Raw genomic sequence first — 56,861 nt, 5'->3', positions numbered from 1 at the left:
GTCCCATCGGTGGCTGGCCGCCGGGGCCCATGCCCTGGGACGAGCCCTGCATGCCGAAGCTGCCCGGTTGCTGTCCCGGAGCGGCGCCGGGCTGCGGGCCGCCTTGACCACCTGAGTGCTGAGCCGCCGCCCCAGGCATCGCCGAACCGACGCCAGCAGAACCTGGTGCGGCACCGGTGGTTTCGGGACGCTCCATGGTCGCGGCACCGGAAGCCGTCGTCGCCGCAGGCTCGGAGGGGCGGCTCTCGGACGAGCTCGACCCGTTCGACGAACCGGAATCAGCCGAAGCACCGCCCGCGGAATCCGATCCGCTCGAAGCCGCAGGACCGCCACCGGAACCCGCACCACCACTGGAATCAGATCCTGATTCCGCCGCACTGGAAGCGGAATCAGGTGCTGCACCGGAACCGGATTCCGCCGGGGAGGAACCTCCCGGCCCCGACTCTCCCGCCGACGTCGCGCTCTCGGCCGCGCCGCCGGCCACCGAGCTCGCCGACTCCGCCGCGCTCCGCGCGTTCGCCGCGTCGGAGAAGCCGTCCTTCGCGCCCCCTGTCCCACCGTCGACCGCACCGCTGGAGGCACCCATGAGCACGTCGCCCGCGGAGAGATCGCCCAGCTGGCCGGTCATGGCGGCCTCGCCGACGCTGCCCAGCACGCCTTCGGTCGCGCCCTTGGCGGCGTGGCCGGCCACGCCGCTGCCCGAGTGGGACACCGCGTCACCGGCGGCGTTGCCCACGGCGCGGCCGCTGACCAGGTGACCTGCGACTCCTCCCGCCACACCGCCGACGGCGGAGTCCTTGGTCTTGCCCCAGTCCCAGGAATCGCGATCGCCCTTGGCCATCTGCACGCCCTGGATGCCGGCGTCGAGAGCCACCTCCGAGCCGACGTTCATCGCCACGGTCTTGCCCAGGTTGCCCAGCGCCTGCTTGCTGAGCAGCTTCTGCAGGCCCTCCTTGAGGACCTTCTCCAGCGCCTCGCGGACGACCTTCTTGACCCCCTGCTGCGCCAGTTTCTGCACCAGCTGCCGGAAGATCATCTGCACGGCGGCGCGGGTCGCCAGCTGCGCGGGCACGACTCCGGCGGTCGAAGCGCCGAAGCTCACGAACGCCGCGGCGATCAACGCGGCGATCTGGATCGCCAGCATGATCAGCGACGCGATGATCATGTACTTGGTGTACTCGATGTCCAGCGCGGTCTTGTCGCACGCTTCGGCGAGGCCGTTGCAGGAGTCGCCGAGCGAGGTGAACACCGGTGACTCGCCCGCGGTGAACTTCTTCCAGGTCTCGTCGAACTTCTGCGCGGCTTCGCCCTGCCAGGACGCCAGGACCTCGCGCGCCGCCGCGTTTCCCGCGTCCATCGCGTCGGGTAACGCCTGCGCGGCCTCGGTCCAGGCGTCGCGGAGTTCGCGCAGCTTGTCCTCGTCGCCTTCCGGCCAGCTCTCACCGACGACGATCGGCAGCAGCCACTTGACCTCGTCCGGGATCTCCAGGCCCACGCCTAGATCTCCACGCCCGAGATGTTGCCGGCCTCGCCCTGGTCGATCGACTCGAAGTCGTTGGCCGCGCCCTCGACCTGCCCGCGCAGGTTGTGCAGGGCCTCCTGGACGGCGGAGAGGGCTTCGGTCACACCGTCGGATCCGGGCACGTAGTCCTTCGAGAAGGCTTGACCCGACTCGTCGTTGCCCCAGCAGTCGCCCTGCGCTTGCAAGGACTGCTGCAGCCGGCTGAGGATGGACTCGACCTGATCAGCCGCACCGTCGAACTTCGCCGCACCGCCGCGAACGCGGTCCGGCTCCATCTGAGCGCCGGTCATCGACCTTGTCCTCCCACGAGCCAGGTGCCGGGCAGGCCGTCGTCGGGATCGTCATCGACCGGGCGGCGTCGGGGCTGACCCGACGACGCGGGAGCCTGCGGAGCCGGAGCCTGCGGGGCCTGAGCGGGCGCGGGCTGCTCGGTGAAATCCGGGATCTCGGGCATGAGCCCCTTGAGCGAAGGTGCGCCCTCGATGAGATCCGGGAGATCGGGCAGATCTTCGGTCGCCGGCGCCACCAGGTCGGCCATCTGCTTCTTGACCTGCGCACTCGCGGCGTGGAGGGTCTCGATCACGGTCTGGGAGAGCTTCTGCGGATCGGTGCGCTGGAAGTTCTTGGTGGCGAAGTCCAGCGAGGTCATGGCTCCGGAGGCGTCCACGGTGATCGTCACTGAGCCGTCTTCGGAAGTCACCGTCGCCGTCGTGGACGACGCCGCCTCCTGCGCCTGCTCGAGGATCGCCGTCTGCTGGTGGAACTTGTCGAGCAGGCCGCTCACTTGTTCCTTGATCGCGGCGTTCCTCGCTTCGAGCGTCGCCCGGTCTTCACCCGCCCCGGTCACCGCTGCCCCATCTCTGTCGTCACGTCAGCCCTGGCCGCCCGGCACCTTATCGGCCGCACCCCTGGCACACGCCCAGTTCCGCCGAGCATCACCAACCGTTCGCACGAGCGAACGCGACCTTTCTCCAGCGGAACGTGCGAAATCCGATCTGGAGCCGTTTTGCGAAGAACACCCGAGGCTCGACTGCGCATTGGGTCCCCGCGTAGCCCATTCGCGGTTAGTGGGCGAGGTTTTCGGTCATGGCTTCGTTCGCGTGGTGGCGGATCTCGTCGAGTCCGCGCTCGCGGGCTCCGGCGACGACAGCGATCGCGGGCCGGGCTCCTCGTCAGCCGAGCGTGCCGACCTTGTGGAGATAGCAAGTGCCGCACATGGATTCGTATCCGACGTCGCCATCGATGGCGACCTGGTTGCCGTCCTGGGTGAACACGCCGTTGACCGTGCGCGCGTTGAGCGTCGCCTTGCGGCCGCAGCGGCAGATGGTCTTGAGCTCCTCGATGGAGTGCGCCAGCTCCATCAACCGCAGGCTCCCGGGGAAGCCGCGAGACCGGAAGTCGTTGCGCAGCCCGTAGGCGATCACCGGAATCCCGTCGAGAACGGCGAGCCGGAACAGGTCCTCGACCTGCACGCCGGTGAGGAACTGCGCTTCGTCGACGAGCACGCAGTCCGGAGCCCCTGCCGCCAGCACGACGTCGCGCAGAGCCGTGTCGGCGTCCGCGACGACGTCGACCTCCCGCATCACGCTGATCCGCGACAGCACCACCGGGCTCTTGGTGTCGATCTCGGGCTTGACCACGAAGACCTGCTGCCCGCGCTCCTTGTAGTTGTGCGCGACCTGGATCAACGCCGTCGACTTGCCGGAGTTCATCGCCCCGTACCGGAAGTAGAGCTTCGCCACGACCGAACACGCTAGCGACGCCGGGCGGTCAGCCGTACGTCGGGTATTGCGGCCACCCGGCCGGGCTGTCCTCCCATTCCTGCTGGCGACCGTAGACCGTGCGGTCCATGATCTGGGCCACCGGCAGGATCGCCTCCGTGCCGCGAGCCGTGGTCATGTAAGTCAGGTAGGGCGTGCCGTCCTTGAGCAGGTAGTAGGAATAGCCGGGCTGCGGCCACTCCGCGCCCTGGTCGTCCTGCTGCGTCCAGCCCCAGTCGTAGTGGTAGCCGGTCCCGGCCGACGAGACCCAGAGGTGGTCCCAGCCCTTCATCGCCCGCCACGCCTCGAGCTTCTCGATCGGAGCTTGCGAGACCATCGCGAAGGCGATCCCCTCATCGGTCAGCCGGTGCATGTCGGCGGGCAGGTTGTCGACCGCCCAGGTGCAGCTCGGGCACCCGCTCTCCCAGTCCGTGCCGAACATGACGTTCTGCACCAGCAGCAAGTACCCGTCCCCGAACAGCTCGGTCAACCGCACCGGACCGCTGGGGCCGGTGAAGGTGTAGTCGGGCACCTCGACCATCGGGAGCCTGCGTCGGCCGGCCGAAACCCGGTCGTTGTGCCGGGTGACCTCCTTCTCGGCCACGACCTGCTCGGCGAGCGCCGCGTCGAACCGAGCACGGTCGACGACTTCGGGTGCGACGTGCGGTTGGTCCTGCTTCCCCACTGCGGGTCTCCTGTCTCACGGTGATCCGGCGCCGATGACGCGTCCGAAGGTGAGACCACTCCGGCGTCAGGAACTCATCGGCACCGACGAGGACGACGGAGCACGCGCACGAAGAAAAACAACCCCAGGTCGCATGACCTGGGGTTGTTTCGGCTCCTCCGACTGGACTCGAACCAGTAACCCTTCGGTTAACAGCCGAATGCTCTGCCATTGAGCTACGGAGGAATGTTCTCTTGTCACCGCCACTCTCTCGCGGTGGTGACAACTACTTTAGCTGATGCCCGGAAGGGGTTTCACGCCACCCCCACGGTTAGCTTCGCCACGAACATCTGTGCAGGTCACACACGGTGAGCGACGACGAAGACGCGGCGGAAGGGGAACCAGGTCACTCCGTCCGGACGTTTCGGATAGGCGGTGGACAGCCGATTCGACAACTCCGTTCGGAACTCGGTCCACTCCTCGTCGTCCAATGCAGCTCGGACCGGCCGCAGCGCTGTTCCGGTCACCCATTCCAGCACCGGGGCGTCGCCGCGCAACGCGTGCACGTAGGTCGTCTCCCAGGCGTCGACTTCGAGATCCGGATCGGCGAGCTCATCGGCGTACTCCAGAGGGCTGCGCACGACGTCGGAGTAGCGCAGCACGCCGTCGAGCTTCCCGCGCCAGCGCGGCTCCGACACGAGCTCGCGGATGGCGGCGTGCGACGGGGCGTCGAAGTTGCCGGGCACCTGGAAGGTGAACCAGGCGCCGCCGGGCAACTGCGACAACCAGCGGTGCAGCAGCTCGACGTGGTCCGGGATCCACTGCAGGACCGCGTTGCACAGCACGACATCGGTGTCCGGCTGCGGCTTCCAATCCCGCACGTCCTCCACGCGCGCCGGAACCCCTCGCGAACGCGCTTCGGCGACCATCGCCTCGGAGGAGTCCAGCGCCTCGACCTCGGCGCGCGGCCAGCGGCCGGTGAGCAGCGAGGTCAGGTTCCCCGCACCGCACCCGAGGTCGACGACCCGCCTGGGACTCTCGGCGCGGACTCTGGCGATCAGGTCGAAGGCCGGGCGATCGCGCTCGTCGCTGAAGGTCAGGTACTTGCCGGGATCCCACATGCCGCCACCTCCGCTAGCAGTACGCCCGTACCGTATACCGGTCGCGAGGGTCCCGTCGAGGGTGCGGAGGAAGGGCTCAGGCAGGCAGGTCGCGGGATTCCCGCAGGCGCTCCACCAGAGCCCCGGCCAACCGGTCGAGGGCCGGTTCATCGGTGCCCGGGTCGGGGCGGATCTGGAGCTCGATGCCGTTGCGGCCGGGAACCTTGCGCTGGAGGAACCACGCTCCGCCGCCCGGCAGGTCGCGGTGGTGGCGGGAGCGGATCGAGCGGTTGACCCGCTCGTGGACCACGTCCGGCAACCGCGTCTCTCCGGTCAGCACCAAGCGGCGGGGCTGCAGATCCCGCAGGAAGACCGCGCCGTCGATCCGCCGGGCCTCCTCGGCCTCGGTCACGGTGAGGACGCCGTTGCCCCAGGTGGCCTTGCTGACCAGGTGCCAGCCGATCCGCCGTCCTTCCGGGAGCCAGAGGCCGAGGTGGGTGGCCAGCACCGCGCCGTCCTCGCCGTCGGCCGCCGACAGGACCTGCTCGTCGACGTCGAGGCTGCCCGGGAAGTCCACCGGGACCTCGGCGGTTCCGCTCAACTTCGCCAGCAGTCTCTTGATCACAGGGTCGTTCCCATCGCCTGGTCCAGCAGTGCCTTGCGGTATCCCTCCAGGGCGACCATGTCGCCGAACAGGGCGTTGTACTCCTCCGCGTCCTCCAACGGCGACATCCGCTGGACCTTCGACTTGATGTCCGCGATCTGCCTGCTGACCAGGCGTTCCTGCAGCCGCGCGATGATCGCTCCCACGTAGCGCGGGTCGTCCTCGGTCGTCCACTCCAGCGCCTCGACCGCGAGCTGGGTGGACAACCGCGACGCGACCTGGCTCTCGCAGCGCTGCGAGACCGCGTCGACCAGCCCCGCGCCGCTCAAGCCCGAGGTCGTGCCACCGGCGGCCAGCAACGCCTTCTGCAACTCGGCGTAGACCGGCTCGGTGAAGGCCTCGGCGGGCAGCGAGTCGTAGAGCGGACCCGCCAGAGCCGGGACCTGCAGCGCGGCCTTGAGCGCTTCCCGCTGCAACCAGCGGGGGTCGTGCCTCGGCGGACGCGGCGGCAGCTCGACGTCCATGCCCAGCGACTGCTGGTTCTCCTCGCGGCGCGGTCGGCGCTGCTTGCGGACGGGAGCTCCTGAGCTCTCCCGGACCCGCTTGACCACCTGGTTCTCGTCGTTCCAGCCCGCCCACCAGGCGAGCCGGGCCGCGTAACCGTCGCGGCTGGCCGGGTCCTTGATCTGGGCGATCAGCGGGACCGTGCGCTTGAGGGCGGCGACGCGGCCGTCCACCGAGTCCAGGTCGTAGTCGGTGAGCAGGCTGCGGATCGCGAACTCGAACAGCGGCCTGCGCCGGGCCACCAGGTCGCGCACGGCGGCGTCGCCCTGAGCCTCGCGCAGCTCGCAGGGGTCCATGTTGTCCGGGGTGATCGCCACGTAGGTCTGGCCGGCGAACTGCTGCTCCCCGTCGAAGGCCTTCATCGCCGCCTTCTGCCCGGCCTCATCGCCGTCGAAGGTGAAGATGACCTCGCCGCGGAAGGCGTCGTCGTCCATCATCAGGCGCCGCAGCACCGAGATGTGCTCGTCGCCGAAGGCGGTGCCGCACGAGGCGACCGCGGTGGGCACACCGGCCAGGTGCATGGCCATCACGTCGGTGTAGCCCTCCACGACGACCGCCTGGCGGCGCTTGGCGATCTCGCGCTTGGCCAGGTCGATCCCGAACAGCACCTGCGACTTGTTGAAGATCGGCGTGGCGGAGGTGTTGACGTACTTGGCCTCGATCGGGTCGTCGTCGAAGATCCGCCGCGCACCGAAGCCGACCACGTCACCGCCGAGGTCCTTCAGCGGCCACAGCAGGCGCCGGTGGAAGCGGTCCATCGGGCCGCGCCTGCCCTCGCGCGACAAGCCGCACTTGATCAGTTCCTCGGCCTCGAAGCCCTTGTTGAGCAACAGCTTCGTCAGCTTGTCCCAGCCGCTGGGGGCGAATCCGCAGCCGAAGCGCTGAGCGGCGGCCTCGTCGAAGCCGCGCGTCGTCAGGTACTCGCGGGCCGGCTGGGCCTCGGGCGAGCGCAGCTGCTCGGCGTAGAACTCGGCGGCGATGCGGTGCGCCTCGACCATGCGCGCCCGGCTGCCGCGGTCGCGCTTGGGTCCCGGCGTGCCGCCCTCGTAGGTGAGCTGGAGACCGACCCGGTCGGCCAGCCGCTCCACCGATTCGACGAAGCCGAGGTGCTCCATCTTCATGATGAAGGCGATCGCGTCGCCGCCCTCGCCGCAGCCGAAGCAGTGGAAGGTGCCGTGGCTGGGGCGGACGTTGAACGACGGGGTCTTCTCGTCGTGGAACGGGCACAGGCCCTTCTGCGCGCCGCCGCCCGCGTTGCGCAGCGCGACGTACTCACCGACGACGTCGTCGATCCGGTTGCGATCGCGCACCTCGGCGATGTCGCTCTCCCGGATCCTCCCTGTCACGTCACCCAGTCTAGGGCCAACGAGATCGGCCACGACCGGGTGTCCGCCCGGTGCGGCAGAATCACTCCGGTGAGGCCTGACACCAGCACTCTCGCCGCCGAGTTCGACGGGCACCGAAGCCGTCTCATCGGTCTCGGCTACCGGCTGACCGGGCGGCTCGCCGACGCCGAGGACGCCGTGCAGGACTCGTGGCTCCGGCTGGTCGACACCGATCACGAGGAGATCCGCGACCTGGGCGGCTGGCTGACCACCGTGGTGAGCCGGCTGTGCCTGGACCGGATGCGCTCGGCTGCCGTGCGGCGCGAGAGCTACGTCGGACCCTGGCTGCCGGAACCGCTGGTGAGCGCGGTGGACGCGGATCCGGGCGACATCGTCTCCGGCCAGGAGGATCTGCGGATCGCGGCGATGCGGGTGCTCCACGAGCTGCCGCCGGACCAGCGGCTCGCGCTGGTGCTGCACGACGGGTTCGAGGTGCCGTTCGCCGAGATCGCCGAGGTGCTGGGCTGCAGCGTCCCCGCCGCGCGCCAGCACGCCTCCCGCGCGCGGCGGACGATGAGCGACGCCGCGCCCCCGGAGCGGGTCCCGATGCCCGAGCAGCAGCGGGCGCTGGAGGACTTCCTGACCGCGGTGGCGGCCAAGGACCTCGCCGCCCTCACCCGGCTGCTGCACCCGTCGGCCACCGTCTACGGCGACAGCGGCGGCAAGGCCCGCACCGCGCGGCGCCCGGTCGTCGGCGCCGAGAAGGTGGCGCGGTTCGCGGTCGGGCTCATCGACAAGTACGGCGCGGAACTGGTCGGCGACGTGCGCCCGGTCCTGATCAACGGCGATTTAGGAGTGCTGTTCCCCGGAATCCCGGAAGCAGGCCCCCGGGTGTTCACGCTGGCCGTCCGCGACGGACGACCAGCGGAGATCTTCGACATCGTCAACCCCGACAAGCTGACCCGCGTGGAGTTCTAGGGGCTGTTGAGGAGTGCGGCGGAGCCGCTGTTTCAGGTGTGGGACTCAGCCCGCACCGCCACGGGTTCTGATCGCCTTCGTGGCGAGTACGCCGGGACGCCTCGTATTGGCATACTCAAGGAGCGGCGCACGGAGACCACGAAGGCGATCAGGTTCCGCCACCCGCACCGCCAAGCAAAGCAATTCATCAACAGCTCCTAGGGCATCGGCACTCGGCAGGCCTCGCCGCTGGTGAAGCCCTGGGCGGTCAGACCCAGCGCGTGGTTGATGCGGGAGCGCTGGGTCTCGACGGCGATCATGTAGGTCAGCTCGACCACTCCCTTGTGACCGAGGCGTCGGTCGAGTTCGGCGACCTGCTCCTCGGTGACCTGCATGGGCTGTTCGGTCATCGCGTCGGCGTAGGCGATGACCAGCCGTTCGATCTCGGTGTACTTCTCCGAGGTGCGGTAGTCGTCGATCTCCTTGAGCCGGTCGATGTCCAGGCCCTCGTTGCGCTGCAGCATCGTGCCGAAGTCGACGCACCACGAGCAGCCGATCTTGGTGGCGGCCCGGTAGACGGCCAGTTCCCGCAGGTTCGCCGGCAGCGCCTTCGCAGCCTTCTCCAGCGCCAGCTCGGACACGCCCGAGGCCATCAGCAGGCCCTGGTGGTGGGCGACCACGGCCAGCGGGTCCAGCACCGCGCCGTAGCGGCGTTTCGAGAACCGGTAGGTGAGCCTGGTCAGCAGGTTGGCTTCGCTGGTGGGCACGCCCGGAATGCGCGGCATGTGCTCGCTCCCTCCTCGCCACCCCGGTTGTCGGGGTTCGTCACCGGATGACGAGAGAGGGCGCCGAAACGTGACAGATCAGCTCGGATCGGTGATGCGCGACAGGAAGTAGATCGCGCCGCTGTCGCGGTGGCGCACCAGGAACAGGAACGGGCGGTCCACCTCGACGCGCACCGGTTCCGGCTCCCGGACGATGGCGGTCAAGCGCATCATCATCGCGGTCGCCGCCGCTCCTTCCAGCCCTGCCTCGTCGACGTCGAGCACCGATTCGTGCAGCACCTGCGACACCCGCAGCGACCGGTCGGTCAGCGGCGTGAAGTCGGCGGCCGGGGTGAACAGGTCGCGCACTCCGAGGGAACCCAGCGGTTCGGTGAGCTCCGCACTCCCGGAAACCTTGAAGCGCGGCAGGAAGAGCTCGACCTTGCGCTGCTCCAGGGCTCCGAGCAGCCCGGACAGGCGCTCGGCGTCGAGCTGGGGCTCTGCCTCCGCCAGGTCGGCGTCGGGCAGTAGCACGACCGCCTCCGCTCCCCCTGCGGCCGGGATGCTGACCGCCTGCCAGCCGTCGGCGGACGCGTGGCCGAAGGTGCGCGCGGCCGTCATGGTGGGCACGTCCCGGTCGCCGCCCGGGGCGTGGAAGGGGCGCTCGGTCGTCTTGGCCGTCTCGAACGCCTCGCGCCAGGAGACCTTCAGGTACAGGGCGTTGACCAGGGCCGCGACGGTCTGCGGGTGGACGGCGCCGGTGGGCAGCAGCTCGGGGATGAGGTCGCGGGTGGTCTCGGCGACGTCGGCGTTGATCAGCTTGCGCGCGGCCTCCGGGTCGTCCTGGAACGGCGCGTTGCGCACCGCGCTGCCCGGCCAGTCCTGCAGCGCCAGCCGGTAGGACTCCTCGATCGGCAGGTCCGCGTGAGTCCAGAGGGTGTTGGCGACCGCCAGCACCGGTTGCTCGCCGGAACCGGCCGACAGCTCCGCTGCCCGGCCGAGCACCTCCAGCAGGCTCGCGGGCTCTTCGCGCAACGCGCCGACCAGCTCTTCACGGGTGCGCCCGCCGGTGGCCGTGGCCGCGAGCCCGAGCGCACTGCTCACCGAGTACGGCGACCAGCAGAACGTCTTCGCCGCTGGCGGAGCCAGCCTCGCGTGCAGGGCCAGGGTGAAGTCGAGGTGATCGTTCACGTCGGCAGGGCTCCGTTCCGCGTCGGGGAGGCTCGGGCTTGATCCCGAGTCTGCCAGAGCGCGGCGCCCCACCAGGGTCACGAACGACCCCGGCTTCTAGTGGCTGTGTATGAACTGCTTTGCGTGGCGGTGCGGGTAGCTGAACTGAGCGCCATCGTGGACTCCGTGCGCCGCTCCTTGAGTATGCCGATACGAGGCGTCCCGGCGTACTCGCCACGAAGGCGATCAGAACCCGCGGCGGTGCCAGCTGAGTCCCACACCTGAAACAGCGGCTCCGCCGCCTTCCTCAACAGCTTCTAGCCGACTCTCCCGTTCCGGTTCTGACACGTCCTCTGGCGAGCGCCCCGCGACATCAGGACGCCCGGAGTCCAGGAGACGTGTCAGGTACCAGCGGGCGGAACGACCGTCAGCGCAGCGATTCCTCGATGTCGCTCAGACCCATGAGGCGCAGCTCCTGGGCGATGTACTCGGCGGCGCGCTGGCCCGCGGGGTCCTGCCATCGGAGATCTTTGATCCAGTCGGCCAGGTTGTCCGCGTTCACGTACGGCTCGCCACCGACGACGAGCTTCTGGATGTAGTGCCGGTTGCGCATTCGGGGTCTCCTCGCGGCCCGGCGCCGGGGAACGACGGGCCGCCGCCGCTCGGCTCGGGGTGCCGAGCGGTACGGGGATCGGGGCACATGCCGCCGCGCCGGCAGGACCGCCGGACGACACTCTGGGTGAGGATTGTTCCCGACGATCCGAGATCCATTCACCCCCATTCGGATTAACGTCACAGGTTTTTGGACACGCTGTGTACATGCTGTTCGTGCCAGAACACAGCCTGCGCATCCGTCAGCGAGGCGACCTGGTCCAGAACCAGCCGATACCGGGATGAATCACCCGAAGCTCGCATCCAGGCATCGCGCATCACAGGATCCAGCGAACCGGGCGCGTTCGCGCTCAACGCCTCGACGAGTTCGGCCAGCTGCTCCCGCTGCCTCGCCTGCATCCGCCGCCGCTCGCCGTCGTGCAGCACGTAGCGCACGGCCATCGCCTTGAGCACCGTCACCTCCGCGACGGCCTTCTCCGGCAGCACCAGGTCAGCTCCGTACCGGGTGAGCCCGGAACCGAAGCGCGCGACCGTGCCGCCCACCGCGGCGGCCACGAAGCGGCCGACGAGCTCGCTGGTCAGCCGCTTGAGCGCGACCTGCGCGGACAAGGTCCCGTCGTGGTCGAGCGCGGCGGCCACCACCGGCCAGCGAGCCAGCTCCTCGGCGGCGTGCTCCAGCAGCGCCGTCTCGCCGCGGCGCAGGAAGCGCTCATCGGCCAGCTTCGCGATCTGCGCCCTCTCCTGCGGATCGGTCAGCGCGCGCAACGAGATCCGGCCGGAGATGACCGCGTCCTCGACGTCGTGCACCGAGTAGGCCACGTCGTCGGCCCAGTCCATGATCTGCGCCTCGAGGCAGCGCCTGCCCTCCGGCGCCCCCTCGCGCAGCCACTCGAAGACCTCCAGGTCGTCCTCGTAGGCGCCGAACTTGCTCTCGCCCGGGCGCTTGGGCCACGGGTACTTCGTGGCCGCGTCCAAGCAGGCACGGGTCAGGTTCAGGCCGCGCCCGATCTCGCCGGAATCGGTGACCTTCGGCTCCAGCCTGGACAGGATCCGCAGCGTCTGCGCGTTGCCCTCGAACCCGCCGCACCCGGTCGCCAGCTCGTTGAGCGCCCGCTCGCCGTTGTGCCCGAACGGCGGGTGGCCGATGTCGTGCGCGAGCCCGGCCGTGTCCACCAGGTCCGGGTCCGCGCCCAGCGCGGTGGCGATGCCGCGGCCGATCTGCGCGACCTCCAGCGAGTGCGTCAGCCGGGTGCGCGGCACGTCGCGGCCCTCGTTCGGCCCCATCACCTGGGTCTTGCCCGCGAGCCGGCGCAGCGCGGCGGAGTGCAGCACGCGGGCGCGGTCGCGCGCGAACGGGCTGCGGTCGTCGGGGTGCGCCGCCGCGGCCTCCTTCGGTGCTTCCGAGTGCAGCCGCCGCAGGTCGTGCTCGCCATAGCCGGCCAGGTTCGCGGAACTCATCGGACGAGGCTAAGCCCCGGAGATGACATCTCCACGCCACGACCCGGAGAACGAGGCCAACCGAGAGCGAACAGCACCGTCGAGACCACCCCACTCGGCACTTCCCAGTTTTAGTCATAACTGAGCCGACATTTCGGACATGATCATGGCTCGGTTTGGACTAAAACTGGGAGCTGCCGAGGACAGCGTCGCGCGGGGGCGGAGGTCGGAGCGGCGGTTAGCCGAGGCCGTCGCCGTTGAGCTCCGATGGGGCGTGGGTGAGGCGGTAGAACAGCAGAGCACCCGTCTCGCGGACGATGTACTTCATCTGGATCTCGCGGGTCTGCACGACCGGACCAGAGCGAGCCGGGGACGCCCAGGCTTCGAGTCCCATGTCGTTGGCCATCGTCCGAGCTCGCAGCGAGTGCCAGGGGTCGCTGACGATCAGCGCGCTGTCCCAGCGGCGCTGGTCGGACAGGTCCGAAACCGCCTGCATGCTGCCGAGGGTGTCGGTGCCGACGTCGACCTCGACGATCTTGTCGCGCGGCACGCCGTTCTCCACCAGCCAGTTCTTGCCCGCCTGGGCCTCGGTGTAGGCGTCACCGGCCTTGCGGCCGCCGACGGTGACGATGTAATCGGTCAGCCCGTCCTCGTAGAGCCCCAAGGCCTGCACCAAGCGCGCTTCGAGCACGTCGGACGGCTTGCCGTGGTACTGCGCGGCTCCCAGCACCACCACGATGTCCACCGGCTGCCGATCGTCCGCGCGCGCCTCCTGCCACACGCGGACCGCGGTGCCGCCGACCACGAGGATCGCCACCAGCAACACGCCGACGAGGGCGCGGGAGAGGATGCGACCGGTCCGCGACCGGTGGGCGGGATGATGTGCGCTCACTCAGGCATCCTCGCAGATGGCCGACCGGCCGCCACCGGGCCGGGCCCGCCTCGAAAACGCGCCCGGTGAACCGGTGTTCCGCATCAGCTTCAGCAGCCGATCAGCCTGGCGCCGAGGTACTCCTCGAGCTTGTCGATGGCCACGCGCTCCTGGCTCATCGTGTCCCGCTCGCGCACCGTGACGGCGTGGTCGGACAGGCTGTCGAAGTCGACCGTCACGCAGAACGGCGTGCCGATCTCGTCCTGGCGCCGGTAGCGGCGGCCGATCGCACCCGCGTCGTCGAAGTCGACGTTCCAGTTGCGGCGCAGCAGCGCCGCCACGTCGCGGGCCTTCGGCGAGAGGTCGGCGTTGCGCGACAGCGGGAGCACAGCGGCCTTGACCGGGGCGAGCCGCCGGTCGAGCTTGAGCACGACGCGCTTGTCGACCCCGCCCTTGGCGTTGGGCGCCTCGTCCTCGGTGTAGGCGTCGATCAGGAACGCCATCATCGGGCGTCCCACACCGGCCGCCGGCTCGATCACGTACGGGCGGTAGCGGGAGTTGCTGGCCTGGTCGAAGTAGGTCAGGTCCACACCCGAGTGGTTGGAGTGCGTGGTGAGGTCGAAGTCGGTGCGGTTGGCGATGCCCTCCAGCTCGCCCCACTCCTGCCCGCCGAAGCGGAACCGGTACTCGATGTCGACCGTCCGCTTCGAGTAGTGCGACAGCTTGTCGGTCGGGTGCTCGTACTCCCGGAGGTTGCCCGCGTCCACGCCCAGCCCGGTGTACCAGCGCATCCGCTGGTCGATCCAGTACTGATGCCACTGCTCGTCCTCGCCGGGCTCGACGAAGAACTCCATCTCCATCTGCTCGAACTCGCGGGTGCGGAAGATGAAGTTGCCCGGCGTGATCTCGTTGCGGAAGCTCTTGCCGATCTGGCCGATGCCGAAGGGCGGCTTCTTGCGCGCGGTGGTCATCACGTTGGCGAAGTTGACGAAGATGCCCTGCGCCGTCTCGGGCCGCAGGTAGTGCAAACCCTCTTCGGACTCCACCGCGCCCAGGTGGGTCTTGAGCATCATGTTGAACTCGCGCGGCTCGGTGTACTGGCCGCGGTTGCCGCAGTTCGGGCACGGGACGTCCGACAGGTCGTCCTCGGTGACCTCCTTGCCGGTGCGCTCGGAGTACTCCTCGGCGAGCTGGTCGGCGCGGAAGCGGCGGTGGCAGGAGGTGCACTCCACCAGCGGGTCGTGGAAGGCACCGACGTGACCCGAGGCCTCCCAGACCTGGCGGGGAAGGATCACCGAGGAGTCCAGGCCGACGACGTCGTCGCGGCCCTGCACCATGAACTTCCACCACTGGCGCTTGATGTTGTCCTTGAGCTCGACGCCGAGCGGTCCGTAGTCCCACGCCGACCGGGTACCGCCGTAGATCTCGCCGGACGGGAAGACGAATCCGCGGCGTTTGCAGAGACTGACGATCGTGTCGATCTGGTCGGCGGGCACGTTGCACTCCGGGAGAATTCACTGGAAACACGTCGAACCAGCTGGTCGAGCTGGAGTTTCCCAGCGTACCGATGGCGCAGCGCACGCGTTCGGCCTGGGCCGTGAGCGTTGCGGGGCCGTCCGCTCGCCGCGGGTGACCGCGTCGGCATCGACCGATCGGGGAGCTCACCGGCTACCCGTAGGATGGTGCGCGTGGAACGTCATGGCGTGGCCCCCGACCAGAGCAGCGCTCCGCGTCCGGATCGGCCTGAGGACCACGTCCACTCGCCGGACCGCGACGTGCGGCCGGTGCAGGTGCGCGACCAGCGGGTCCTGCACGACGCCGGTGAGCTGCTGCGGGCGCTGGCCGCGCCGGTGCGCATCGCCATCGTGCTGCAGCTGCGCACGTCGGAGCGTTGCGTGCACGAGCTGGTGGACGCCCTCGGCGTGGCGCAGCCGCTGATCAGCCAGCACCTGCGGGTGCTGAAGTCGGCGGGCGTGGTCTGCGGCGAGCGTCACGGCCGGGAGGTCATGTACCGACTGGTCGACGAGCACCTGGCGCATATCGTGGTGGATGCCGCGGCGCACGCCGAGGAGATCGCCCGCGAACGGGCGGGCAGCGACGCGAACGACGGCGGACGGGAGACGGAGACAGCGTGACCACCGGCCAGGAGCCCAGCGTGGGCGTACCGGGACTGCGGGCCACCAAGCAGCGGGCCGCGGTGTCGCAGCTGCTTGACCAGGTCAACGACTTCCGCTCGGCCCAGGAGCTGCACGAGGAGCTGCGGCGTCAGGGCGAGGGGATCGGTCTGACGACCGTCTACCGGACGCTGCAGACGCTCGCCGACGCCGGTGAGGTCGACGTGTTGCGCACCCCCTCGGGCGAGGCCGTCTACCGCCGGTGCTCGAGCCACCACCACCATCACCTGCTGTGCAGGCATTGCGGTCGCACCGTCGAGGTCGCCGATCCGCCGGTGGAGAACTGGGCCGAGCGCATCGGGCAGGAGCACGGCTTCTCCGACGTCAGCCACACCGTGGAGATCATCGGGACCTGCCCGGACTGCTCCGCGAAGGGCCTCTAGAACTCGTAGGTGTCCGGTGGAGCGGGAATCGTCGTGATCGCCAGCGGATCGACGGTGGGCACGTAGTCGTTGGCCTCGGTCGCCGTCCCCGGGCGGAGACGTGCGGTGATCTCGACCCAGGTGTCGGCGGGCAGCTCCTCCGCGCGCGGGCTGGCGAGGTCGACCTTGACCGGGGTCGCGTCCGCGGCGCAGCAGCTGATCCGCATCCTGACCAGCTGCGTCGTCTCCGGCGTCGGGTGGACGACGAAGCCCCGCAGCCGGACGTCGCGGTGGTTCAGCGCACCGGAGTCGTCCCAGACCACGCGGGTCAGGAACTCCGACATGCTCAGCACCGGTGCCTGACCTGGCGGCAGCGGTGGGAACCGGGCTTGGCTGGGGGCCGCAGGCGCGGCGGCGGCGCGATCGCGGGTGACCGAGTCCGAGCCCAGTGCGGGCGGGGCGATCAGGAAGATCGCCAGCACCGGCAGCAGCAGCATCCACGGACTGCGGGTGCCGTGCTCGTGCTCGTCCACGGCACGCCCGGCGCGGATGTCGCGCACGATGGCGAAGGCTGCCAGCGCGACCATCACCAGCCCGGCGACGATCAACCACGGCTGCAACGAGGGCTTGACGTAGCGCAGGTAACCGCCGGTCAGCGAGATCTTCAGCAGTGCACCGCCGAGCAGCACCAGCAGGATGTTCTGGGTCTCCCGCCGCATCACGCACCTCCCAGCAGCACGGCGCCGACCGCGCTCGCGCATCCGATCGCGACCAGGAACGTCGCCGGCGCGAAGCGCGCGGCGAAGCGACGGCCGAAGGCACCGGACTGCATCGCGATCAGCTTGAGATCGACCGCGGGTCCGACCACCAGGAACACCAGCTTGGGCAGCAACGGCAGCCCCGGCATGGAGGCGACCACGAACGCGTCGGCCTCGCTGCACAGCGCCAGCACCACCGCCAGCAGGGCCATCACCAGCACGCCGAGCAGGAGCTGACCGCCCAGCGTCTCCAGCCACTCAGCGGGCACCAGCACGTTGAACACCGCCGAGGTCAGCCCGCCGAGCACCAGGAATCCGCCGGCTTCCACCAGGTCGTGGCGCGCGGACTCGGCGAACACCGCCCACCTGCCGCCTCCGGTCTGGTGCGACTCGACGCGCCGCAGCGCTCTCTCGGCCAGCCACTCGGCCCGGCCGAGTCGCGACCACAGCCAGCCCATCACGCACGCGGTCAGCAGCGACCCCAGGAAGCGGGCCGGGACCATCCACAGGTCGCCGGGGAACGCCACGGCCGTGGAGACCAGGACGACCGGGTTCACCGCTGGAGCGGCCAACAGGAACGCGAGCGCGGCCGAGGGAGCGATGCCCTGCTGCATCAGCCGTCGCGCGACCGGCACCGAGGCGCACTCGCACCCCGGCAACGCCACACCGGCGAGTCCGGCGACCGGCACGGCCGCGCCCTCCCGCACCGGCAGGGCGCGACGCAGGACACCGGGCGGCACGAACGCCGCGATCAGCCCGCTGACCAGAACGCCGAACACCAGGAACGGCATGGCCTGCACGCACACCGCCACGAACACCGTCGAGCCGGTGCGCAGCGCGGGCACGTCCAGGATCGCGGTCAACTTCGGCTGGAAGAGCACGGCGAGAACCAGCACCCCGCACATCACCTCCAACGAGGTGATCGCGGGACGGCGCGTCCGCTGCGGCTCGACGATCTCGGTCACGAGCGCAATCGTGCCAGCACCGCGGGGGCGCCGTTCGTCACGTGCGCGCCCCAGCGGCGAAACCGCAGTTCAGATCGGGTCCCAACACACCGGCACATCACCCGGGCGGGTGTGACGCGGTTGTGGCCATCACTGGACCGACTCGATCACGTCCAGTCATGGCCATAACCGCGGGCGAGAACCGGCGAGCTGGATCAGATCGAGCCCTCGGACTCGGCGAGCAGCTCCGAGCGCAGCTGCGACGCCGTGGCGACGACCAGCATCAGCAGGGTGCCCAGCGGCGCCGGGTCCATGCCCTCCGCCGGGAACGCGTAGCGCAGGGTCACGTCCACACCGCGCTCGGTGCGGACCACGCCCAGCGTGCCGAAAAGGCCCTGGCCGGCTCGTTCCGCGACCGACTGCGCCAGCTCGTCACCGGCGGGCAGGTCCCACGCCACGACGCAGGTCAGGCTGAGCACCGTGAGGCCCTCGGCCAGCTGCATCGCCTGAACCGCGCACGGCACCTCGGAGTGCCGGAACGTCAGCGCACCGTCGTCGTCGACGTGCACGTCGTGGTAGTTCTCGAGCGCTTCCTTCGCCGCGGTCATCAACCGCGCGGTGGTTGCGGCCTCTTGGGTCATCAATTAGCCCTCCTGGGCCGACGTGGCTGTCGCCGACCGATCGATTGCGCCGCCGAAGCGGCGGTCCCGGCGCGCGTACTGCTCGCACGCCTGCCAGAAGTGCGTGCGATCGACGTCGGGGAACAGCGTGTCCTGGAAGACCATCTCGGCGTAGGCCGACTGCCAGAGCAGGAAGTTCGACGTCCGCTGCTCACCCGACGGCCGGATGAACAGGTCCACGTCCGGCATCTCCGGCTGGTAGGTGTACTTGGCGATCGTGCGCTCGTCCACCCGTTCCGGGTTGATCTTCCCGGCGGCCGCCAGTCGCGCGATCTCCCGCGCGGCGTCACCGACCTCCGCCCGACCACCGTAGTTCACGCACATCGTGAGGTTGAGGACTTCGTTGCCAGCGGTTCGAACCTCGGCGGCCTGCAAGGTGTTGACCACGCTCCGCCACAGCTTCGGCTTGCGGCCCGACCAGCGCACGCGCACGCCCATCTCGTCGAGCTCGTCGACGCGCCGGGCGATCACGTCCCGGTTGAAGCCCATCAGGAAGCGCACCTCCTCGGGACTGCGCTTCCAGTTCTCCGTGGAGAACGCGTACAGCGAAAGCCACTTCACGCCGAGCTCGATGGCTCCCTTGGCCAGTTCGAGCACCACGGCCTCGCCGCGCTTGTGGCCCTCGACGCGCGGCAGCCCGCGCTCGTTGGCCCAGCGACCGTTGCCGTCCATCACCACCGCGACGTGGTTGGGCACGAACTCCGCCGGCAACGCCGGTGGCTTGGCCCCCGAGGAGAGCGGCTCAGGTGCCCGAACGGTCGGGTCGTCCTTGCCTCGCCCACGGCGTCGCAACATATCCAGGTTCTCCTTCGGCGTGCTCGACGTGCGCGGCCATTGTCCCCGTCGAGCTCGATCATCAGTTCAGCGGCTGCCCGCTCTCGCCCTCCGCGGCCCCGACCAGCGCCGCTTCCGAGGCCCGTTCGCGGATCAGCTCGGGCACGGTCCGCTCCACCAGCGGCAGGGACCGCAACTGCCGCTCCATGTACCACTGCAGGTGCGCGGCGACCAGGCCGCTGGCCTCCCGGCGGATGGGGCCGGCAGCTGCCTCGGCGGCGTCCCAGTCACCGTGCAGCATCGCCTCCATCAGCGGCAACGTCAGCGCGGACGGCCGGACCGACCCGGCGGGCCTGCACGTCGGGCATACCGCTCCCCCGGCCTGCACGTTGAACGCCGCGTGCGGTCCCGCCTGACCGCACCGGGCGCACTCGACCAGCGCGGGCGCCCAGCCGGCGAAGGACATCGCCCGCAGCAGGAAGGCGTCGAGCACCTGGGAGGAGTCGCGGTCCCGGCCGGACAGGGCGCGCAGCGCACCGACCGCGAGCAGGTAGAGGCGCAGCACCGGCTCGCCTTCCTCGGCGGCCAGCCGGTCGACGGTCTCCAGCACCGCGCAGGCCGCGGTGTAGCGCTGGTAGTCCTCGACGATCTGCACGCCGAAGGCGTCGACGGTCTGCACCTGGGTGATGACGTCGAGCGTGCGGCCGGTGTAGAGCTGCACGTCGACGTGGCAGAACGGCTCGACCCGCGCGCCGAAGCGGGAGGTCGTGCGGCGAACGCCCTTGGCGACCGCACGCACCTTGCCGTAGCGCCGGGTCAACAGCGTGATGATCCGGTCCGCCTCGCCCAGCTTCTGCACCCGCAGCACGACCGCGGTATCCCGGTAGAGGCTCACCGGTCCATTTTCGCACTTCGGCCCGACGAGGGGACCGGATGTCCTCCCGCCGCGGGTTCGCCGGCGCCTTCGTGGCAAGTGCGCCGGGGGACGTCGTGTGGGTGGGGTGGGGAAGTTTTCATGAAAACTTCCCCACCCCACCCACACGACGGGCATCAGGTTCCGTCACCCGCACCGGCACGCAGAACAACTCCTAGAGGCGGAGCGCCGGGACGGTGTTGCGGAGCAGGACCCAGGCAGCGGTCACCGCCAGCGCGACCTGGGGCGTCCAGCGCCACCGGGTCCAGGTCGGCAGTCCGCGGCCGAAGCGGCCGGCGACCCACGCCACCCAGGCCCAGGCCAGCAGCGGGAGGAACAGCAGGGCGAGGGCGTTGTAGTGCAGGGCCGCGGGCAGGTCGCCGTGCAGCAGGCTGAACAGCATCCGGGTACCACCGCATCCCGGGCAGTCGAACCCGGTCAGCAGCTTGATCGGGCACGGCGGCAGCGGAAACCCCGATTCCGAGGCGGGATTCGCCGCCAGCACGAGTGCTGCTCCCGCGCAGCCGACGAGGACCGTCGTCGCGGGCAACCGCACCCGGTGGAGAAAAGACGATGCCGGTGCGGGTCGTCCCGCACCGGCATCGACATCAGTCAAGGTTCACCACTGCTGCGGCGGCTGACCGAAGCCGGGCTGCTGCGGCGGCTGGCCGTAACCGGGCTGCTGCGGGGGCTGGAAACCGCCCGGGGCCTGCGGCGGCTGCGGGCCCTGGGGCGTCTCCGGGACGGTGACCACGACGGTCTTCATGATCTTGTCCGCCCAGGTCTGCTTCTTCTCGTCCCAGGTCGGCGACAGCCAGCCGATGGGCAGACCGCAGATCGCCGAGTCGACGACGTGGCAGATCTGGCGCAGGAAGGCGCTGCCGAAACCGATGGGCTGACCGGTGAACTCGCTGACCGTCTTGATCTTGGCGACCTTCTGGCCCAGCGTCTGGCCGGTCGTACCGCGCCGGTAGGCCGTGTTCCAGATGGTGAACACGGCTACGCCGATGTAGAGCACGCCGGCGATGATCGCGACGGTGATGCCCGCCGTCGCCACCGAGTCCGAATCACCGGAGCTGGCGGCGCCACTGAGGACCACGCCGGAGATGATGTACATGACGACGACGACGGCCATCGGAATCGCGCCGTCGATCAGGTAGCCGAGCGCACGGGTGCCCCACTCGGCCAGCTGCCCGGCCGGGTGCGCGCCCGGCGCCCCGTAGGGCTGCGGCGGGTACTGCTGCGGGTAGCCCGGCTGCTGGCCGTACGGCTGCTGGGGCTGGGGCCCCGACGGGGGGCCGAAGGGCTGCTGAGGCTGCGGGCCCGAAGGCGGGCCGCCGTAGGGCTGCTGCGGACCGGACGGCGGGCCGCCGTAGGGGTAGTTCACGACAGAGTCCTTCTCCACGGTTTTTCGGAAGTTTCCGGCCCGCTGCGAGGCCGACCGGAAACGTAACTCAGACGTTCGACCGTCGTGGGTGGTTCCGGGAAACCGACGTGGAAAAAGTGATCAGAACCCCAGTTTGCGGAGCTGCTTGGGATCGCGCTGCCAGTCCTTGGCGATCTTGACGTGCAGATCGAGGTAGATCTTGCTGCCCAGCAGCGCCTGGATCTGCCTGCGCGCCTGAGAACCCACCTCACGCAGGCGTTCTCCGCCCCGGCCGATGACGATCGCCTTCTGGCTGGAGCGCTCGACGTAGATCAGCGCGTGCACGTCGATCAGGTCGTCACGGCCTTCGCGCGGGTTCATCTCCTCGACGGTGACCGCCAGCGAGTGCGGGAGTTCGTCGCGCACGCCCTCGAGCGCGGCCTCGCGGATCAGCTCGGCGATCAGCGTCGACTCCGGCTCGTCGGTCAGCTCGCCGTCCGGGTAGAGCTGCGGGCCTTCGGGCATCTGCGAGACGAGCACGTCGGAGAGCTCGTCGACCTGGAAGGAGTCCTTGGCCGAAACCGGGATCAGCTCGGCGAAATCCATCACGTCCTGCAGCGCCAGCAGCTGCTCGGCCACCTGCTGCTTGGGAACGAGGTCGGTCTTGGTGACGATGCCGACCACGGGGGTGCGGCGAGCGACCTTCTTGAGCTGCTCGGCGATGAACCGGTCTCCGGGACCGACCTTCTCGTCAGCGGGCACGCACAGGCCGACGACGTCCACTTCGGACCAGGTCTCGTAGACCAGGTCGTTGAGCCTGCGGCCGAGCAGCGTGCGCGGGCGGTGCAGTCCGGGGGTGTCGACGATGATCAGCTGCGCATCGGGGCGGTGCACGATGCCGCGGATCGCGTGCCGGGTCGTCTGGGGCTTGCTGGAGGTGATCGCCACCTTCGTTCCGACCAGTCGATTCGTCAGCGTCGACTTGCCGGCGTTGGGTCGGCCGACGAAGCAGGCGAATCCGGAACGGTGGGCATCTTCGGAGGTCACCGCCCCATTGTGACGTCTCCCCGTCCCGGCCTGCTCACCACCCACCGCACGGCCCGGCCGGGGCGCCTCGACCGGATCTCCACGAAAAATCGGGACCCGGTTCTCCGCGGAGCTCCGGGTCCCGAATGCCGTTGGAGTGCGTCAGTCGGCGATGAGGCCCCGGATCTCGCCCTTGCCGTCGGCGCGCAGGACCGGTGCGTTCTTGGTCATGTCGTGAGCAGCGGCGACCGAGGCGTGGTCGAGGGCATCCGCGTCGGTGACGACCGCGGCGGCCTCGAGGCCCTCGGCTCCGCTGGAGACCGCTGCGGCCACCGCCGCCTGCAAGGCCGTGAGGCTCAGGGAGGGCAGGGCGATCGTGGTGGCCGCGTACGTGCGGCCATCGGTGTCGCGGACCGCGGCTCCTTCAGCGGCGCCGTTGCGGGCCCGGGAGGAACGCGCGAGCGTGACGATCTTGGCGTCCTCCGGGTCGAGCTCCTGCGGTGCCGCCTTCTCGACGTGCTCAGCCACGGCTGCTGCTCCCCTCCTGGTCGGCACCGCGCAGCGGTGCTGGGTCGGTGTTCACCCGGTGGACGAGCAGCGCGTTGATGCGAATCCGCCCCCGGTGGTCCTTGCCGCCCTCGGCGCGCAGCCGCAGTCCGGCGATCTCGGTTTCGGCGCCCGGCAGCGGAACCCGGCCCAGCCGCTGCGCCAGCAGCCCGCCGACCGTCTCCACGTCGGAGTCGTCGAGCTCGACGTCGAACAGCTCGCCCAGGTCCTCGACCGGGAGCCGGGAGCTGACCCGCACGACGCCGTCGTCGAGGTGCTCGACCGGGCGGTGCTCCTCGCGGTCGGACTCGTCGGTGATCTCCCCGACGATCTCCTCCACGATGTCCTCGATGGTCAGCAGGCCCGCGGTGCCGCCGTACTCGTCGACCGCGATGGCCAGGTGCTCGCGGGAGATCTGCATCTCGCGCAGCAGCTCGTCGAGCCGCTTCATGTCCGGCACGAAGGTGGCGGGCCGCATCAGCTCTTCCACGGCCGGCCCGGAGGCGGTGGTCGACTCCAGCACGATCCGGGTGAGGTCCTTGAGCGTCACCAGTCCCACGATGTCGTCGACGCTGTCACCGATCACCGGGATCCGGGAGAGCCCCGAGCGCAGGCACAGGGCGAGCGCCTGCCGGGCGGACTTGTCGTGCTCGATCCAGATGATCTCGGTGCGCGGCACCATCACCTCGCGCGCGAGGGTGTCGCCGAGCTCGAAGACCGAGTGGATCATCTCCCGCTCGCCGGCGGCCACGACACCGCGCTCACCTGCGAGGTCGACCAGCTCGCGCAGCTCGACCTCGGTGGAGAACGGTCCCTCGCGGAACCCCTTGCCGGGGGTGATCATGTTGCCGATCAGGATCAGCAGCCTGGTCAGCGGGTTCAGCAGCCGGGCCAGCACGCGGACGGGAGCGGCGACCTTCAGGCCGATGCTGTACGGGTGCTGACGGCCGAGCGTGCGCGGGCCGACGCCGACTAGCACGTACGAGGCCACCAGCATGATCAGCACCGCGATGACCAGCGCCCAGGTCTCCGAATCCGCGATCCGCAGCGCCATGACCGTGACCAGCACGGTCGCGCCCATCTCGCAGGTGAGCCGGAGCAGGAGCAGCAGGTTGACGTGCCGGGGCCGGTCGCCGAGCAGCAGGACGAGCTGCTTGGCCCCGCTGCGGCCCTGGCGGGCCAGATCTTCGGCGCGCGCGTGCGATGCCACCGTGATGGCCGCTTCCGAGGCTGCGAACACCCCGGCTGCGAGCACCAGCAGCACCGCGAGCACGAGGAACGCGGTGGAACCGGCCAACGCCACTCCCCTAGTTCGCCGGAGCCGGGCCGGTGCCCGGCTCGTCGTCCAGACCGACCGCGCCGAGGACCTTGTCGTCCGCGCTGCGCTGCGCCTTCGTCCGCTCGGCGTCGTCCCGCGCCTCGCGGTACTCGGCCAGGATCCGGTTCTGCAGCCCGAACATCTCGCGCTCCTCCTCCGGCTCGGCGTGGTCGTAGCCGAGCAGGTGCAGGACGCCGTGCACGGTCAGCAGGTGCAGCTCGTCGAGAGTGCTGTGACCGGCCTTCTTCGCCTGGTCCCTGGCGAACGCCGGGCAGAGCACGATGTCGCCGAGCAGCGCAGGGCCGGAACCGGCCGAGTCGGGGCGGCGGGCCGAGTCGTACTCGTCCATCGGGAAGGACATCACGTCGGTCGGACCGGGCAGGTCCATCCAGCGCTCGTGCAGGTCGGCCATGACGTCGAGGTCCACCAGCACGATGGACAGCTCGGCGAGCTGGCTGACGCTCATCTTGTCGAGCGCGAAGCGGGCCACCGAGACGATCGTCTCCTCGGGAACCGCGACGCCGGATTCATTGGCGATCTCGATGGTCATGCTGGTCCTCGTCGCTGGCCGTTGCGCCGTCCGTCGTGCTGGTCGGCATCGTTGTGCGCGTGCCAGCGGTCGTATGCGTTGACGATGTCGGTGACCAGCCGGTGCCGCACCACGTCGTGGCTGTCCAGCTGGGAGAAGTGCACGTCGTCGACGCCGTCGAGGATCTCCTGCACCATCTTCAGGCCGCTGCGCTGACCACCGGGAAGGTCGATCTGGGTGACGTCGCCGGTGACCACGATCTTGGAGCCGAAGCCCAGCCGGGTCAGGAACATCTTCATCTGCTCGGGCGTGGTGTTCTGCGCCTCGTCCAGGATGACGAAGGAGTCGTTGAGCGTCCGGCCCCGCATGAACGCCAGCGGGGCGATCTCGATCGTCCCGGCCTGGGTCAGGCGCGGCACCGACTCCGGGTCGACCATGTCGTGCAACGCGTCGTAGAGCGGCCGCAGGTACGGGTCGATCTTCTCGTAGAGGGTGCCCGGCAGGAAGCCCAGCCGCTCACCGGCCTCGACTGCGGGGCGGGTCAGGATGATCCGGTTGACCCGCTTGGCCTGCAGCGCCTGCACGGCCTTCGCCATCGCCAGGTAGGTCTTGCCGGTACCGGCGGGGCCGATGCCGAAGACCACGGTGTTGTTGTCGATGGCGTCGACGTAGTGCTTCTGGTTGAGCGTCTTGGGGCGGATGGTGCGCCCGCGACGGGACACGATGTCCAGGCTGAGCACGTCGGCCGGGGACTCGTTGTCGTCGGCCGAGAGCATCCCCACGCTGCGGCGCACGACGTCGGGACCGATCTGACCGCCCTTGCTGATCAGCGAGATCAGCTCGGCGAACACCCGTTCCGCGAACGCGACCTCGGCAGGTTCCCCGGAGAGAGTCACCTCGTTGCCCCGGACATGGACGTCGGCGGTGAGCAGGTCCTCGATCACCCGCAGGTTCTCGTCCCGGCTCCCCACCAGCGGCAGGACGACGTCGTCGGGGACGTTCACCTTGGACTGAGCCGTTGCGGTCTGCGACTGCTCTCCGGACTGGGCGGCGGCGCCACCCACAGCGAAACCGGCCACGTAGTTCGGGCCTACCTTCTGCGCGTTGCGCGCTGGTCGTTCGGTCAGTGCTCCCTGGCATCGATGGTAGTCGAAGGGAGCAAACGGGTTCGTGACCTGCTCCCCCGGACCCGCCGGTCAGCCCATGAGCGGACCGCCCGTCATGCCACCGAGCCATTCGCCGCCGAGCAGGTGCAGGTGGACGTGGAAGATCGTCTGCCCGGCGTCGGCGTTGGTGTTGAACAACAACCGGTATCCGGACTCGACGATTCCCTCCGCCTGGGCGATCTCGTGCGCGGTGCTGATCAGCTCCGCCAGCAGCGCGGGGTCCGCGACCGCCAGTTCCGAGGCGTTGCGGTAGCGCTCCTTGGGGATGACCAGGACGTGCGTCGGGGCCTGCGGGTTGATGTCGCGGATCGCGATGACCCGCTCGTTCTCCCGCACGATGTCGGCCGGGATCTCCCGCGCGATGATGCGCAGGAACAGCTCCTTCTCCTCGCTCATGCCCGAAGGCTAGCCGAAGTGGATGTTGGAGCCGGGAGCGGAACGGCCGCGCGACGACCTCCTGGGGGTGCTGCGCCGCAACCGGGGCTGGGGGGATGCTCCACTTGCGGCGCAGCGCTCGCCGGGCCAAGGGGGGAGGTGCCCGGCGAGAGCGGAGAACCCGATGCCCGTGCGACATCGGTGACGACGTTGCCCGTCGCACTCGCGCAAGCACTGAGCGTATCGCTCGTTCGACCGATCGCGCCACGCGATCGGATGAAGTTCTCGATCTTGGTCACCAAGGGTGTTAGGACCAGCGGGTGGTGACGGCTCCCAGCGCCCCCAGCGCCACGGCCGCGGCCGTGGAAGCCCGCAGCACGGTGTGCCCCAGGCGGGTGACCTGAGCTCCGGCATCGCGCAAGGCCGCCAGCTCGTCGTCGGAGATGCCGCCCTCCGGTCCCACGACCAGCAGCACCTCGCCCGAGATGGGGAGATCGACCGCCGTGAGCGGTCCGGACGCCGACTCGTGCAGGACCAGCGCGACGTCGGCCTCGGCGACGAGCTGGGCGAGCTGCTTGGTGCTGACCGGCTCGGCGACCTCGGGCGTCCAGGCGCGGCGGGCCTGCTTGGCCGCCGCGGCCGCGGTGCTGCGCCAGCGGGCCAGGGCCTTGGCCCCGCGCGGCCCGTCGTCCCACTTGGCCACGCAGCGGGCCGCGCGCCAGGGCACGACCGCGTCCACGCCGGCCTCGGTGGCGAGCTCGACCGCGAGTTCCCCGCGATCGCCCTTGACCAGGGCCTGAGCGACCCGGACGCGCAGCTCGGGCTGCGGTTCGCGCCACGTCTCCGACACCGTCAGGCGCAGCGAGTCGCGCTCGGCGACGTCGACGACGCAGCGCGCCAGGCCGCCCTGCGCGTCGGCGAGCAGCAACTGCTCACCGGCGCGCAGGCGGCGCACGGTCGCGGCGTGCTTGCCCTCGGGACCGTCCAGCGTGGCGGGCCCGACGGCGGGCAGCCGTTCCACCGAGAAGACCGGCAGCGACACGGGCTACCTCAGCGGTGCCCGAAGGAGCGGAACCGCGAGAACAGGCCCTGCCTGCCGTTGCCGTTGGCGGTCACGGTCGGCTCGGGCTGCTCCTCGCCGCGCAGCTTGGCCAGGTCGCGCAGCAGCTCCGACTGGGTGTCGTCGAGGTTCGTCGGAACCACGACGTCCAGGTGGATGTGCAGGTCGCCGTGGCCGCTGACCTTGCCGTTGGAGCGCAGCTTGGGCAGCCCGCGACCGGTGATCACGTGCTCGGTCCCCGGCTGGGTCCCGGCCTCGACGGCGATCTCCTCGCGCGACCCGTCCAGCGTCTCCAGCAGGAGCACGGTGCCCAGCGCCGCCGCGGTCATCGGCAGTTCGACGTTGCAGTGCAGATCGGCGCCATCGCGGGTGAACCGCTCGTGCGGCTGCTCCTCGACCTCGACGAACAGGTCGCCCGCCGGGCCACCGCCGGGGCCGACCTCGCCCTCACCGGCGAGCCGGACGCGCATGCCGTCGCCTACACCAGCCGGGATCTTGACCGTGATGGTGCGCCGAGCGCGGACCCGGCCGTCGCCGGAGCACTGCTGGCAGGGGTCGGTGATGACCTCGCCGAAGCCGCGGCAGACCGGGCAGGGCCGAGAGGTCATGACCTGGCCCAGGAAGGACCGCTGCACCGACTGCACCTCGCCGCGACCACCGCAGGTGTCGCAGGTCGAGGGCGCGCTGCCGGCCTTCGATCCGCCGCCGTCGCACACGTCGCAGAGCACTGCGGTGTCCACGGTGATGTCGCGGTTGACCCCGCTCGCGCACTCCTCCAGCGTCAGCTCCAGGCGCAGCAGCGCGTCGGAACCGGGCTGCACGCGGCTGCGCGGGCCGCGGCCACCGCCGCCACCCCCACCGCCGAAGAAGGCGTCCATGATGTCGCCGAGGCCGCCGAAGCCGGCGAACGGATCGCCGCCCTGGCCGCCACCGGCGCCACCACCGTTGCCGAGCGGGTCCCCTCCGAGGTCCACCACCTGGCGCTTCTTCGGATCGGAGAGCACCTCGTAAGCGGTCGTCACCTCGGCGAACCGCTCCTGAGCCGCTTCTTCCGGATTGACGTCGGGGTGCAGCTCCCGGGCGAGCTTGCGGTAAGCCCGCTTGATCTGCTCGGGTGTCGCGTCCTGGGAAACCCCGAGGGTCGCGTAGTAGTCCCTGGCCACCTTCTCCGTACTTCCTCTGCTCGATTAAGTCGAGTTAATGCCGGTCATGCCGGTGCGAAAAGCTCACCGGCCGTCCAAGATCTCGCCCACGTACGCGGCTACGGCGCGAACCGCCGCCATCGTTCCGGGGTAGTCCATGCGGGTCGGGCCGACGACGCCCAGACCGCCCAAGACCATGCCATCCGAACCGTATCCGGTGGAAATCACCGAGGTCGTCTGCATCTCCAACGCCTCGTTCTCGGCCCCGATGCTGACCCGGACCGTACTCGAATCGCGGGCGGCGGCGAGCAGCTTGAGCACCACCACCTGCTCCTCCAGCGCTTCGAGGACCTGCCGCAACGAGTTGGGGAAGTCCGCGACGTTACGCGTGAGGTTGGGCGTGCCGCCGAGCACCATCCGTTCCTCCGGGTGTTCCACGAGCGACTCGATGAGCACGCTGCAGACCCGGATGAGCACGTCCCGCAGTTCAGGCGGGGCCTGGTCCGGCAGTTCGGCCACGGCGGCGGAGGCGTCGGCGAGCCGCTTCTCGGTCATCGCCGAGTTGAGCACCGTGCGCAGCCGGCCCACGTCGTCGTCGGTGATCACGTCGCCGAGGTCGACCATGCGCTGATCCACGCGGCCGGTGTTGGTGATCAGCACCAGCATCAGCCTCGCCGGGGTGATGGTCACCACCTCGACGTGCCGGACGGTGGAGCGGGTCAGCGTCGGGTACTGCACGACCGCGACCTGCTGGGTCAGCTGCGCGAGCAGCCGCACGCTGCGGCGCATCACGTCGTCGAGGTCCAGAGCGCCGTCCAGGAAGTTGCCGATGGCCCGCCGTTCCGGACCGGTCAGCGGCTTGACCTCGTGCAGCCGGTCGACGAACAGCCGGTACCCCTTGTCCGTGGGCACCCGCCCGGCGCTGGTGTGCGGCTGGACGATGAAGCCGTCCTCCTCCAGCGCCGCCATGTCGTTGCGCACCGTGGCGCTGGACACACCGAGGTCGTGACGATCGACCAACGCCTTCGAACCGACCGGCTCCTTGGACGACACGAAGTCGGCCACGATCGCCCGCAGGACCTCGAAACGGCGTTCATCCGCGTTCACCCGCGCACCTCCTCAGCTTCCTGCCCAGCGGATTCCGCGTGATCACGAGGACGCGCGAATCCGCGCACCCGGCGCTTGGCGCACCGGGCACCCACGTCGAGTTTACGGCGTTCGTCCCCCAGAACCGAGAGCCGCAGCGGGCGGACGGCACGCGACGAACCGTGACGCCGCCACCGGCTACTGACCAAGCCGTGGCGCGGTCCAAGCGCGCAACGTCCCCGCGATCTCCGGAACATCGAGCTCGCCGGACGCGATGGCCACCACGAACTTCTCGCCGTCATCAACCGTGGGAGCAGTCAGGAGGACTCCGTTGATCCAGTAGAAACCGAAGGTGCCGACCCACCCGAGCCGCTTGTTGCCATCCACCAACGCGTGGTTGCGGACAAGCGAATGCAACAGAGCTGCCGCTTTGTCGTGCACCGTCGGATAGGCGTCCTTCCCGAAAACGGTGGCTTGTGCGCGTGCGAGCGCGCCCTGCAGCAAACCCCAGTCTCGAACCTCCGGTTGATGCCCCAGAGCGCGCGTCGCGGCGAGTACCAGGTCATCGATGGAGGGAAACCTGGTCACCTACTGCCCCAACCTCTCGATGAGCTCCGCGTCTCGCTGCACCACAAAGTCGACGGCCTCCGCGAACGAGACCTCGCGCCGGGCCGTGTACTCACGAATGGCCTGGCGTGCGACGTCTTGCATCGACCGGTGCTCGTCTTCCGCCGCTTGGCGGAGAGCCTCGTTTTCCTCATCTGTCAGCCGCAGTGTCATCGCCATGAGGAGATGATACCGCGTGATACCGCGTGACGTCAGGTGAGGAGGTCTTGGACGACGGCGTCGGCCAGCAGGCGTCCGCGGTCGGTGAGGACGCAGCGGCCGTCGGCGAGGGCTCCGGGTTCCAGCAGGCCGTCGGAGGCGGCCTGCTCGGCGGCGCGGCGGCCCGCGTCGTCGAGGGCGCGCACCGACAGCCCGCTGCGGACGCGGAGTTCGAGCATGACGCGCTCGATGCGCTGGTCCTCGGCGGTGAGCAGTTCGCGCGCCTGGGCCGGGGAATCACCTTCGGCGAGGGTCGCGGCGTAGCGGGCGGGGTGCTTGACGTTCCACCAGCGGACACCGCCGACGTGGCTGTGCGCGCCGGGGCCTGCGCCCCACCAGTCGCCGCCCTGCCAGTAGCCGAGGTTGTGCCGGCACTCGGCGTCGGCGTCGCTCGCCCAGTTGGAGACCTCGTACCAGTGCAGACCGGCCTCCCCGAGCTTGGCGTCGAGGAGCTCGTAGCGGTCGGCCAGAACGTCCTCGTCGGGCATCGGGAGCTCGCCGCGCCGGACCTTGCGGGCCATCGCGGTGCCGTCCTCGACGATCAGCGAGTACGCCGAGACGTGATCCACACCGGCTTCCAGCACCGCGTCCAGCGAGTCGCGCAGGTCCTGCTCGCGCTCGCCCGGCGTGCCGTAGATGAGGTCGAGGTTGACGTGCTCGAACCCGGCGGCGCGGGCCTCGCGGGCGGCGGTCACGGCACGCCCGGGCGTGTGGGTGCGTTCGAGCACGCGCAGGACGTGCTCGGCGGCCGATTGCATACCGAGGGACACCCTCGTGAAACCGGCCGTTCGAATCCGTTCGAAGAATTCGGGCGAGGTCGACTCCGGGTTGGACTCGGTGGTCACCTCAGCCCCGGCTGCCAGGCCGAATGTGTCACGAATCGCGTCGACCACCGAGGCGAGCCGATCGGCGCCCAGCAAGGAGGGCGTTCCGCCCCCGACGAAGACCGTCTCGGCGGCCGGTGCGGGACCCGCCGAGAGGACCTTCGCGCCCAGCTCCAGCTCGGCCCTCAGACCGTCCAGCCAGGTGCCGAAACTGGCCGAAGAGCCCAGCTCATCGGCGGTGTAGGTGTTGAAGTCGCAGTACCCGCAGCGGGTGGCGCAGAACGGCACGTGGACGTAGACGCCGAAGGGGCGGGAACCCAGCCCGTCGAGGGCCGATTCCGGGAGGCTCCCGTCGGCCGGTGCGGGTTCTCCGGTGGGGGGTTGAGCAGGCACGCTTCCACTGTCTCACTATGCGGATGGGGTTGGTCCCGTCGGTTCACGCGTGGCACGCTGCGCGACGTGGGTGCGACTCTGCCAATGCTTCTGCTGGTCGCCCGCAGGTACGTTGACCTGCGGCGGGTGGCCAGCGCGCTCTGCCTCGGCACGGTCTGATCCCCCGCCGTCTTTTTGTCTTGTCCAGTCGGCGCGGGCCTCCGAGGAGTGAGAGCCGTCACGCCGACGGTACTTCCACGCGGGGGTTTCGCGCCTGAAAGTCCCGGAGGTCGCGGACATGGTTCCCCCGACGGAATCGCCTGCTCGTCCCGCCCGCAAGCGCAAGGGTCGCGGCGAAGGCCAGTGGGCGCTCGGTTACCGCGAACCGCTCAACGCCAACGAGCGCTCCAAGAAGGACGACAACCCGCTCAACGTGCGTGCGCGGATCGAGAACATCTACGCCCACGGGGGTTTCGACTCGATCGACCCCGGCGACCTGCGCGGCCGCTTCCGCTGGTGGGGTCTGTACACGCAGCGCGCGCCGGGCATCCCGGGTGCGCGCACCGGCACGATCGAGCCGGAAGAGCTCGACGACAGCTACTTCATGATGCGGGTGCGCATCGATGGCGGTGCGCTGACCACCGAGCAGCTGCGCGTCATCGGCGAGGTGTCGCAGACCTACGCCCGCGACACCGCTGACATCACCGACCGGCAGAACGTCCAGCTGCACTGGATCCGGGTCGAGGACGTCCCGACGATCTGGGAGAAGCTGGAGAGCGTCGGGCTGTCGACGACCGAGGCCTGCGGCGACTGCCCGCGCGTGGTGCTCGGTTCCCCGGTGGCGGGCATCGCCGCCGACGAGATCATCGACGCCACCCCGGCCATCGCCGAGATCACCGAGCGCTACATCGGTGACCGGTCGCTGTCGAACCTCCCGCGCAAGTTCAAGACCGCCATCTCCGGTTCCCCGCGCTGGGACACCGTCCCGGAGATCAACGACATCTCGCTGGTCGGCGTGGTCCACCCGGAGCACGGCCCGGGCTACGACCTGTGGGTCGGCGGTGGCCTGTCGACCAACCCGAAGCTGGCCGTGCGGCTGGGCGCCTGGGTTCCGCAGGAGGAGGCCGCCGAGGTCTGGCACGGGGTCGTGCAGATCTTCCGCGACTACGGCTACCGCCGGCTGCGCAACCGGGCCCGCCTCAAGTACCTGGTCACCGACTGGGGCGCGGAGAAGTTCCGCCAGGTGCTGGAGGACGAGTACCTGGGCCGCAAGCTGCTCGACGGCCCCGCTCCGGAAACCCCCTCGGGCCACCGCGACCACCTCGGCGTGCACCAGCAGGTCGACGGCAACCGCTACGTGGGCGTCAAGAGCGCAGCGGGCCGGGTCAGCGGCTCGACGCTGATGGAGGTCGCGAAGGCCGCCGAGCGCGTCGGTTCGCAGCGGGTGCGCACCACCGTGGAGCAGAACCTGCTGGTGCTCGACGTGGCCGAGTCCGATGTGGATGGTCTGACCGCGGATCTCGCCGAGCTGGGCCTGCACGCCGACCCGTCGCCGTGGCGGCGGGGCGTGATGGCCTGCACCGGCATCGAGTTCTGCAAGCTCGCCATCGTCGAGACCAAGCAGCGGGCCATCGACCTGGTCACCGAGTTGGAGAAGCGGCTCGCCGACGTCCAGGCGGGCGTGAGCGACCCGGTGACGATCAACCTCAACGGCTGCCCGAACGCCTGCGCCCGCACCCAGGTCGCCGACATCGGCCTGAAGGGCCAGATGGTCCCGGACGGCAACGGCAACCAGGTCGAGGGCTTCCAGGTGCACCTGGGCGGTGGCCTGGCCATCGACACCGGGTTCGGCCGGAAGATCCGCGGCCACAAGGTCATCTCCACCGAGGTCGGCCCCTACGTGGAGCGGCTCGTGCGCAACTACCTCGACCAGCGCGAGACCGGCGAGCGGTTCGCGCAGTGGGTCGCCCGCGCCGAAGAGGACGACCTCAAGTGAGCGAGCGGGTGGTGCCGCAGTGCTGCCCGTACTGCGGTGACGAGGAGCTCACCCCGGAGGAAGAACCCTCCGGGGCCTGGAAGTGCCACGCCTGCCTGCGGGTCTTCACCGTGCGGCTGGTCGGACTGGCTCTGGGAGGGGATGAGGACTGATGACCGCCGAAACCACCACGCAGATCGGAACGCGGCGCAGCGACGCCGAGCTCAAGGCCCTGGTCGAGAAGGCCGCACCGGAGCTGGCCGAGGCGACCGCCGAGGAGGCGCTGCGCTGGGCCGCCGAGAACTTCGGCGACGGCAAGCTCATCGTGGCCTCCAACATGCAGGACGCCGTGCTGGTCGACCTCGCCGCCAAGGCGATGCCGGGCGTGGAGATCCTGTTCCTGGAGACCGGCTACCACTTCGCCGAGACCATCGGCACGCGCGACGCGGTCGAGCAGGTCTACGACGTGAACATCGTCAACGCGCTCCCCGAGCAGACCGTGGCCGAGCAGGACGCCGCCGAAGGTCCGCAGCTCCACGATCGCGACCCTCAGCGCTGCTGCTTCCTGCGCAAGGTCGTCCCGCTGCGCAACACCCTGGCCCGCTACGAGGGCTGGGTGACCGGCGTGCGCCGGGTGGAGGCGCCGACTCGCGCCAACACCCCGGTCCTGACCTGGGACGACCGCAACGGGCTGGTGAAGATCAACCCGCTCGCGGCGTGGTCCGACGAGCAGATGCAGCGCTACATCGACGACAACGGAGTGCTGGTCAACCCGCTGGTCCCAGCGGGCTATCCGTCCATCGGATGCCAGCCCTGCACGGCCAAACCGCTGCCGGGCGAGGACCCGCGCAGCGGCCGCTGGGCGGGCAGCTCCAAGACCGAATGCGGTCTGCACGGCTGAGTTCCTGCAGCCGCACGAGCACGACTTGACCCGGGTGCGGGTGTCCGGGAGACGACGGAGGGGTAATGACCACAGCAGACACCGAGGTGTCGGCGCCGCCGCAGGTGGACAACCTGGCCGCGCTGGAGTCCGAGGCGATCCACATCTTCCGCGAGGTGGCCGGCGAGTTCGACCGCCCGGTGATCCTCTTCTCCGGCGGCAAGGACTCCACGGTGCTGGTGCACCTGGCGATCAAGGCGTTCTGGCCGGCCCCGGTGCCGTTCCCGCTGCTGCACGTCGACACCGGGCACAACTTCCCCGAGGTGCTGGACTTCCGCGACGACATCGTCGACAAGCACCAGATGCGCCTGGTCGTGGCGCAGGTGCAGGACTACCTCGACGACGGCCGGCTGCAGGAGCGCCCCGACGGCGTCCGCAACCCGCTGCAGACCCAGCCGCTGCTCGACGCCATCGGTGACAACAAGTTCGACGCGGTCTTCGGCGGCGGCCGCCGCGACGAGGAGCGGGCCCGCGCCAAGGAGCGCATCTTCAGCCTGCGCAACGCCTTCGGCCAGTGGGACCCGCGCCGGCAGCGCCCGGAGCTGTGGAACCTCTACAACGGCAAGCACCGGCCGGGCGAGCACGTGCGCGTGTTCCCGCTGTCGAACTGGACCGAGCTCGACATCTGGCGCTACATCCAGCGGGAGAAGATCGAGCTCCCGGAGATCTACTACGCCCACCGCCGCGAGGTCTACCAGCGCGACGGCATGTGGCTGACCTCCGGCCCGTGGGGCGGTGCGCGCGAAGGCGAGACCCCGGAGTCCAAGACGGTGCGCTACCGCACGGTCGGCGACGGTTCCTGCACCGGCGCGGTCGAGTCCGAGGCCTACACCGTGGACGACGTGATCGCCGAGGTCGCGGCCAGCCGCCTCACCGAGCGCGGCGCCACCCGAGCGGACGACCGGATCAGCGAAGCCGCGATGGAGGACCGGAAGCGCGAAGGCTACTTCTGATCCGTCCCGCCCCGACCTCTTCTTCGCCACTGCCACCAGGAATGGGTTTGCAGACAATGACCGAGACCACGACTCGCACCGCACCGGACAGCGGCACCGAGGTGACCCTGCCGGTGAACACCGACCTGCTGCGACTGGCCACCGCCGGCTCCGTCGACGACGGCAAGTCCACCCTGGTGGGGCGGCTGCTGCACGACACCAAGTCCGTGCTGGCCGACCAGCTCGACGCGGTGCACCGGGCGAGCGCGGACCGCGGGCTGGCCACGCCCGACCTGTCGCTGCTGGTCGACGGCCTGCGCGCGGAGCGCGAGCAGGGCATCACCATCGACGTGGCCTACCGCTACTTCGCCACGCCGAAGCGGACCTTCGTGCTCGCCGACACCCCGGGTCACGTGCAGTACACCCGCAACACCGTGACCGGTGCGTCGACCGCGCAGCTGGCGGTACTGCTGGTCGACGCGCGCAACGGCGTGGTCGAGCAGACCCGGCGGCACGCGGCCGTGCTCGCGCTGCTGGGCGTGCCGCAGCTGGTGCTCGCGGTGAACAAGATCGACATGGTGGACTTCGACGAGGCGACCTTCACCCGCATCGCCGAGGAGTTCGCCACCCACGCCGAGGCGCTCGGCTACGCCGACGACGCCGTGGTGACCATCCCGGTGTCGGCCCTGCTGGGCGACAACGTGGTGGAGCGCTCGCAGAACACGCCGTGGTACTCCGGCCCGTCGCTGCTGGAGCACCTGGAGAACGTGCCGGTCGCGCCGGACCCGCACGACGTGCCGTTCCGGATGCCGGTGCAGTACGTGATCCGCCCGCGCACCGCGGAGCACCCGGACTACCGCGGTTACGCGGGCCAGGTCGGCGCCGGTGTGGTGCGTGCCGGGGACGACGTCGTGGTGCTGCCCGCCGGGGTGCGCACCAAGGTGTCCAAGGTGGACACCGCCGACGGTGAGCGGGCCGAGGCCGCCGCGGGCCACTCGGTGACGCTGCTGCTGGAGGACGACGTCGACATCTCGCGCGGCGACCTGATCGCCGCGGCCGACACCGCTCCCCGCCTGACCGACGAGCTCGACGCCACGGTCTGCTGGCTGGCGGAGAAGGCGCTGAACCCGGGCGCGAAGGTGCTCGTCAAGCACGGCGCCCGCACCGTGCAGGCGATGGTCACCGAGCTGTCCGCCCGGTTCGACGAGCAGCAGCTGACCAGCGTGGCCGCTCCGGACTCGTTGCAGCTCAACGAGATCGGCCGGGTGCAGCTGCGCACCTCCGAGCCGCTGCCGGTCGACGACTACTCGGACAGCCGGCGCAACGGATCGTTCCTGGTGATCGACCCGTCCGACGGCACCACGCTGGCCGCCGGTCTGATCGGTGTCCCGCTGACCCCGTTCGGCGAAGCAGCGCGATGACCACCGCGCCCCTGGTCGCCGTCGCGCACGGCAGCCGGGATCCGCGCTCGGCCGCGACGATCCACCGGCTGCTCGGCGCGGTGCGCGCGCTGCGGCCGGAACTCGACGTGCGCGTGGCGTTCCTGGACCTGTCCCAGCCGCTGCTGGGCGACGTCCTGGACGCCGTGCGCGCGGACGGGCATCGGGAGGCCGTGGTCGTGCCGCTGCTGCTCGGCCACGCCTTCCACGCCCGCGTCGACGTCCCGTCCGCCGTCGCCGAAGCGCACCAGCGGCACCCGGACCTGCGCGTGCACGTCGGCGACGTGCTCGGACCCGACCCGCGCCTGGACGCCGCCGCGTGGCGCCGCCTGCTGGCCGCGGGCGTCGACCCGGATGATCCGGAGCTCGGCGTTCTGCTCGCGGGGGCGGGATCGTCGCACTCCCCCGCCAACCGGCTGGTCGCCGATGTCGCCGCTCGCTGGCAGGCCCGCACGTCCTGGGCCGGCACGGTCGCCACCTTCGCCGCCGCGGCGGCTCCGGACGTCCCGGCCGCGGTGGAACTGCTGCGGGCGCGCGGCGCGCGACGGTTCGCGGTCGGCTCCTGGTTCCTGGCCCCCGGTCTGCTGCCGGACCGGATCACCGAGCAGGCCGAGGCGTGCTCGACCGCCCCGCTGATCGCGGGCCCGATGGCCGACGACCCGGCCGTGGCCGACCTAGTGCTGCACCGCTACGACCTGGCCACCGTCGAAGCACCGATTCCCGCGTTTGCCTGAGGGTCGTTCCAGGTCGCGGTGGCACCGCAGCGCGGAGCGAACCCAGTACCACTCCGCGAACTCGTCTCGCGCGCAACCGGTTGGCGAGAATTCGCCAACCGGGTTCACCCCGGCGGCGGCGTCGTCATGATGTGATCTGTGCCGTTGTTGTCAGGGTTGCGCGCGCAGGGGGTCACCACCCGATGAGCACGATCCCGCACCTGATCGCGCGGGTGCGCCCTGAGTTCGCGCGCAGCGAGCAGGACAAGTCCTGCCACTTCTTCCCGGTTCCCAGCGCTGACCCGCTGCCTGAAACCCTGCGCGCCTACTGCGGTTTCAGCATCGCCCCGGGCGAGGCCGAAGCCCTGGACGGACCTGCGGGGATGCCGTGCCTGGGCTGCCTGATGGCCGCCGCGCTGTCCGACTGAGCTCCCGGCCCGCTCGACTGAACCGACGTCCGCACGGCCAACGTGTGATCCACCGGACCCGCACAGCTCACTTCACGCAGAGTTGTTCACTCAAAGACTACGATTCACCCCATGAGGTCATGAGAGAGTGCATGGCGGCGTCTGGACGGGGAACCGGCAGCTCACCGTACATCGTTCACCCGTTGGGCCCATGCGTTCGAGTGACCGTCGCTGTGGGGGCGATCAATGCAAGGCTGGACAGGGAGTCAGGGACAACAGGGCGAGATGAACACGCAGCAGCCGAGTCGACCGGTCATCACACCGGCTATGCGGGACCAGGCCAAGAAGCAGCCCAACACCTGGCTGTACGTGGTCGACCCGATCTTCACCGATCCCAGCGCCGAGGTGCCGCCGTGGGGCTTCATCGGTGGCTACCGCGTCGACGAACAGGGCGAGATCACCGACGACTTCTCCCCCAACCCCAACTACCGGCCGTCCCCGGTGGCACTGCGGTTGCCCGCGCCGACCAACGACGTCGAGCGCGCGCTGCAGCTGACCACCACCGGTTACGCGCAGGGCCAGGCATTGCTGGCATCGATGCTCGACTCCGAGCTGATCCTGTTCGCGCAGCCGCAGGGAACCGGCCTGTTCACGATGGAGCACGAGTCGGGACGCCGTCAGCTCCAGGTGTTCACCTCCGAGGGCTTCCTGCCGCCGAACTGGACGACCTGGCAGCGCATGACCGGTCGGCAGCTGGCGACCAACCAGCTCAGCGGCATCGACCTGCAGATCAACCCCACGAGCCCGGTCAAGGCGCGGATGCCCGGCGAAGACCTCGCCAAGGTCGCCGCCACGGTCCCGCCGAAGGCCGTGGGCGTTCCGATGTCCCCGCCCGCAGGCGTGGCGATGCCGCCGATGCCCGCAGGCGTCCCGGTGTCGCCGGCGACGGGAACGCCCGTCTCGGCACCCGCAGGGGCTCCGATGTCGCCGCCCGCGGGCAACGCCGTGCCGTCCGCGACGCCGGCGGCCGCCGCGCCGCCCGTCCCGGTGGGCCCCGCGACTCCGGCCGTCCCGCCGGCACCGGCACCGGCACCGACGGCGTCGGCCGAGCCGGAGCAGCCCGATCCCGCCGAGACCGAGTTCGGTCGCAGGTTCCTCGGTTCGATGCTGGCCGGGGCGATCGGTGACGCGCTGGGCGCACCCGTGGAGTTCTACCCGATCGACCAGATCCGCAGCCGTTTCGGCGAGGACGGCGTCACCGAGTACGACCGCAACAGCGAGCACCCGGGCGAGTTCACCGACGACACCCAGCTCACGCTGTTCACGCTGGAAGGCCTGATCCGCGCGCACCGCCTGGTCCGCAGCGGGGATTCCGGCGGCCCGCTGCCCGCTCTCCAGCTCGCCTACCAGCGCTGGCTGCACACCCAGGGCTACGCGTGGATGCGCTCGGCCGGACCTTTCGCCGCCAAGCACCCCAAGGCCAACGGCTGGCTGGTCGAGCAGTCCGAGCTGTTCGCGGTGCGCTCGCCCAACAGCGGCTCCATCGGCGCGCTCCGCGAGTTCGCCTCGGTGGGCGCTCCCGGCACGTTCGAGCGGCCGATCAACGACTCCGACGACTGCGGTGGTGTCGTCCGCGCCGCCCCCGTCGCGCTGTGGTCGGACGACCCGCGCTCGGTCTTCGAGCTCGCGGCCGCCACCGCCGCGCTGACCCACTCCCAGCCCAACGCCCACCTGCCCGCGGGCGTGCTGGCGGTGCTCGTCCACCGGCTGCTGCGCGAGGAGTCGCTCCCCTCGGCGCTGGCGCAGGCGCGCGAGCTGCTGTCGTCCTACCAGGGGCACGAGGACACCGACCGCGCCCTGCAGGCCGCCGAAGAGCTCGCGGAGAAGGGCAAGGCCACTCCCGAGCAGCTCAAGGACGCTCTCGGCGGCGGCTGGGCCGGGCACGAGGCGCTGGCCATCGCGGTGTGCGCGGCGCTGAGCACCGACTCCATCGCCGACGCGCTGATGATCGCGGTCAACCACTCCGGCGACAGCGACTCGACCGCAGCGATCTGCGGCAACCTGGTCGGTGCCCGGGACGGCGCCGCGGCGCTGCCCGGCGTGTGGCTGCGCGACCTGCGGCAGCGCGAGATCGTCGAATCGCTGGCCAAGGACGGTCTGGTGGAGTTCGGCGGAACCCCACCGGCCGGTGACGCGTGGGCGAAGCGCTACCCGGCGTCCGGCGACGTCTCCGACCTGGACTTCGGTTCGTCGTTGCCGCGCGCGGAGACCGAGGAGCCGAAGCCGGCCGACGAAGCCGAGGAGGCACCGGAACCGGAGGAGGTCGCCGAACCCGAGGTGGCGGCCCCGCAGGTCGAGTCGGTGGTCTCCCCGCCCGAGTCGACCGCGCCGCCCCCGCCGGCGTCGCCGGAGGACCGGCGCACCCAGCGGATCCTCGGAATGCTGCTGGGCGCCGCCGCAGGCGACGCGCTCGGATTCCCGATCGAAGCCGACTCGCTGGCCGAGATCCGGGCGAAGTACGGCGATTCCGGGCTCATCGACTACGTCGACGGGCACCGCCCGGCCGGGTCGATCAGCGACGAGACCCAGCTGACCGCGTTCACCACCGAAGGACTCATCCGCGCCTCCACCGCGCGCCGCGCGTCCGGTTCCGCCGACCCGGGGATCCACGTGCAGCAGGCCTACCAGCGCTGGTTGCACACCCAGGGCGTCGAGTGGTCCGAGACCGGTGGCAGCCCGGACGAGCCGGACGGCTGGCTGATCGACCAGCGCGAGCTGTTCGACCGCCGGGTCCGGGGCATGACGACCATGCAGGCGCTGCGCGCCTACGCGGGCGGCCACGAGCGGGGTTCCCTGGAGAAGCCACCGAACGACGCGGCCGACTGGGGCGCGGTGATGCGCGCGGCACCGACCGCGCTGTGGACGGACGACCCGGCCGAGACGTTCCGCACCGGGACGCGCACCGCGCTGCTCACCCACGGCCACGCCAGCGCCTACCTGCCGGCCGGCGCGCTGGCGCTGCTGGTGCACCAGCTGCTCGCCGACCGCTCGCTGCCGCAGGCGGTGGACCGCACGCTCCTCGAACTGTCCGAATGGGACGGTCACGAGGAGACGATCACCGCGCTGCGCAAGGCGGTCGAGCTCGCGGCGACCGGCACGCCGACGCCGGAGCAGATCGAGGAGGCTTTCGGCACCGCGCACTCCGGCGCCCAGGTGCTGGCGATCGCGGTGTGCGCGGCGCTGACCCACCCCGAGTCGTTCCCGGAGGCGTTGGTGCTGGCCGCCAACCACTCCGGCGCCAGCGACTCCACCGCGTCGATCTGCGGCGGCATCATGGGAGCAGCGCACACCGCCTCCGCCATCCCGCAGCACTGGCAGGACAAGCTGGAGCTGCACGAGACGCTGGAGTTCCTGGCCGCGGACGCGGACCTGGAGTTCGGCCCCAACCCGCCGTCGGGGCAGCTGTGGGCCGCGCGCTACCCGGTCGCCCAGGAGCAGCCCGCCGAGGAGGAGCGCGACGACGTCGCGGCGGCCGAGGAGGAGCCGGAACCGGTCGAGCCCGAACCGGTCGAGTCCGAACCGGAGGAGACCGCGATCGCCGAGGCGGTCGTCGTCGAGGAGACCGCCGAGACTCCCGCCGAGCCTGAGGAGACCGAGTCGGCGGCAGCCGAAGGAGCTGCGGGCAAGGACGTCTCCGACGACGACGGGTTGTCCGACGAAGAGCTGCGGCTGCTGCTGGCGTGGCGGAAGTTCCGCGACAACGACGACGCCAACAACAACGCCGATCTCACCCAGGGGCTGCACAAGCTCCTGGTGGAGGCGTTCGGCGAAGAGCGCGCCGCCCAGCTCGTCGGCGAGGCCGGCGCGGAGGACGCCGAGATCGAGGACGAGGTCGACGCCGAGGGCGTCGACGAGGAAGAGGAAGAGCAGGTCCGGCCCAGCCGCCGCGACCGGCTCGCCGGTTGCGTCCTCGGCACCGCCGCGGGTGACGCGCTGGGTGCCCCCTGGATGTTCAGCGATCTGCTCACCACGCTGCGCGAGAACCCCGACGGGGTGCGCGAGCACGCGGAGCTGTTCGGCCGCTTCGGTGCCGCCACCGCCTACACGCAGCAGGCCGCGTTCGTGCTGGCCGGGCTGAACGGGGAGAACCCGGACCGGCCATCGCTGGTGCGCGCTTCGCTGCGGGACTGGGTCCGCACCCAGGGCGGCAGGCCCACCCCGGATGGCGGCGGCAAGCTCACCGACGTGGAAGCGCTGCGCGCGCAGCGGTTCCCGGACGAGGCGACGCTGACCGCGGTGGCCCGCTGGGGCGACCGCGGCGAGAACCCGACGCCCGGGAACCCGCCGAACGACGCGCGCAACGCCGCCGCGACCGCCCGAGGTGCGGTGGTCGGTTTCGAGTCCACCGATCCGGCCGAGGCGATCGCGCTGGGAATCGGCATCGGCGTGCTCACCCACGGACACCCGGACGGCTACCTGCCCGCGGCCGCGCTGGCGGGCCTGGTCTCCGGCCTCGACGCGGGTCGGACGCTGATCGACGCCGTGCAGGCGGTGCTGGTCGAGCTCGACCGGATGGAAGGCGCCGAGAGCACGGCGAGCGGGTTGCGGGCGGCGGTGGAGATCGCCACCAGCGGCCCGGTGTCGCCGACGGTCCTGGAATCGCTCGGCCTCGGCTGGCAGGGTCCGGAGGCGCTGGCGATCGCGGTGGCGGCCGCGCTGTCGCACCCCGGTTCGGTGTCCGACGCGGTGTCGCTCGCTGCCACGCACGCGGGCAACAGCGCCGCGACCGCGGCGATCTGCGGTGCGCTGATGGGCACCGCGCGCGGCGTCGAGGAGTTGCCCGAGGAGTGGGTGGATCAGCTGGAGCTGCGGGAAGTCCTGGAGCGCCTGCTGTCCGAAGTGGACATCTCCGAGGTCGAGTCCCCCGAACCCGTCGCGAACAGCGCCGGATAGCCCGCAGTGGACAGGCGCGGGCTGGACGAGGACGAACGCGCACTGCTGGCCGCCTGCCGGCGCGACCCGGTGGAGCGGCGGCTGCTGGCGGTCTGGCGCCGCTGGGAGAGCCACCCCGCGACCCGCCCGCTGTGGGCCGCGGAACTGCAACGACGACTCGCGGTGGACGCGGGGGCACCGGACACCGGCCTCGCCGACCGCGACGGCGGACTGCCGGGAGCCTCCGCCCGCGTGCTGGGGATGCTGCTCGGCGGCGCGGTCGGCGAGTTCACCGCGCTCGGCCGCGTCGGTCAGCGCACCGGCGCTCTGCTCTTCGTGCTGGAAGGCCTGATCCGCGCGCACACCCAGCTGCGCTCGACCGGCTCCGGCGAGCCGACCTCCGCCGCGCAGGCGGCACTGCGGCGCTGGCTGCACACGCGGGGCGTGCCGTGGCGCGACTGCGGCAGCGACTCACCCCGGCCGAGCGGTTTCCTCGTCGCGGAGCCGGGGCTGCACGACACCTCCAGCGACGAGCCGACGCTGCTCACCGCGGTCGCGACGTTCGTCTCCGGGCACCACCAGGGCACCCGGCAGCATCCGATCAACTCCGCGGACACGGCCACCGCCGTCCCGCTCGGCGCGCTGGCCGCGCTGTGGTCGGGCGACCCCGGAACGGTGTTCGCGCTCGGCGGCGACCTCGCCGCGCTCACCCACGGACATCCCCTGGGTCACAGCCCGGCCAGCGTGCTGGGCACCACCACGCTGTGGCTGCTGCGCGGCAACGACCTGGAGAACTCGCTGCGACAAGGGCTCTCAGGGTGGCAATCGGGTCGCACGGCGCTCGGCGACGCGCTGAAGCTGGGCCTGCTCAGCCCGGCGGGCTTCCGGCCGGGCCCCGCGCACCTGGGCACGAGCCGCAGCGGGCTGGGCGCGCTCGCGGTCGCCGCACGCGTGTCGCTGGCCTGCGAGGACGACTTCCGCGCGGCGATCACGTCCGCGTCCGAGCACGACGGGGACGCCGCCAGCGCCGCCGTGCTGTGCGGGCAGCTGCTCGGCGCGCTGCACGGCCCCACCGCGATCCCCGCGGACATGCTGGAACGACTCCCCGTTCTCGACGTGATCGAGCGCCTGGGACGGGACGCCGCGACCGAGTTCGGCCCCGAGCCCGACGAGTCCGCAGGGTGGGAAACCCGCTACCCGCCGGATGATTCGGCCATCACCGCGCAGGAACCGTCCACAACGGACTACCGCACCGGCCTGACCGGGGTGCCGCGCCTGGCCGCGTCGCGGGACAGGTTCCTCGGCGCGGTGCTGGGCTGCGCGGTCGGCGAAGCGCTGGGGATGCCCGTCGCCTCCGACAACTGGGACGAGATCCGCGCACGTCACGGTGCCGACGGCATCACCGACTACGTGCCTGCCGGGCACCCGTCGGGCAGGCTCGGCAGCGACACCCAACTGCTGCTGTTCTCGGTGGAGGGCGTGCTGCGGGCCAACATCGCTCGCCGCGCGGGCGACACCGACGACCCGATCCGGCACCTGCAGCACGCCTACCAGCGATGGCTGCACACCCAGCACCTCAGCTGGCCGCGCGCGGCCGGTGTCTTCCTCCGCGAGGCCCCGGAACCGGACGGCTGGCTGGTGCGGCAACGCGCGCTGTTCCAGACCCGGAACCCGGGCCGGACCATGATGCGCACGCTGATCGCCTTCGCCAAGGGCCAGCAGCCGATCGGCAGCCCGGACCACCCGGTCAGCGACTCCGCGGGAAGCAGCGCGATCATGCGCGCGGTCCCGGCCGCGCTGTGGTCGGACGACCCGTCGGAGGTGTTCGCGCTGGGGATGCGCAGCGCCGCCCTCACCCACGGCCATACCACCGCGCTGCTCAGCGCCGGAGCGCTCGGCTTCCTGACGTCGAGGTTGCTCGTCGGCGAACCGCTGGCCGACGCGGTGACCGGCGCGCTGGCGCAACTCGCCCCGCACCAGGGCCACGAGGAGGTCACCCGGCGCCTCACCGCCGCCGCGAACCTGGCCGGTGGCGCCCCACTCGCCCCGGAAGAGCTCGAACGCGAGCTGGGCACGGCGGGATCGGCGGCCGAAGCTCTCGCCATCGGCACCTACGCGGCCCTGGCCGCCGACGGCGATGTCGACGCCGCGCTGCGGATCGCGGCCAACCACTCCGGCAACAGCGCGACCACGGCCGCGGTCGCCGGCGCTCTCACCGCGGCAGGCACCGGCGCCGCCAAGATCCCGCAGCGCTGGACCGCCGAACTCGAACTCCACGACGTCATCGCCCAGCTCACCCACGACGCCACCCAGGAGTTCGGCCCCCGCCCACCCGCCTGGGACACCCGCTACCCACCGACCTGACTCCAGGGCAGTTCCGTTCCGGCACCTGAAGCAACTCGCCACCACCTCCCCGATTTCCGCCGGAGTTCGGGTGCGGGTGGAGTGCTGGCGTCGGGGTGGCGGGCTGGTTAACGTCTCGGGCATGGATGAGCTCGTGCACTTCGACGTGGCCGACGGGGTCGGGACGATCACCCTGGACTCGCCGCACAACCGCAACGCCCTGTCCGCCCAGCTCCGCCGGGAGCTCAAGGAGCACCTGGACGCGGCGACGAACGACGACGCCGTGCGCGTGATCGTCCTCGCCCACACCGGCAAGGTCTTCTGCGCGGGAATGGATCTCAAGGAGTCGCGCTCGGCGGACTCCGATCAGCAGGGCGTCAACGAGTTCCCCGCCCTGCTGGAGCAGATCTGGACCAGCCCGAAGCCGGTCGTGGCCAAGGTCGCCGGACCCGCCCGAGCGGGCGGCGTGGGGCTCGTCGCGGCCTGCGACATCGCGGTCGCCGCCGAGACCGCGACCTTCGCCTTCACCGAGGTCCGCATCGGCGTGGTGCCCGCGGTGATCTCGGTGACCGTGCTCCCCCGGCTCGACGCCCGGCAGGCGCACGAGCTGTTCCTCACCGGCGAGACCTTCGACGGTCGCCGCGCCGCCGAGATCGGCCTGCTCAACTCCGCCGTGCCCGCCGAGGGTCTCGACGCGGAGATCAAGCGCTACACCGACATGCTGGCGCTCGGCGGCCCGCACGCCCTGGCCGCCACCAAGGCCATGCTCACCAGCCGGCGTCCGGACTCGATGAGTGAGGACTTCGCCGAGATGCTGCAGCTGTCGGCGAAGCACTTCGCGGGCGCGGAAGGCCAGGAGGGCATCGCGTCGTTCGCCGAGAAGCGCAAGCCCGGCTGGGTCCCGGACGCGCTCAGGTGAGGACCGCTCGGTCGCCGTCGATCCGACGGCGACCGGGAGCACCCGGTATTAACAGCGACTGATCAGGACCTGGTCAGCACTGCCGTGAAGCGGCGGCCGCACATGGGCCGTTCCGCCGCGTCCCGGAGGACCGAGTTGATGCCGTTGAACGCCTTGGGATCGTGGTCGGCGAGGTCCTGAAAGCCGGTCCAGATCAGGACGTGCTCTCCTTCGGACAGCCAGGAGAGGTCCGTCAGGCAGTCGAAGAGGGAATCCAGGTTCCGGCCCGCCCACTCGGGGAAGTCCAGGACCGCGGCGATGCCGTCGAGCGTCAAGCGCTTGCTGGTCAGGTCGACCCCGTCGAGGACGTGGGCCGTCGCCCCTCGTTCCTCGGCGGTCTCGACCGCTTCGCGCGTCGTGAGCTCCGCGTTCGGCTGATCACTCACCGGCTGCTCCTTCCGCAACCTGCTTGCCAGTTTCGCTCCGAACATGGCACTCAACCCGCCGTATCCACAACCACGAACGACTCATAGTGATCACCGGTGTAGTACACCTCTTTTTGGTTCCCGGTGACCAGTCGTCGCGCCCCGCGGTCCTTCGAACCGGGCGTGGGCACGGTGTACTCGTGGTAGTAACCGGACTTCTGCTTGGGAAGCTCGCCTTCGCGGTTGCCGAACACCGAGCCGTCCTTGCCCGAGTACGGGAACGGCCCGCCCTTGACGATGAGCTTGTAGGTCTTGTCCGCCTCCGGCGGCAGCTTCGACAGCTGCTGGACCTGCAGTCCGGACTGATCGGCACCGGGAACCTCGGTGCTCGGCGAGTCGGCGACGACGTCCTTGCCGAACCACCCGAGCACGACCAGGGCGACCAGCCCGACCAACGCCGACGAAATGCGCTTGCGCGAGCTCACGCCGTCCTTCTCCTCCGCCCGGTTTCACCGTCGTCGTGACCGACGGGAGTTCCGGTGCCGCGCACGCGGGTGAACCTGGCTTCGACGCCGTCCACCGCGCGGTCGACGACCCGCGCCACTCCCCAGCACAACGGCACCAGCACTGCAAGGACCAGGGCTACCTGCAGGGGGTAGACGAGCTGCACCAACCACAGCTCGACGCCGTCGTACCACTCGACCAGCAACTCCAACACAACGCGCAGCGTACGCGCGGCACCACGGCGCTGCGCGCACCCCCGACCCCCGGGCACGGCACCTCCGAGCGGAAATTCGGTTGCGCGGTGTGCCACCGTGGTGCCATTCTGGCATCATGGATCTCACGACGTACGTCGACAGCCTTCGCCGAGATCTGGCGGCGGCCGCCGAAACCGGTGGCGACGAGGCCCGGGAACTCGCCGAACGCCTCACCGCACCGATGGAATCGGCGATCCGCCTGATGCTGCTCAACGCCCTGTCGGCGGCCGCCGACGAGATCACCAGCGATCTCGCCCCCGGCTCCGTCGAGGTGCGGTTGCGCGGAGGCGAGCCCGGCTTCGTCGTGACACCGGCCGCCCCCACCGACGACGACACCATCGGGACCGGCACCACCGCGCCACCGGTGCCGGAGGCCGACGAGGGCGCGATGTCGCGGATCAACCTGCGGCTGCCCGAGAACCTCAAGAACCGGGTCGAGGAAGCCGCGGGCGCGCAGCACCTGTCGGTCAACGCCTGGCTGGTGCGCGCCGCCGCGGCAGCGCTCGACGGCGACCGCCCGCGCGCCAGGTCGCACGGCAAGGTCGGCCAGCGCTTCACCGGCTGGGTGCGCTGAGGCGCTCCCGACACCGCGTCACCACACGTCTCCGACCAGCGGAGACGCTCTCACACCACCTTCGGAGGGCACCGCCATGCCTGAATTCGACACACCCGAGCCGATTGCGGCGACCATCGAGTTCGCCTGGGGCGCAGCGCGCATCGTCGCCACCGACCGCGCTCGCGCGGACGTCGACGTGCGACCCACCGACGCATCCGCCAAGGCCGACGCGACAGCCGCGGAGCAGGTGGACGTGTCGCTGGCCGGCGGGACGCTCCAGATCAGAGGACCGAAATCGCGCGGCCTGTTCAGCAAGCCCGGGTCCGTCGAGATCACCGTCGAACTGCCCGCGGGCTCCAGCCTGACCGGGGACGCGGGGGCCGGATCCTTCGAGACCGAGGGGCGACTCGGAGACACCCGGCTCAAGACGGCGATGGGCAGCATCGACGTCGACGAGACCGGTGCGCTGCGCGCGGCCACCTCAGGCGGACGCGTCACCGCCCGGCACATCGCCGGCAACGCCGACGTGCGCACCGGCACCGGCCAGGTCGAGCTGCACCGGATCGACGGCACCGCCGTGGTGAAGAACTCCAACGGCGCCACCCGCATCGGCGAGGTCCGCGGCGACCTGAAGCTCAAGGCCGCCAACGGGGACATCATCGTCCAGCGATCGTCGGCCGACGTCGAGGCGCGCACCGCCAACGGCAGCATCCAGATCGACGAGATCGTGCGCGGCTCGGTGCAGCTGGCGACCTCGCTCGGCGAACTGCGCATCGGCATCCGGCCGGGCACCACGGCGTGGCTCGACCTCGACGCCAAGTACGGCCGGGTGCACAACGACATGGACCACGCCGAGTCCCCCGAACCCGGCGCCGAGACCGCAGAGGTGCACGCCCGCACCGGGTTCGGCGACGTCACCGTCCGACGAACGGAGACAGTGCGATGACCTGCCCAGCAGACCAGTGGGGCGTCGACCCCGGCAAGTTCTGGATGCGCGGCACCCCGCCGCAGTCCCCGGTGCTCCTCGACGAGAGCACCGGCGTGCTCAACGTCTACGGGCACGCCGAGGCGACCCAGGTGCTGAGCGACCCGGGCACGTACTCCTCCAACATCACCCGCGCGCTCGGGTTCGAGGGCGAGAACCCGATGCAGGAGGGCAATCTCCTGCAGATGGACCCGCCCCGGCACCGCAAGCTGCGCACGCTCGTCAGCAAGGCCTTCACCCCGAAGGTCGTGGCCGACCTCGAACCTCGCATCGCGGAGGTGACGGGAGAACTGCTCGCACCGCTGGAAGGCGAGTTCGACCTGGTCGCCGAGCTGGCGCACCCGCTGCCGGTGATTGTCATCGCCGAGCTGCTCGGGGTCCCGGCCGACGACCGCGCGCAGTTCCGCGAGTGGGCCGACGGGCTGCTCACCACCGACGCCGAGTTCAACGCGCGGGAGATCGACGTCGACAGCGACGAGGCGAACCGGCAGATGCGGATGGTCGCGGAGATGGGCGAGTACCTGCTCGGCCACGCCGCCGAGCGCCGCCGCAGCCCCCGCCGGGACCTGCTGACCGACCTGCTCCAGGCCGAGGTCGACGGTGAGCGGCTCAAGGACGACGAGATCGTCAACTTCGCCACCGTGCTGCTGCTGGCGGGCCACATCACCACGACGCTGCTGGTCGGCAACACCGTGCTGTGCCTGGACGCCCATCCCGACCAGCAGGCCGCGGTGCGGGCCGACCGCGCGCTGCTGCCGAGCGCGATCGAGGAGTCGCTGCGCTACCTGAGCCCGTTCGCGGTGGTCTACCGGGCGAGCACGGAGGCCACCGAGCTCGGCGGGCAGCAGGTTCCGGCCGACCAGATCACCGCAGTGCGGCTCGGCGCGGCCAACTGGGACGCGCGGCGCTTCGCCGACCCGATGGCCTTCGACGTCAGGCGGGACCCCAACCCGCACTTGGGTTTCGGCCGTGGAGTCCACTTCTGCCTCGGCGCACCGCTGGCCAGGATGGAGGGCAGGATCGCCCTGGACCGCCTGCTCGACCGGTTCCCGAACCTGAGCGCGGACCCGGAGAACCCGCCGAGGTTCCTGCGCTCGTTCGACATCAGCGGTGTCGACGAACTCCGGGTCCGCACCTGAGAGGTCCCCGTCAGGAGCCGGAGTGCTCCCGGATCGACTTGATGATGGCGCCGAAGTCCTGGCCTCCGCCGCCCTCCTCGTTGAAGCGGCGGTAGAGGTCCGTGGCGAGGCGCCCGATGGACGCGTCGGTGCCGGACTGCTCCGCCGCGGAGAGGGCCAGGTTGAGGTCCTTGAGCATCAGGGCCGCCGCGAACCCCGGCTCGTAGTCGCGGTTCGCGCGGCTGGTCTCCACCAGGTCGGGCACCGGGCAGTTGGTGGTCAGCGCCCAGCACTGACCGGTGGAGATCGATGCGACGTCGTAGAGCGCCTCGTGGGACAGGCCGAGGCGCTCGCCGAGCACGAACGCCTCGCTGACCGCGATCATCGACGCCCCGAGGATCAGGTTGTTGCACATCTTGGTGACCTGGCCGTTGCCGGGGCCGCCGCAGTGGATCACCTTGCGCGCCATGGGTTCCAGGACGTCCTCGGCGCGGTGGAAGTCGGTCTCGGAGCCGCCGACCATGAACGTCAGCGTGCCCGCCTCGGCTCCGGCCGTGCCACCGGAGACGGGCGCGTCGATGCTGCCGAACCCGCTTTCCCGGGCCCGTTCGTGGGCCGCCCTGGCGTCGGCCACGTCCACGGTGGAGGAGTCGATCAGCAGAGCGCCCTCAGCCGCGTGGGGCAACACCTCGTCGTAGGCGTCCAGCAGGTGCTTGCCGCTGGGCAGCATGGTGATCACCGCGTCGGCTCCGCTGACCGCTTCCACGATCGAGCCCACGGTGGCCACGCCGCTGTCCGCCGCGGCCGACAGCGCGGCGGGGACGAGGTCGTAGCCCTGCACGGTGTGCCCGGCCTTGACGAGGTTCGCCGACATCGGACCGCCCATGTGACCGAGCCCGATGAAACCGATGACAGCCATTGTCACAACCTTTCTGCTCGAACTTCCGCCAAGACCCGGCGATCCGCGCTCAGCCGAACAGCTTCGGCTCGTCGGACACCGGCTCGAAGAACTTCTGCACCCTGGAGTCGTCCACTTCGGACAACGTGGTGGGCGACCACTGCGGGTTGCGGTCCTTGTCGACGAGCGTGGCGCGCACGCCCTCGACGAAGTCGCCGATCCGCACGCACGCCATGGCCAGCCGGTACTCCTGCGTCAGCGCCTGCTCCAGCGATCCGTACCCGCTGCGCAGCGCGCGCAGCGTGACCTTGAGCGCGGTCGGCGACTTGGACTCGATGGCGCTCGCCGCCTCCTTCGCGGCCTGCTCGGGGCGTTCCCGAAGCCGGACGAGGATCGCCTCGGCGTCGGAGCCCTGGTACGCGGCGTCGATCCACTCGCGATGCTCGGCCAGCGACGGCTCGGGCACCGGCGCCGCGAAGCGGGCCAGCACCTCGTCCACGTCCCCGCCGGCCAGGTCTTCGACGATCTCCGGCAGCCGGACGCTGTCGACGTAGTGGTCGGCGAGGCCGCAGTAGAGGGCGTCCGCACCGCCGACCGCACCGCCGGTCAGCGCGAGGTGCGTGCCGAGCTCACCGGGTGCGCGCGACATGAGGTAGGTGCCGCCGACGTCGGGGATGAACCCGATGCCGGTCTCGGGCATCCCGACCTTGGAGCGCTCGGTGACCACCCGGTGCGAGCCGTGCGCGGAGATGCCGACGCCGCCGCCCATGCAGATGCCGTCCATGATCCCCACGACCGGCTTCGGGTAGTTGGCCAGCGCCGAGTTGAGGCGGTACTCCTCGGACCAGAACGCCGCGGGCAGCGACTCGTCGCCCGCCTTGGCCGCGTCGTGCAGCGCGCGCACGTCGCCACCGGCGCACAGCCCGCGCTCGCCCGCCCCGTCGATCATGATCGCGCGGATGTGCTCGGCGTGCCGCCACCGCTCGATCGCCTCGGTCATCTCCCGGACCATGCCGAGGGTCAGCGAGTTGAGCGCCTTCGGGCGGTTGAGCGTGATCCGCCCGAGCGCGCCGTGCTCGCTGACCAGGATCTCGGACTCAGTCATGGTGCGAACTCCATCGTTGTGCAGGGTGCTGCCCCCGCGGCGGCGGTCAGGCCGCCAGCAGACCGCGGGAGATGATCAGCCGCATGATTTCGTTGGTGCCTTCCAGGATCTGATGCACCCGCAGGTCGCGGACGATCTTCTCCAGGCCGTATTCCGCAAGGTATCCGTATCCACCGTGGATCTGAAGTGCCTCGTTGGCGACCGTGAACCCCACGTCCGTGGCCAGTCGTTTGGCCATCGCGCACGACCGGGTCGCCGTCGGGTCCCCGGTGTCGAGCGCCCAGGCCGCCCGCCACAGCAGCAGGCGCGCGGCCTCCAGTTCCGTTGCCATGTCGGCGAGCTTGAACTGCAGGGCCTCGAACTCGCTGAGCTTGGACCCGAACGCGCTGCGCTCCCGCACGTACTCCAGCGACTTGTCCAGCGCGGCCTGCGCACCGCCGAGCGAGCACGCGCCGACGCTGAGCCTGCCGCCGTCGAGCCCCGCCATCGCGATGCGGAACCCGATGCCCTCGTCGCCGAGGCGCTGGTCGGCGGAGACGCGGACGCCGTCGAAGATGACCTGGCGGGTGGGCTGGGCGTTCCAGCCCATCTTCTTCTCGTTGGCACCGAAGGACATGCCCTCGGTTCCGGCCTCCACCACGAAGGTCGAGATCCCCTTGTGGCCCGGCTCGCCGGTCCGCGCCATCACGACGTAGACGTCGGAGCTGCCACCGCCGGAGATGAACTGCTTGACCCCGGTGATCACGTAGTCCTCGCCGTCGCGGACCGCTCGGGTCTGCAGGGCGGCGGCGTCCGAGCCGGCTCCGGGTTCGGTCAGGCAGTAGCTGGCCAGGCGTTCCATCGTGCACAGCTGCGGCAACCAGCGCTCCCGCTGGGCGTCGGTGCCGAAGCGGTCGATCATGCCCGCGCACATGTTGTGGATGGAGATGTAGGCGGCGATCGAGGGATCACCGGTGGCCAGCGCCTCGAAGATGAGCACCGAGTCGAACCGGCTCAGCCCGCTGCCACCGTGGGCCTCGTCGATGTAGACGCCCCCGATGCCCAGCTGACCGGCGGCGCGCAGCGCCTCGATCGGGAAGTGCTTCTCCTGGTCCCATTCCACGGCGTGCGGGGCGAGCTGCTCCTGGGCGAATTCCAGCGCGGTGTCCCGGATCGCGCGCTGGTCATCGGTGAGCTCGAACGGCGAACTCGCCACTGCTGCGACGGACACGTCGCCTCCTCCTCGCGCAGTCGGGCGGGACCCGGGATCGCCGGGTCCCGCCCGCACGATCAGTGCATCGTCGGGATGGTGAAGCTGGCGCCTTCCTTGAGTCCGGAGGGCCAGCGGGACGTGACCGTCTTGGTCTTGGTGTAGAAGCGGATCGAGTCCGGGCCGTGCTGGTTGAGGTCGCCGAATCCGGACCGCTTCCAGCCGCCGAAGGTGTGGTAGGCGATCGGCACCGGGATCGGCACGTTCACGCCGACCATGCCGGTGTTGACGCGGTTGACGAACTCGCGCGCGGCGTCGCCGTCGCGGGTGAAGATCGCCACCCCGTTGCCGTACTCGTGCTCGCTGGGCAGCCGCACCGCTTCCTCGTAGTCGGCGGCGCGCACGATCGACAGCACCGGGCCGAAGATCTCCTCCTGGTAGATCCGCATCTCCGGCGTGACGTGGTCGAACAGCGAGGCGCCCGTGAAGAAGCCGTCCTCGTGCCCCGGCTTGGAATAGCCCCGCCCGTCGACCACCAGCTCCGCGCCCTCGCCGACACCGGCACCGACGAGGTCCTGCACCCGCTGCCACGCCTGCTTGGTCACCAGCGGACCGAAGTCGGCGTCGGCGTCGAAGCTGGTGCCGATCTTGAGATCCTGGATCTTCTCGACGAGCTTGTCCCGCAACGCGTTCGCGGTGGCCTCGCCGACGGGCACGGCGACCGAGATCGCCATGCAGCGCTCCCCCGCCGAGCCGTAACCGGCACCGATGAGCGCGTCGCAGACCTGGTCGAGGTCGGCGTCGGGCATGACGATCAGGTGGTTCTTGGCGCCGCCGAAGCACTGCGCCCGCTTGCCGTGATCAGCGGCCGTGGAGTAGATGTACTGCGCGATGTCGGAGGATCCGACGAAGCCGACCGCCTCGATGCGCGGTTCGGTCAGCAGCGCGTCGACGGCCGTCTTGTCGCCGTTGACCACGTTGAAGATCCCCGGCGGGCCGCCGGCTTCGATGAACAGCTCGGCCAGCCGCAGCGGGACCGAGGGGTCGCGCTCGGACGGCTTGAGCACGAAGGCGTTGCCGCAGGCGATCGCCGGAGCCGCCTTCCACAGCGGGATCATCGCCGGGAAGTTGAACGGCGTGATACCGGCGACGACGCCGAGCGGCTGGCGCAGCGAGTAGACGTCGATGCCGGTGCCGACGCTGTCGCTGTACTCGCCCTTGAGCAGGTGCGGGATGCCGATCGCGAACTCGACGACCTCCAGACCGCGCTGGATGTCGCCCTTCGCGTCGGGCACGGTCTTGCCGTGCTCGGAGGCCAGCAGCCGCGCCAGGTCCTCCATCTCGTCGTTGACCAGCTGCACGAACCGCATGAGCACCCGCGCCCGCTTCTGCGGGTTCGTCGCCGCCCAGGCCGGCTGCGCCGTGGCCGCGTTGTCGACGACCGAGGTGACCTCGTCGGCCGAGGCCAGCGGGACCCTGGCTTGCACCTGGCCCGTGTTGGGATCGAACACGTCACCGAAGGAGCCGGAGGTCCCGGGACCCGCTTGCCTCCGATGAAGTGCTCCAGCTCGCGTGTCATCTCGCACCGCACCTCCGCCGAACCGGCCATCGAAATACTAGGAAGCCAAACTGTTTGTAGACCGAATTTTGCCCACAGGGAACGCGCACGCAACAGGGTGTGACGCGTCACAGTATCGATTCTGCGCACTTCACGCCGGTTTATCCACCTGCGGAGGTGAGGAGGGCGGGTGCGGGATGCGCGGCCCTGGATGTCCTCAGGGCGGTCAGGCCTCTCCGAAGAGATGGGTCCCCGGTTCCTCACCGTCGTCCCCGACCCAGAACTCCACCCAGTGGGGTCACGAACTCCGACCTCCGGAGTTCCCCGTCTCCGTTCAGGTCGAGCCGGGCGAACGCGAGGTCGGTCGGCGCTTCCCGTCCCGTCCACGCCTGGATCATGCGGGCGTACTCGGCTGCGGTCACCCGGCCGTCGCCGTCCTCGTCCACCGCCTCGAACATCGACTCGGCGGTCGCCGTCACCAGGTCGAGCATCGCGCCCAGGTTCTCGACCGCGGCCAGCATCTCCTCCTGCGTGATCCGCTGATCGCTGTTCTCGTCGGCGGTCGCGCTCAACGCGTCCCCACCAGCGCATCATGATCTCGCGCAACCGAGTCGACCCGTCCTCACCGCGGATGCGCGCCCACCGTTCGGTCAGCGCCTCGAAATCAGCGCGCTCCAAGAACCCGTCGCCGTTGACGTCCATCGCGGTGAACACGACGGAGGCCTTCTTCCGCTGCAAGTCGCTCGCCATCGAACCAACCTGGCAGGGGCGTCGCGATGGCGGCAACAGCCCGGTCGGGCGTTCCGCCGGGCGTGCGAGTGATCGTCCTCGGCGCTGGTGACGCACCGTGTCTGCCCGGGTCAGGCCCGCGCGGCCGAGCGGAAGGTGTCGATCTTGTCCGCGACGTACTCGCGCCACGGCCCGGGCAGGTCCGGCAGGCAGCCCGCGACGTGCTCGGCCAGTTCGGCCCGGTCCTCGCGGTTGTGCATGAGCAGCGCGAACAGCTCGTCGACCCGCACGCCGTGCTCGGGCCGGGACAGCACGCGCAGCTGCTCGCCCGCGCTGATCTCGCCCGGTCGCTCGACCGCGAGGTAGGCACCGGTGCGCCCGTGCGCGGTGAACTTCCTTGACCAGGCCCGGGACGTCCCAGAAGCCGGCGAAGACCCGGCACGGCTGGCGCGAGCCGGTCACCCGGAACACGGCACACCGATCTCCCAGCGCTCGCCGATCAGCGCCGCGGAACTGTCCACACCGGACAGCGTCAAGGTTCTCGCCCAGCGTTGCCGGGCACCAGGTCCTTGCCGGCAGCTCGGCCGAACCAGAAGGGCCAGTTCCTCCTGTCGAAGGCGTAGGTGCAGACTGGCACCATGCGCCGTGGTGGTCCGTGTCTGCCACACCGAATCGCCGTCCGACCCCGGCCTCGGTGAACCGGTACCGTGCCCGTCGACGCGACCGCTTGTCGATCTCCGGGTCCTTGCCGACACGCCCCGTCGCACTTCCCCGGTCCGCAGGAAGGACCACGTTCACCGACGACACCACGCTTCATGAGCGCCCGAAACTACGGGGAGGAACGGCAACCGACCACAGCGGAATTTCCGGCAGCGAGCGTCACAGTCGCCCGGAGACCGACCGCAGCGCGTCGCGCGCCTCCTCGCGCAGCAGCCCGACCAGGTCGGCAGCGGGCATCGGGCGGGCTTGGGCGTAGGTCTGACCTGCCCACATCGAGATCGCCTCGGCGTCACCGGCCTTGCCCGCGGCTCCGCGCATCGGCTTGGTGAGGTTGTTCACCTGCGGGTACGCGGCCGGGGCGTCCTGGTTGTCGAGCATGAAGCGGTTCACCAGGCCGCGCGCGGGACGACCGCTGAACGCGCGGGTGACCTCGGTCCACCGCTGGCCGTCGGCCATCTGGTCCCGCTGCACCGCGGCGGTTCCCGCCTCGTCGCAGACCAGGAACGCGGTGCCCAGCTGCGCGGCGACCGCACCGGCGGTCAGCACGGCCGCGACGTCGGCGCCGTGCACCAGACCACCTGCGGCGATGATCGGCAGGTTCACCGCCGCGCGCACCGAGCGGATCGCGGCCAGCAGCCGAGCATCGGGCCG

59 protein-coding genes, 1 tRNA gene and 1 pseudogene (1 of these 61 running past the window's edge) are annotated in these 56,861 nt (G+C 70.5%); 17 read left to right on the top strand and 44 right to left on the bottom strand.

The window, feature by feature from the left end:
• From FHU35_RS28855 to dnaG, 9 genes are all read right to left on the bottom strand, one after another.
• Positions 1–1,495, bottom strand: partial view of a WXG100-like domain-containing protein gene (locus FHU35_RS28855; RefSeq protein WP_145745541.1) — the 5' portion only. It extends 4,127 nt beyond the left edge of the window; the window shows 1,495 of its 5,622 coding nt (coding positions 1–1,495); the start codon lies at positions 1,493–1,495; its stop codon lies beyond the left edge, outside the window.
• A gap of 2 nt (positions 1,496–1,497) precedes the next feature.
• The gene (locus tag FHU35_RS28850) at positions 1,498–1,812 is read right to left on the bottom strand and encodes a WXG100 family type VII secretion target (protein WP_145745540.1); all 315 of its coding nucleotides are present in this window, start codon (positions 1,810–1,812) and stop codon (positions 1,498–1,500) included.
• A complete protein-coding gene (locus tag FHU35_RS28845; RefSeq protein ID WP_145745538.1) occupies positions 1,809–2,369 on the bottom strand; it encodes a YbaB/EbfC family nucleoid-associated protein in 561 nt (186 codons plus the stop codon). The genes FHU35_RS28850 and FHU35_RS28845 overlap by 4 nt, the downstream gene beginning before the upstream one ends.
• Positions 2,370–2,694: 325 nt before the next feature.
• A complete protein-coding gene (locus tag FHU35_RS28840) occupies positions 2,695–3,264 on the bottom strand; it encodes a thymidine kinase (RefSeq protein WP_145745536.1) in 570 nt (189 codons plus the stop codon).
• 28 nt (positions 3,265–3,292) lie between these two features.
• A complete protein-coding gene (locus FHU35_RS28835) occupies positions 3,293–3,967 on the bottom strand; it encodes a DUF899 family protein (RefSeq protein WP_145745534.1) in 675 nt (224 codons plus the stop codon).
• Between the two features lie 153 nt (positions 3,968–4,120).
• A tRNA-Asn gene (locus FHU35_RS28830) sits at positions 4,121–4,192 on the bottom strand.
• 113 nt (positions 4,193–4,305) lie between these two features.
• Entirely contained in the window at positions 4,306–5,067 is a 762-nt protein-coding gene (locus tag FHU35_RS28825; RefSeq protein ID WP_145745532.1) for a trans-aconitate 2-methyltransferase, read from the bottom strand.
• A gap of 76 nt (positions 5,068–5,143) precedes the next feature.
• A complete protein-coding gene (locus tag FHU35_RS28820) occupies positions 5,144–5,671 on the bottom strand; it encodes a hypothetical protein (RefSeq protein WP_246110636.1) in 528 nt (175 codons plus the stop codon).
• Positions 5,668–7,560, bottom strand: a complete 1,893-nt coding sequence (gene dnaG / locus FHU35_RS28815; RefSeq protein ID WP_145745530.1) for a DNA primase — start codon at positions 7,558–7,560, stop codon at positions 5,668–5,670. The genes FHU35_RS28820 and dnaG overlap by 4 nt, the downstream gene beginning before the upstream one ends.
• A 69-nt stretch (positions 7,561–7,629) precedes the next feature.
• Here dnaG and FHU35_RS28810 point away from each other — a divergent pair, with 69 nt between their 5' ends.
• Positions 7,630–8,517, top strand: coding sequence for a sigma-70 family RNA polymerase sigma factor (locus tag FHU35_RS28810; RefSeq protein WP_145745528.1), 888 nt, complete (start codon positions 7,630–7,632; stop codon positions 8,515–8,517).
• 197 nt (positions 8,518–8,714) lie between these two features.
• On the opposite strand, the gene FHU35_RS28805 is transcribed toward FHU35_RS28810, so the two are convergent.
• The 6 genes from FHU35_RS28805 to FHU35_RS28780 form a co-directional block, all read right to left on the bottom strand.
• The gene (locus FHU35_RS28805) at positions 8,715–9,281 is read right to left on the bottom strand and encodes a carboxymuconolactone decarboxylase family protein (RefSeq protein ID WP_145745526.1); all 567 of its coding nucleotides are present in this window, start codon (positions 9,279–9,281) and stop codon (positions 8,715–8,717) included.
• Between the two features lie 78 nt (positions 9,282–9,359).
• Positions 9,360–10,451: a serpin family protein gene (locus FHU35_RS28800; protein WP_145745524.1), complete on the bottom strand. Its 1,092-nt coding sequence runs from the start codon at positions 10,449–10,451 to the stop codon at positions 9,360–9,362.
• A 406-nt stretch (positions 10,452–10,857) separates the two neighbouring features.
• Positions 10,858–11,043, bottom strand: a complete 186-nt coding sequence (locus FHU35_RS28795) for a hypothetical protein (RefSeq protein ID WP_093420954.1) — start codon at positions 11,041–11,043, stop codon at positions 10,858–10,860.
• A 179-nt stretch (positions 11,044–11,222) separates the two neighbouring features.
• Positions 11,223–12,500 (bottom strand): deoxyguanosinetriphosphate triphosphohydrolase, encoded by a 1,278-nt coding sequence (locus FHU35_RS28790; RefSeq protein WP_145745523.1) that lies wholly within the window; start codon positions 12,498–12,500, stop codon positions 11,223–11,225.
• Between the two features lie 217 nt (positions 12,501–12,717).
• A complete protein-coding gene (locus tag FHU35_RS28785; protein ID WP_246110635.1) occupies positions 12,718–13,371 on the bottom strand; it encodes a YdcF family protein in 654 nt (217 codons plus the stop codon).
• 89 nt (positions 13,372–13,460) lie between these two features.
• Complete coding sequence (locus tag FHU35_RS28780) at positions 13,461–14,846, bottom strand: glycine--tRNA ligase (protein ID WP_145745521.1); 1,386 nt, start codon at positions 14,844–14,846, stop codon at positions 13,461–13,463.
• 192 nt (positions 14,847–15,038) lie between these two features.
• Here FHU35_RS28780 and FHU35_RS28775 point away from each other — a divergent pair, with 192 nt between their 5' ends.
• Positions 15,039–15,485 carry an ArsR/SmtB family transcription factor gene (locus FHU35_RS28775; RefSeq protein ID WP_425474197.1) on the top strand — a complete coding sequence of 149 codons (447 nt, stop codon included), beginning with the start codon at positions 15,039–15,041 and terminating at the stop codon, positions 15,483–15,485.
• Positions 15,482–15,907, top strand: a complete 426-nt coding sequence (locus tag FHU35_RS28770; RefSeq protein ID WP_145745519.1) for a Fur family transcriptional regulator — start codon at positions 15,482–15,484, stop codon at positions 15,905–15,907. The genes FHU35_RS28775 and FHU35_RS28770 overlap by 4 nt, the downstream gene beginning before the upstream one ends.
• Here the strand turns inward: FHU35_RS28770 and FHU35_RS28765 are convergent.
• The 19 genes from FHU35_RS28765 to hemW form a co-directional block, all read right to left on the bottom strand.
• Positions 15,904–16,605 (bottom strand): TIGR03943 family putative permease subunit, encoded by a 702-nt coding sequence (locus tag FHU35_RS28765; RefSeq protein ID WP_145745517.1) that lies wholly within the window; start codon positions 16,603–16,605, stop codon positions 15,904–15,906. The genes FHU35_RS28770 and FHU35_RS28765 overlap by 4 nt on opposite strands.
• Complete coding sequence (locus FHU35_RS28760) at positions 16,605–17,549, bottom strand: permease (RefSeq protein ID WP_145745634.1); 945 nt, start codon at positions 17,547–17,549, stop codon at positions 16,605–16,607. Before FHU35_RS28760 ends, FHU35_RS28765 begins: the two co-directional genes overlap by 1 nt.
• Positions 17,550–17,803: 254 nt before the next feature.
• Positions 17,804–18,229, bottom strand: coding sequence for a hypothetical protein (locus tag FHU35_RS28755; protein WP_145745515.1), 426 nt, complete (start codon positions 18,227–18,229; stop codon positions 17,804–17,806).
• Positions 18,230–18,232: 3 nt separating this feature from the next.
• Positions 18,233–19,063 carry an isoprenyl transferase gene (locus FHU35_RS28750; RefSeq protein WP_145745514.1) on the bottom strand — a complete coding sequence of 277 codons (831 nt, stop codon included), beginning with the start codon at positions 19,061–19,063 and terminating at the stop codon, positions 18,233–18,235.
• A gap of 61 nt (positions 19,064–19,124) precedes the next feature.
• Positions 19,125–19,937: a DNA repair protein RecO gene (gene recO, locus FHU35_RS28745; protein ID WP_145745512.1), complete on the bottom strand. Its 813-nt coding sequence runs from the start codon at positions 19,935–19,937 to the stop codon at positions 19,125–19,127.
• A gap of 193 nt (positions 19,938–20,130) precedes the next feature.
• Positions 20,131–20,571, bottom strand: a complete 441-nt coding sequence (locus FHU35_RS28740) for a DUF2752 domain-containing protein (protein WP_246110634.1) — start codon at positions 20,569–20,571, stop codon at positions 20,131–20,133.
• A gap of 3 nt (positions 20,572–20,574) precedes the next feature.
• Positions 20,575–21,342, bottom strand: a complete 768-nt coding sequence (locus FHU35_RS28735) for an RDD family protein (protein ID WP_145745510.1) — start codon at positions 21,340–21,342, stop codon at positions 20,575–20,577.
• Positions 21,343–21,462: 120 nt separating this feature from the next.
• Positions 21,463–22,368, bottom strand: a complete 906-nt coding sequence (gene era, locus FHU35_RS28730; RefSeq protein ID WP_145745508.1) for a GTPase Era — start codon at positions 22,366–22,368, stop codon at positions 21,463–21,465.
• 141 nt (positions 22,369–22,509) lie between these two features.
• Positions 22,510–22,875 carry a cytidine deaminase gene (locus FHU35_RS28725; protein WP_145745506.1) on the bottom strand — a complete coding sequence of 122 codons (366 nt, stop codon included), beginning with the start codon at positions 22,873–22,875 and terminating at the stop codon, positions 22,510–22,512.
• Positions 22,868–24,190, bottom strand: a complete 1,323-nt coding sequence (locus FHU35_RS28720; protein WP_145745504.1) for a hemolysin family protein — start codon at positions 24,188–24,190, stop codon at positions 22,868–22,870. Before FHU35_RS28720 ends, FHU35_RS28725 begins: the two co-directional genes overlap by 8 nt.
• 10 nt (positions 24,191–24,200) lie before the next feature.
• Complete coding sequence (gene ybeY, locus FHU35_RS28715; RefSeq protein WP_145745502.1) at positions 24,201–24,761, bottom strand: rRNA maturation RNase YbeY; 561 nt, start codon at positions 24,759–24,761, stop codon at positions 24,201–24,203.
• Complete coding sequence (locus tag FHU35_RS28710) at positions 24,758–25,819, bottom strand: PhoH family protein (RefSeq protein WP_145745500.1); 1,062 nt, start codon at positions 25,817–25,819, stop codon at positions 24,758–24,760. The genes ybeY and FHU35_RS28710 overlap by 4 nt, the downstream gene beginning before the upstream one ends.
• A gap of 117 nt (positions 25,820–25,936) precedes the next feature.
• The gene (locus tag FHU35_RS28705) at positions 25,937–26,302 is read right to left on the bottom strand and encodes a histidine triad nucleotide-binding protein (RefSeq protein ID WP_145745498.1); all 366 of its coding nucleotides are present in this window, start codon (positions 26,300–26,302) and stop codon (positions 25,937–25,939) included.
• Positions 26,303–26,588: 286 nt separating this feature from the next.
• Positions 26,589–27,323 (bottom strand): 16S rRNA (uracil(1498)-N(3))-methyltransferase, encoded by a 735-nt coding sequence (locus FHU35_RS28700; protein ID WP_145745496.1) that lies wholly within the window; start codon positions 27,321–27,323, stop codon positions 26,589–26,591.
• An 8-nt stretch (positions 27,324–27,331) separates the two neighbouring features.
• The gene (gene dnaJ, locus FHU35_RS28695; RefSeq protein WP_145745494.1) at positions 27,332–28,504 is read right to left on the bottom strand and encodes a molecular chaperone DnaJ; all 1,173 of its coding nucleotides are present in this window, start codon (positions 28,502–28,504) and stop codon (positions 27,332–27,334) included.
• Between the two features lie 63 nt (positions 28,505–28,567).
• On the bottom strand, positions 28,568–29,590 hold the full coding sequence (gene hrcA / locus FHU35_RS28690; protein ID WP_145745492.1) for a heat-inducible transcriptional repressor HrcA: 1,023 nt from the start codon (positions 29,588–29,590) through the stop codon (positions 28,568–28,570).
• A 177-nt stretch (positions 29,591–29,767) separates the two neighbouring features.
• Entirely contained in the window at positions 29,768–30,157 is a 390-nt protein-coding gene (locus FHU35_RS28685; RefSeq protein WP_145745489.1) for a type II toxin-antitoxin system death-on-curing family toxin, read from the bottom strand.
• Positions 30,158–30,355, bottom strand: a complete 198-nt coding sequence (locus FHU35_RS28680; protein ID WP_186459670.1) for a ribbon-helix-helix domain-containing protein — start codon at positions 30,353–30,355, stop codon at positions 30,158–30,160.
• Positions 30,356–30,387: 32 nt separating this feature from the next.
• The gene (gene hemW, locus FHU35_RS28675; protein ID WP_145745487.1) at positions 30,388–31,611 is read right to left on the bottom strand and encodes a radical SAM family heme chaperone HemW; all 1,224 of its coding nucleotides are present in this window, start codon (positions 31,609–31,611) and stop codon (positions 30,388–30,390) included.
• An 84-nt stretch (positions 31,612–31,695) separates the two neighbouring features.
• Here hemW and FHU35_RS30485 point away from each other — a divergent pair, with 84 nt between their 5' ends.
• The 11 genes from FHU35_RS30485 (at position 31,696) to FHU35_RS28625 (ending at position 46,190) form a co-directional block, all read left to right on the top strand.
• Positions 31,696–31,770 carry a putative leader peptide gene (locus FHU35_RS30485; protein WP_425474198.1) on the top strand — a complete coding sequence of 25 codons (75 nt, stop codon included), beginning with the start codon at positions 31,696–31,698 and terminating at the stop codon, positions 31,768–31,770.
• 118 nt (positions 31,771–31,888) lie between these two features.
• A complete protein-coding gene (locus FHU35_RS28670) occupies positions 31,889–33,586 on the top strand; it encodes a nitrite/sulfite reductase (RefSeq protein WP_145745485.1) in 1,698 nt (565 codons plus the stop codon).
• Entirely contained in the window at positions 33,583–33,738 is a 156-nt protein-coding gene (locus FHU35_RS28665; RefSeq protein WP_145745482.1) for an Insertion element protein, read from the top strand. Before FHU35_RS28670 ends, FHU35_RS28665 begins: the two co-directional genes overlap by 4 nt.
• Positions 33,738–34,466, top strand: a complete 729-nt coding sequence (locus FHU35_RS28660; protein ID WP_145745480.1) for a phosphoadenylyl-sulfate reductase — start codon at positions 33,738–33,740, stop codon at positions 34,464–34,466. Before FHU35_RS28665 ends, FHU35_RS28660 begins: the two co-directional genes overlap by 1 nt.
• A 65-nt stretch (positions 34,467–34,531) precedes the next feature.
• Positions 34,532–35,458: a sulfate adenylyltransferase subunit CysD gene (gene cysD / locus FHU35_RS28655; RefSeq protein ID WP_145745478.1), complete on the top strand. Its 927-nt coding sequence runs from the start codon at positions 34,532–34,534 to the stop codon at positions 35,456–35,458.
• Positions 35,459–35,514: 56 nt separating this feature from the next.
• Positions 35,515–36,858: a sulfate adenylyltransferase subunit 1 gene (locus FHU35_RS28650; protein WP_145745475.1), complete on the top strand. Its 1,344-nt coding sequence runs from the start codon at positions 35,515–35,517 to the stop codon at positions 36,856–36,858.
• Positions 36,855–37,610 carry a sirohydrochlorin chelatase gene (locus FHU35_RS28645; protein WP_145745473.1) on the top strand — a complete coding sequence of 252 codons (756 nt, stop codon included), beginning with the start codon at positions 36,855–36,857 and terminating at the stop codon, positions 37,608–37,610. Before FHU35_RS28650 ends, FHU35_RS28645 begins: the two co-directional genes overlap by 4 nt.
• 182 nt (positions 37,611–37,792) lie before the next feature.
• A complete protein-coding gene (locus tag FHU35_RS28640) occupies positions 37,793–38,017 on the top strand; it encodes a hypothetical protein (protein ID WP_145745470.1) in 225 nt (74 codons plus the stop codon).
• 264 nt (positions 38,018–38,281) lie between these two features.
• Positions 38,282–42,949, top strand: a complete 4,668-nt coding sequence (locus tag FHU35_RS28635; protein ID WP_145745467.1) for a type VII secretion system-associated protein — start codon at positions 38,282–38,284, stop codon at positions 42,947–42,949.
• Between the two features lie 6 nt (positions 42,950–42,955).
• Positions 42,956–45,292, top strand: a complete 2,337-nt coding sequence (locus FHU35_RS28630; protein ID WP_145745464.1) for an ADP-ribosylglycohydrolase family protein — start codon at positions 42,956–42,958, stop codon at positions 45,290–45,292.
• Positions 45,293–45,413: 121 nt separating this feature from the next.
• Positions 45,414–46,190: an enoyl-CoA hydratase-related protein gene (locus FHU35_RS28625; RefSeq protein ID WP_145745462.1), complete on the top strand. Its 777-nt coding sequence runs from the start codon at positions 45,414–45,416 to the stop codon at positions 46,188–46,190.
• Positions 46,191–46,252: 62 nt separating this feature from the next.
• On the opposite strand, the gene FHU35_RS28620 is transcribed toward FHU35_RS28625, so the two are convergent.
• From FHU35_RS28620 to FHU35_RS28610, 3 genes are read right to left on the bottom strand one after another with little or no spacing between them, the layout of a single operon-like run.
• The gene (locus FHU35_RS28620) at positions 46,253–46,615 is read right to left on the bottom strand and encodes a barstar family protein (protein WP_425474196.1); all 363 of its coding nucleotides are present in this window, start codon (positions 46,613–46,615) and stop codon (positions 46,253–46,255) included.
• A gap of 50 nt (positions 46,616–46,665) precedes the next feature.
• Positions 46,666–47,079, bottom strand: coding sequence for a guanyl-specific ribonuclease (locus tag FHU35_RS28615; protein ID WP_145745458.1), 414 nt, complete (start codon positions 47,077–47,079; stop codon positions 46,666–46,668).
• Complete coding sequence (locus FHU35_RS28610; RefSeq protein WP_145745455.1) at positions 47,076–47,312, bottom strand: hypothetical protein; 237 nt, start codon at positions 47,310–47,312, stop codon at positions 47,076–47,078. Before FHU35_RS28610 ends, FHU35_RS28615 begins: the two co-directional genes overlap by 4 nt.
• A 116-nt stretch (positions 47,313–47,428) precedes the next feature.
• Here FHU35_RS28610 and FHU35_RS28605 point away from each other — a divergent pair, with 116 nt between their 5' ends.
• The 3 genes from FHU35_RS28605 to FHU35_RS28595 all read left to right on the top strand — a co-directional run bounded on the left by FHU35_RS28605 (position 47,429) and on the right by FHU35_RS28595 (position 50,032).
• A complete protein-coding gene (locus tag FHU35_RS28605) occupies positions 47,429–47,926 on the top strand; it encodes a toxin-antitoxin system HicB family antitoxin (protein ID WP_145743740.1) in 498 nt (165 codons plus the stop codon).
• Positions 47,927–48,002: 76 nt separating this feature from the next.
• Positions 48,003–48,854 (top strand): DUF4097 family beta strand repeat-containing protein, encoded by an 852-nt coding sequence (locus tag FHU35_RS28600; protein WP_145745452.1) that lies wholly within the window; start codon positions 48,003–48,005, stop codon positions 48,852–48,854.
• The gene (locus FHU35_RS28595) at positions 48,851–50,032 is read left to right on the top strand and encodes a cytochrome P450 (protein ID WP_145743736.1); all 1,182 of its coding nucleotides are present in this window, start codon (positions 48,851–48,853) and stop codon (positions 50,030–50,032) included. Before FHU35_RS28600 ends, FHU35_RS28595 begins: the two co-directional genes overlap by 4 nt.
• 10 nt (positions 50,033–50,042) lie before the next feature.
• On the opposite strand, the gene mmsB is transcribed toward FHU35_RS28595, so the two are convergent.
• From mmsB to FHU35_RS28560, 7 genes and pseudogenes are all read right to left on the bottom strand, one after another.
• Positions 50,043–50,930 carry a 3-hydroxyisobutyrate dehydrogenase gene (gene mmsB / locus FHU35_RS28590; protein ID WP_145743734.1) on the bottom strand — a complete coding sequence of 296 codons (888 nt, stop codon included), beginning with the start codon at positions 50,928–50,930 and terminating at the stop codon, positions 50,043–50,045.
• A 49-nt stretch (positions 50,931–50,979) separates the two neighbouring features.
• Positions 50,980–52,014 (bottom strand): enoyl-CoA hydratase/isomerase family protein, encoded by a 1,035-nt coding sequence (locus FHU35_RS28585; protein ID WP_145743732.1) that lies wholly within the window; start codon positions 52,012–52,014, stop codon positions 50,980–50,982.
• A 46-nt stretch (positions 52,015–52,060) separates the two neighbouring features.
• Positions 52,061–53,224, bottom strand: coding sequence for an acyl-CoA dehydrogenase family protein (locus FHU35_RS28580; protein WP_145743730.1), 1,164 nt, complete (start codon positions 53,222–53,224; stop codon positions 52,061–52,063).
• Positions 53,225–53,283: 59 nt separating this feature from the next.
• Positions 53,284–54,782: pseudogene (locus tag FHU35_RS28575) on the bottom strand (CoA-acylating methylmalonate-semialdehyde dehydrogenase).
• A 239-nt stretch (positions 54,783–55,021) separates the two neighbouring features.
• Positions 55,022–55,333, bottom strand: coding sequence for an EF-hand domain-containing protein (locus FHU35_RS30340; protein WP_342788589.1), 312 nt, complete (start codon positions 55,331–55,333; stop codon positions 55,022–55,024).
• A gap of 288 nt (positions 55,334–55,621) precedes the next feature.
• Positions 55,622–55,804, bottom strand: coding sequence for a hypothetical protein (locus tag FHU35_RS30095; RefSeq protein ID WP_246110633.1), 183 nt, complete (start codon positions 55,802–55,804; stop codon positions 55,622–55,624).
• A gap of 565 nt (positions 55,805–56,369) precedes the next feature.
• The coding region (locus FHU35_RS28560; protein WP_186459669.1) for an NAD(P)H-dependent flavin oxidoreductase at positions 56,370–56,861 on the bottom strand (492 nt) is incomplete at its 5' end.

Source organism: Saccharopolyspora dendranthemae (assembly GCF_007829955.1).
Lineage (GTDB): Bacteria > Actinomycetota > Actinomycetes > Mycobacteriales > Pseudonocardiaceae > Saccharopolyspora > Saccharopolyspora dendranthemae.
This window is presented reverse-complemented; position numbering and strand designations above follow the sequence as displayed.

What these genes read in the sequence shown, in the direction of transcription:
- FHU35_RS28850 (WP_145745540.1), bottom strand. Translation starts at nt 1,812, where the DNA reads ATGACCGGCGCTCAGATGGAGCCGGACCGCGTTCGCGGCGGTGCGGCG.
- FHU35_RS28825 (WP_145745532.1), bottom strand. Translation starts at nt 5,067, where the DNA reads ATGTGGGATCCCGGCAAGTACCTGACCTTCAGCGACGAGCGCGATCGC.
- FHU35_RS28805 (WP_145745526.1), bottom strand. Translation starts at nt 9,281, where the DNA reads ATGCCGCGCATTCCGGGCGTGCCCACCAGCGAAGCCAACCTGCTGACC.
- FHU35_RS28795 (WP_093420954.1), bottom strand. Translation starts at nt 11,043, where the DNA reads ATGCGCAACCGGCACTACATCCAGAAGCTCGTCGTCGGTGGCGAGCCG.
- FHU35_RS28790 (WP_145745523.1), bottom strand. Translation starts at nt 12,500, where the DNA reads ATGAGTTCCGCGAACCTGGCCGGCTATGGCGAGCACGACCTGCGGCGG.
- FHU35_RS28765 (WP_145745517.1), bottom strand. Translation starts at nt 16,605, where the DNA reads ATGCGGCGGGAGACCCAGAACATCCTGCTGGTGCTGCTCGGCGGTGCA.
- FHU35_RS28760 (WP_145745634.1), bottom strand. Translation starts at nt 17,549, where the DNA reads ATGTGCGGGGTGCTGGTTCTCGCCGTGCTCTTCCAGCCGAAGTTGACC.
- FHU35_RS28755 (WP_145745515.1), bottom strand. Translation starts at nt 18,229, where the DNA reads ATGACCCAAGAGGCCGCAACCACCGCGCGGTTGATGACCGCGGCGAAG.
- FHU35_RS28750 (WP_145745514.1), bottom strand. Translation starts at nt 19,063, where the DNA reads ATGTTGCGACGCCGTGGGCGAGGCAAGGACGACCCGACCGTTCGGGCA.
- ybeY (WP_145745502.1), bottom strand. Translation starts at nt 24,761, where the DNA reads ATGACCATCGAGATCGCCAATGAATCCGGCGTCGCGGTTCCCGAGGAG.
- FHU35_RS28705 (WP_145745498.1), bottom strand. Translation starts at nt 26,302, where the DNA reads ATGAGCGAGGAGAAGGAGCTGTTCCTGCGCATCATCGCGCGGGAGATC.
- FHU35_RS28680 (WP_186459670.1), bottom strand. Translation starts at nt 30,355, where the DNA reads ATGGCGATGACACTGCGGCTGACAGATGAGGAAAACGAGGCTCTCCGC.
- FHU35_RS28670 (WP_145745485.1), top strand. Translation starts at nt 31,889, where the DNA reads ATGGTTCCCCCGACGGAATCGCCTGCTCGTCCCGCCCGCAAGCGCAAG.
- FHU35_RS28660 (WP_145745480.1), top strand. Translation starts at nt 33,738, where the DNA reads ATGACCGCCGAAACCACCACGCAGATCGGAACGCGGCGCAGCGACGCC.
- cysD (WP_145745478.1), top strand. Translation starts at nt 34,532, where the DNA reads ATGACCACAGCAGACACCGAGGTGTCGGCGCCGCCGCAGGTGGACAAC.
- FHU35_RS28650 (WP_145745475.1), top strand. Translation starts at nt 35,515, where the DNA reads ATGACCGAGACCACGACTCGCACCGCACCGGACAGCGGCACCGAGGTG.
- FHU35_RS28645 (WP_145745473.1), top strand. Translation starts at nt 36,855, where the DNA reads ATGACCACCGCGCCCCTGGTCGCCGTCGCGCACGGCAGCCGGGATCCG.
- FHU35_RS28640 (WP_145745470.1), top strand. Translation starts at nt 37,793, where the DNA reads ATGAGCACGATCCCGCACCTGATCGCGCGGGTGCGCCCTGAGTTCGCG.
- FHU35_RS28635 (WP_145745467.1), top strand. Translation starts at nt 38,282, where the DNA reads ATGAACACGCAGCAGCCGAGTCGACCGGTCATCACACCGGCTATGCGG.
- FHU35_RS28625 (WP_145745462.1), top strand. Translation starts at nt 45,414, where the DNA reads ATGGATGAGCTCGTGCACTTCGACGTGGCCGACGGGGTCGGGACGATC.
- FHU35_RS28605 (WP_145743740.1), top strand. Translation starts at nt 47,429, where the DNA reads ATGGATCTCACGACGTACGTCGACAGCCTTCGCCGAGATCTGGCGGCG.
- FHU35_RS28600 (WP_145745452.1), top strand. Translation starts at nt 48,003, where the DNA reads ATGCCTGAATTCGACACACCCGAGCCGATTGCGGCGACCATCGAGTTC.
- FHU35_RS28595 (WP_145743736.1), top strand. Translation starts at nt 48,851, where the DNA reads ATGACCTGCCCAGCAGACCAGTGGGGCGTCGACCCCGGCAAGTTCTGG.
- mmsB (WP_145743734.1), bottom strand. Translation starts at nt 50,930, where the DNA reads ATGGCTGTCATCGGTTTCATCGGGCTCGGTCACATGGGCGGTCCGATG.
- FHU35_RS28585 (WP_145743732.1), bottom strand. Translation starts at nt 52,014, where the DNA reads ATGACTGAGTCCGAGATCCTGGTCAGCGAGCACGGCGCGCTCGGGCGG.